This is a genomic window from Streptomyces gardneri (assembly GCF_006539185.1).
Classification (GTDB): Bacteria; Actinomycetota; Actinomycetes; order Streptomycetales; family Streptomycetaceae; genus Streptomyces; species Streptomyces gardneri.
The window spans coordinates 1-57,671 of sequence record NZ_BJMN01000047.1; the positions used below are offsets into that span (position 1 = coordinate 1).

Annotated in this window: 47 protein-coding genes (1 of these 47 running past the window's edge); 30 read left to right on the forward strand and 17 right to left on the reverse strand. The window is 72.2% G+C overall.

Going from position 1 to position 57,671, the window contains the following annotated elements; all coding sequences use genetic code 11:
- Nucleotides 1–15: 15 nt before the first annotated feature.
- The 3 genes from SGA01_RS31455 to SGA01_RS31465 are packed head-to-tail and all read right to left on the reverse strand — an operon-like array spanning nt 16 to nt 2,532.
- Nucleotides 16–795 carry an SAM-dependent methyltransferase gene (locus SGA01_RS31455; protein ID WP_141300760.1) on the reverse strand — a complete coding sequence of 260 codons (780 nt, stop codon included), beginning with the start codon at nt 793–795 and terminating at the stop codon, nt 16–18.
- Nucleotides 792–1,481 (reverse strand): glycerophosphodiester phosphodiesterase, encoded by a 690-nt coding sequence (locus SGA01_RS31460; RefSeq protein WP_141300762.1) that lies wholly within the window; start codon nt 1,479–1,481, stop codon nt 792–794. The genes SGA01_RS31455 and SGA01_RS31460 overlap by 4 nt, the downstream gene beginning before the upstream one ends.
- A gap of 19 nt (nt 1,482–1,500) precedes the next feature.
- Nucleotides 1,501–2,532, reverse strand: a complete 1,032-nt coding sequence (locus SGA01_RS31465) for an adenosine deaminase (protein WP_141300764.1) — start codon at nt 2,530–2,532, stop codon at nt 1,501–1,503.
- A 75-nt stretch (nt 2,533–2,607) separates the two neighbouring features.
- On the opposite strand from SGA01_RS31465, the gene SGA01_RS31470 reads away from it, so the two are divergent.
- Nucleotides 2,608–3,273, forward strand: coding sequence for a DUF4190 domain-containing protein (locus tag SGA01_RS31470; protein ID WP_141300766.1), 666 nt, complete (start codon nt 2,608–2,610; stop codon nt 3,271–3,273).
- A gap of 63 nt (nt 3,274–3,336) precedes the next feature.
- Here the strand turns inward: SGA01_RS31470 and ybiA are convergent, their stop codons facing one another.
- Entirely contained in the window at nt 3,337–3,885 is a 549-nt protein-coding gene (gene ybiA, locus SGA01_RS31475; protein WP_141300768.1) for a riboflavin biosynthesis intermediates N-glycosidase, read from the reverse strand.
- A 175-nt stretch (nt 3,886–4,060) separates the two neighbouring features.
- On the opposite strand from ybiA, the gene SGA01_RS31480 reads away from it, so the two are divergent.
- Genes SGA01_RS31480 through SGA01_RS31505 form a run of 6 tightly spaced genes read left to right on the forward strand, consistent with a single transcriptional unit; the run spans nt 4,061 to nt 11,268 of the window.
- Complete coding sequence (locus tag SGA01_RS31480; RefSeq protein ID WP_141300770.1) at nt 4,061–5,575, forward strand: gamma-aminobutyraldehyde dehydrogenase; 1,515 nt, start codon at nt 4,061–4,063, stop codon at nt 5,573–5,575.
- Nucleotides 5,576–5,625: 50 nt separating this feature from the next.
- A complete protein-coding gene (locus SGA01_RS31485) occupies nt 5,626–6,873 on the forward strand; it encodes an ABC transporter substrate-binding protein (RefSeq protein WP_141300772.1) in 1,248 nt (415 codons plus the stop codon).
- A 43-nt stretch (nt 6,874–6,916) separates the two neighbouring features.
- Nucleotides 6,917–8,086, forward strand: coding sequence for an ABC transporter ATP-binding protein (locus tag SGA01_RS31490; protein WP_141300774.1), 1,170 nt, complete (start codon nt 6,917–6,919; stop codon nt 8,084–8,086).
- Nucleotides 8,083–9,018: an ABC transporter permease gene (locus SGA01_RS31495; protein ID WP_141300776.1), complete on the forward strand. Its 936-nt coding sequence runs from the start codon at nt 8,083–8,085 to the stop codon at nt 9,016–9,018. The genes SGA01_RS31490 and SGA01_RS31495 overlap by 4 nt, the downstream gene beginning before the upstream one ends.
- Nucleotides 9,018–9,812 carry an ABC transporter permease gene (locus tag SGA01_RS31500; RefSeq protein WP_141300778.1) on the forward strand — a complete coding sequence of 265 codons (795 nt, stop codon included), beginning with the start codon at nt 9,018–9,020 and terminating at the stop codon, nt 9,810–9,812. The genes SGA01_RS31495 and SGA01_RS31500 overlap by 1 nt, the downstream gene beginning before the upstream one ends.
- Before the next feature lie 37 nt (nt 9,813–9,849).
- Nucleotides 9,850–11,268, forward strand: a complete 1,419-nt coding sequence (locus tag SGA01_RS31505) for an NAD(P)/FAD-dependent oxidoreductase (RefSeq protein WP_141300780.1) — start codon at nt 9,850–9,852, stop codon at nt 11,266–11,268.
- A 51-nt stretch (nt 11,269–11,319) separates the two neighbouring features.
- Here SGA01_RS31505 and SGA01_RS31510 read toward each other — a convergent pair whose 3' ends face one another.
- The gene (locus SGA01_RS31510) at nt 11,320–13,692 is read right to left on the reverse strand and encodes an MMPL family transporter (RefSeq protein ID WP_141300782.1); all 2,373 of its coding nucleotides are present in this window, start codon (nt 13,690–13,692) and stop codon (nt 11,320–11,322) included.
- 242 nt (nt 13,693–13,934) lie between these two features.
- On the opposite strand from SGA01_RS31510, the gene SGA01_RS31515 reads away from it, so the two are divergent.
- Nucleotides 13,935–14,417: a hypothetical protein gene (locus SGA01_RS31515; RefSeq protein ID WP_141300783.1), complete on the forward strand. Its 483-nt coding sequence runs from the start codon at nt 13,935–13,937 to the stop codon at nt 14,415–14,417.
- Between the two features lie 124 nt (nt 14,418–14,541).
- A complete protein-coding gene (locus tag SGA01_RS31520) occupies nt 14,542–16,347 on the forward strand; it encodes a chitinase (RefSeq protein WP_141300784.1) in 1,806 nt (601 codons plus the stop codon).
- 95 nt (nt 16,348–16,442) lie between these two features.
- On the opposite strand, the gene SGA01_RS31525 is transcribed toward SGA01_RS31520, so the two are convergent.
- Both SGA01_RS31525 and gabT read right to left on the reverse strand, forming a co-directional pair.
- On the reverse strand, nt 16,443–17,207 hold the full coding sequence (locus SGA01_RS31525) for a phosphatase PAP2 family protein (protein ID WP_141300786.1): 765 nt from the start codon (nt 17,205–17,207) through the stop codon (nt 16,443–16,445).
- A 124-nt stretch (nt 17,208–17,331) separates the two neighbouring features.
- Nucleotides 17,332–18,666, reverse strand: a complete 1,335-nt coding sequence (gabT, locus tag SGA01_RS31530) for a 4-aminobutyrate--2-oxoglutarate transaminase (RefSeq protein ID WP_141300788.1) — start codon at nt 18,664–18,666, stop codon at nt 17,332–17,334.
- A 277-nt stretch (nt 18,667–18,943) separates the two neighbouring features.
- On the opposite strand from gabT, the gene SGA01_RS31535 reads away from it, so the two are divergent.
- On the forward strand, nt 18,944–21,448 hold the full coding sequence (locus SGA01_RS31535) for a type IV secretory system conjugative DNA transfer family protein (RefSeq protein ID WP_141300790.1): 2,505 nt from the start codon (nt 18,944–18,946) through the stop codon (nt 21,446–21,448).
- An 83-nt stretch (nt 21,449–21,531) separates the two neighbouring features.
- Entirely contained in the window at nt 21,532–23,085 is a 1,554-nt protein-coding gene (locus SGA01_RS31540) for a PucR family transcriptional regulator (RefSeq protein ID WP_141300792.1), read from the forward strand.
- Nucleotides 23,086–23,204: 119 nt separating this feature from the next.
- On the opposite strand, the gene SGA01_RS31545 is transcribed toward SGA01_RS31540, so the two are convergent.
- Entirely contained in the window at nt 23,205–23,408 is a 204-nt protein-coding gene (locus tag SGA01_RS31545; RefSeq protein WP_141300794.1) for a hypothetical protein, read from the reverse strand.
- A 163-nt stretch (nt 23,409–23,571) separates the two neighbouring features.
- Between SGA01_RS31545 and SGA01_RS31550 the strand changes: the two genes are divergently transcribed.
- The 10 genes from SGA01_RS31550 (at nt 23,572) to SGA01_RS31595 (ending at nt 36,807) form a co-directional block, all read left to right on the forward strand.
- Nucleotides 23,572–24,564, forward strand: coding sequence for an EamA family transporter (locus tag SGA01_RS31550; RefSeq protein ID WP_229918411.1), 993 nt, complete (start codon nt 23,572–23,574; stop codon nt 24,562–24,564).
- Nucleotides 24,565–24,761: 197 nt separating this feature from the next.
- A complete protein-coding gene (locus tag SGA01_RS31555) occupies nt 24,762–26,207 on the forward strand; it encodes an aldehyde dehydrogenase family protein (protein WP_055641071.1) in 1,446 nt (481 codons plus the stop codon).
- Nucleotides 26,208–26,356: 149 nt separating this feature from the next.
- Nucleotides 26,357–28,288 carry an acyl-CoA dehydrogenase family protein gene (locus tag SGA01_RS31560; protein ID WP_141300796.1) on the forward strand — a complete coding sequence of 644 codons (1,932 nt, stop codon included), beginning with the start codon at nt 26,357–26,359 and terminating at the stop codon, nt 28,286–28,288.
- 73 nt (nt 28,289–28,361) lie between these two features.
- Nucleotides 28,362–29,597, forward strand: coding sequence for a 3-phosphoshikimate 1-carboxyvinyltransferase (gene aroA, locus SGA01_RS31565; RefSeq protein WP_141300798.1), 1,236 nt, complete (start codon nt 28,362–28,364; stop codon nt 29,595–29,597).
- A 34-nt stretch (nt 29,598–29,631) separates the two neighbouring features.
- Nucleotides 29,632–30,882, forward strand: a complete 1,251-nt coding sequence (gene dxr, locus SGA01_RS31570; protein ID WP_141300800.1) for a 1-deoxy-D-xylulose-5-phosphate reductoisomerase — start codon at nt 29,632–29,634, stop codon at nt 30,880–30,882.
- The gene (locus SGA01_RS31575; protein WP_141300802.1) at nt 30,879–32,186 is read left to right on the forward strand and encodes a M50 family metallopeptidase; all 1,308 of its coding nucleotides are present in this window, start codon (nt 30,879–30,881) and stop codon (nt 32,184–32,186) included. The genes dxr and SGA01_RS31575 overlap by 4 nt, the downstream gene beginning before the upstream one ends.
- A gap of 103 nt (nt 32,187–32,289) precedes the next feature.
- On the forward strand, nt 32,290–33,447 hold the full coding sequence (gene ispG, locus SGA01_RS31580) for a flavodoxin-dependent (E)-4-hydroxy-3-methylbut-2-enyl-diphosphate synthase (protein ID WP_055641066.1): 1,158 nt from the start codon (nt 32,290–32,292) through the stop codon (nt 33,445–33,447).
- A gap of 128 nt (nt 33,448–33,575) precedes the next feature.
- Nucleotides 33,576–34,421, forward strand: a complete 846-nt coding sequence (locus SGA01_RS31585) for a GNAT family N-acetyltransferase (RefSeq protein ID WP_141300804.1) — start codon at nt 33,576–33,578, stop codon at nt 34,419–34,421.
- 28 nt (nt 34,422–34,449) lie between these two features.
- Nucleotides 34,450–34,995, forward strand: coding sequence for a GNAT family N-acetyltransferase (locus SGA01_RS31590; RefSeq protein WP_141300805.1), 546 nt, complete (start codon nt 34,450–34,452; stop codon nt 34,993–34,995).
- A gap of 108 nt (nt 34,996–35,103) precedes the next feature.
- Entirely contained in the window at nt 35,104–36,807 is a 1,704-nt protein-coding gene (locus SGA01_RS31595; protein ID WP_141300807.1) for a proline--tRNA ligase, read from the forward strand.
- A 68-nt stretch (nt 36,808–36,875) separates the two neighbouring features.
- Here SGA01_RS31595 and SGA01_RS31600 read toward each other — a convergent pair whose 3' ends face one another.
- From SGA01_RS31600 to SGA01_RS31615, 4 genes are all read right to left on the reverse strand, one after another.
- Nucleotides 36,876–37,802: a slipin family protein gene (locus SGA01_RS31600; RefSeq protein ID WP_141300809.1), complete on the reverse strand. Its 927-nt coding sequence runs from the start codon at nt 37,800–37,802 to the stop codon at nt 36,876–36,878.
- Between the two features lie 66 nt (nt 37,803–37,868).
- Complete coding sequence (locus SGA01_RS31605) at nt 37,869–38,768, reverse strand: aminoglycoside phosphotransferase family protein (RefSeq protein ID WP_141300811.1); 900 nt, start codon at nt 38,766–38,768, stop codon at nt 37,869–37,871.
- A 71-nt stretch (nt 38,769–38,839) separates the two neighbouring features.
- Complete coding sequence (locus tag SGA01_RS31610; protein ID WP_141300813.1) at nt 38,840–39,256, reverse strand: ferritin-like domain-containing protein; 417 nt, start codon at nt 39,254–39,256, stop codon at nt 38,840–38,842.
- A complete protein-coding gene (locus SGA01_RS31615; protein WP_141300815.1) occupies nt 39,253–39,846 on the reverse strand; it encodes a hypothetical protein in 594 nt (197 codons plus the stop codon). The genes SGA01_RS31610 and SGA01_RS31615 overlap by 4 nt, the downstream gene beginning before the upstream one ends.
- Before the next feature lie 169 nt (nt 39,847–40,015).
- Here SGA01_RS31615 and rimP point away from each other — a divergent pair, with 169 nt between their 5' ends.
- The 9 genes from rimP to SGA01_RS31665 all read left to right on the forward strand — a co-directional run bounded on the left by rimP (nt 40,016) and on the right by SGA01_RS31665 (nt 52,424).
- A complete protein-coding gene (gene rimP / locus SGA01_RS31620; RefSeq protein WP_141300816.1) occupies nt 40,016–40,513 on the forward strand; it encodes a ribosome maturation factor RimP in 498 nt (165 codons plus the stop codon).
- Between the two features lie 2 nt (nt 40,514–40,515).
- Complete coding sequence (gene nusA, locus SGA01_RS31625) at nt 40,516–41,511, forward strand: transcription termination factor NusA (RefSeq protein ID WP_141300818.1); 996 nt, start codon at nt 40,516–40,518, stop codon at nt 41,509–41,511.
- Between the two features lie 74 nt (nt 41,512–41,585).
- Nucleotides 41,586–41,867: a YlxR family protein gene (locus tag SGA01_RS31630; RefSeq protein ID WP_079037391.1), complete on the forward strand. Its 282-nt coding sequence runs from the start codon at nt 41,586–41,588 to the stop codon at nt 41,865–41,867.
- Nucleotides 41,868–42,012: 145 nt separating this feature from the next.
- Entirely contained in the window at nt 42,013–45,117 is a 3,105-nt protein-coding gene (gene infB / locus SGA01_RS31635) for a translation initiation factor IF-2 (protein ID WP_141300820.1), read from the forward strand.
- Nucleotides 45,118–45,267: 150 nt separating this feature from the next.
- Nucleotides 45,268–45,561: a DUF503 domain-containing protein gene (locus SGA01_RS31640; protein WP_125746257.1), complete on the forward strand. Its 294-nt coding sequence runs from the start codon at nt 45,268–45,270 to the stop codon at nt 45,559–45,561.
- A gap of 30 nt (nt 45,562–45,591) precedes the next feature.
- Entirely contained in the window at nt 45,592–46,032 is a 441-nt protein-coding gene (gene rbfA, locus SGA01_RS31645) for a 30S ribosome-binding factor RbfA (protein ID WP_141300822.1), read from the forward strand.
- Nucleotides 46,029–46,928: a tRNA pseudouridine(55) synthase TruB gene (gene truB / locus SGA01_RS31650; RefSeq protein WP_141300824.1), complete on the forward strand. Its 900-nt coding sequence runs from the start codon at nt 46,029–46,031 to the stop codon at nt 46,926–46,928. The genes rbfA and truB overlap by 4 nt, the downstream gene beginning before the upstream one ends.
- Before the next feature lie 203 nt (nt 46,929–47,131).
- Nucleotides 47,132–51,418 (forward strand): serine protease, encoded by a 4,287-nt coding sequence (locus tag SGA01_RS42355; protein WP_229918410.1) that lies wholly within the window; start codon nt 47,132–47,134, stop codon nt 51,416–51,418.
- Between the two features lie 40 nt (nt 51,419–51,458).
- Complete coding sequence (locus SGA01_RS31665; protein ID WP_141300826.1) at nt 51,459–52,424, forward strand: bifunctional riboflavin kinase/FAD synthetase; 966 nt, start codon at nt 51,459–51,461, stop codon at nt 52,422–52,424.
- 126 nt (nt 52,425–52,550) lie between these two features.
- Here the strand turns inward: SGA01_RS31665 and SGA01_RS31670 are convergent, their stop codons facing one another.
- The 5 genes in view from SGA01_RS31670 to SGA01_RS31690 are tightly spaced (at most 3 nt apart) and all read right to left on the reverse strand, a layout consistent with a single transcriptional unit that may run on beyond the window.
- Nucleotides 52,551–53,561, reverse strand: a complete 1,011-nt coding sequence (locus SGA01_RS31670; protein WP_141300828.1) for an ABC transporter ATP-binding protein — start codon at nt 53,559–53,561, stop codon at nt 52,551–52,553.
- A complete protein-coding gene (locus SGA01_RS31675) occupies nt 53,558–54,532 on the reverse strand; it encodes an ABC transporter ATP-binding protein (RefSeq protein ID WP_141300830.1) in 975 nt (324 codons plus the stop codon). Before SGA01_RS31675 ends, SGA01_RS31670 begins: the two co-directional genes overlap by 4 nt.
- Nucleotides 54,529–55,440 carry an ABC transporter permease gene (locus SGA01_RS31680; RefSeq protein ID WP_141300832.1) on the reverse strand — a complete coding sequence of 304 codons (912 nt, stop codon included), beginning with the start codon at nt 55,438–55,440 and terminating at the stop codon, nt 54,529–54,531. Before SGA01_RS31680 ends, SGA01_RS31675 begins: the two co-directional genes overlap by 4 nt.
- Entirely contained in the window at nt 55,437–56,498 is a 1,062-nt protein-coding gene (locus SGA01_RS31685; protein ID WP_141300834.1) for an ABC transporter permease, read from the reverse strand. The genes SGA01_RS31680 and SGA01_RS31685 overlap by 4 nt, the downstream gene beginning before the upstream one ends.
- A 3-nt stretch (nt 56,499–56,501) precedes the next feature.
- A protein-coding gene (locus tag SGA01_RS31690; protein WP_141300835.1) for an ABC transporter substrate-binding protein crosses the window boundary here: on the reverse strand, nt 56,502–57,671 show its 3' portion. The gene runs 711 nt beyond the window's last position; 1,170 of the gene's 1,881 nt are visible here — the last part of the coding sequence; its start codon lies beyond the right edge, outside the window; it ends in the stop codon at nt 56,502–56,504.

Here is a 57,671-nt window from a genome sequence, read left to right on the forward strand (position 1 = left end):
CCCCCCGCCCCGCCATTACGGCTTGCGGCCCACCGCGCCGAACTGCGCGACCACGGCGGCCTCTTCGAAGCGCCAGCGCCCGCAGGACACGATGCCCGGCTCCAGCAGGTCGAGGCCGTCGAGGAAGGAGGTGAACTCGGCCCGGCTGCGGGCCGTGATCGGCGGGGTCGCGTTCTCGTTCCAGAACGCCATCGCGGCCTTGTTGCCCTCGCCGCCGAGCTCGGGATCCAGCGTGGGGTGGGTCAGGACCAGGTAGCTGCCCGAGGGAAGGGCGTCCATCAGGGTCTTCACGATCGCCCGGGCCTCGCCTGTGTCCAGGACGAAGTTGAGGATGCCGAGCATCAGCACCGCGACCGGACGGGACAGGTCGAGCGTCTCGCCGGCGGCCGCCAGGATCGTCTCCGGGTCCCGCGCGTCCGCGTCCACGTACTCGGTGACCCCCTCCGGCGCGCTCGTCAGGAGCGCGCGGGCGTGGGTGAGGACGATCGGGTCGTTGTCGACGTAGACGATCCGGGAGTCGGCGGCGACCCGCTGCGCCACCTCGTGGGTGTTGTCGGCGGTCGGCAGGCCCGTACCGATGTCCAGGAACTGGCGCACGCCCGCGTCGGCGGCCAGATGGGTCACCACCCGGCCGAGGAACGCCCGGTCCGCGCGCGCCACTTCGCCGATGCTCGGGTAGAAGGCGGTGACCTGGTCGCCGACCGCGCGGTCCACCGGGTAGTTGTCCTTGCCGCCCAGCCAGTAGTTCCACACCCGGGCGTTGTGGGCGATGTCGGTGCGGATCCGGTCGTTCATGCGCGAGCCTTTCGCAGAGCGGCGGCGAGTGCGTCGACCCGGTTCGTGGTGATCGAGTCGACCCCGTCGAAGATCAGCTTACGCATGCTGCGGGTGGTGTCCGGGGTCCAGGCCGAAACGAGCAGTCCGTCCCGGTGCACCCGCTCGGTCAGCGCCCGACTCACCAGCCCGAAGCGGTAGTTGAGCCACTTCGGACGCACCGCGTCGAGCAGTATCGGCCGGGGCGGAGCGAGCGTGGTCCACGTCAGGGCGATCTCGGCGGCCGGGTCGGCGGCCCGCACCTGGAGCATCGCGACGGCCCCCGCGCAGTAGTACACGCGCTCCCCGGCGCCACACTCCCGGACCGTGCCGACGATCCGGCGGACCGAGTCCTCGTTCCCGCCGGGCAGGTCCAGCATCAGCCGGTGCTCCCCCGCGGTGAGGAGCGCCTCGCGCAGGGTCGGCACCCCGTCGTACGTCAGCTCGCGCAGCTGCTCGTACGAGAGGGCGGACAGGGGCCGGTCGTGGCCCCAGAGCCGCTTGAGGGTGTCGTCGTGGAGGAGGACGGGCACGCCGTCCTTCGTGAGCCGGACGTCGACCTCGACCGCGTCCGCCCCCCGCTCGATCGCCGAGGTGATCGAGGGGAGCGTGTTCTCTCGGACGCGGTACGGGTCGCCGCGGTGACCTACGGCAGTGACAGGGCGCATGGCCCCATTCTCACCGCCGTCAGCGAGCCAGCCAGCCGTCCGTGTACGTGTCGATCTCGGCGGTGATCCGGGCCTTGCCGGCCGCGTCGAGGAAGGAGGCCTCCACCGCGTTCTTCGCGAGGGCGGCGACACCGCGCTCGTCGAGGCCGAGGAGCCGGGCGGCGACCGCGTACTCGTTGTTGAGGTCCGTGCCGAACATCGGCGGGTCGTCGCTGTTGATCGTGACGAGGACGCCGGCGTCCACCATCTGCCGGATCGGGTGCTCGTCGAGCGTGGCGACGGCCCGCGTGGCGATGTTGGAGGTCGGGCAGACCTCCAGGGCGATGCGGTGCTCGGCCAGGTACGCGAGGAGGGCCGGGTCCTGGACCGAGCTGGTGCCGTGGCCGATGCGCTCGGCGCCCAGGTCGTTGATCGCGTCCCAGATCGTCTCCGGGCCGGTCGTCTCGCCCGCGTGCGGGACGGAGTGCAGACCGGCGGCGCGCGCCAGGTCGAAGTACGGCTTGAACTGCGGGCGCGGGACCCCGATCTCGGGGCCGCCGAGACCGAAGGAGACGAGGCCCTCGGGGCGGATCCCGTCGGTCGTGGCGAGCCGCGCGGTCTCCTCGGCGGAGCCGAGGCCGGCCTCGCCGGGGATGTCGAAGCACCAGCGCAGGATCGTGCCGAACTCGGCCTCGGCCGCCTTGCGGGCGTCCTCGATCGCCGCCATGAAGGCGCGCTCGTCGATGCCGCGGCGGGTGGAGGAGTACGGGGTGATGGTCAGCTCGGCGTAGCGGATGTTCTGCCGGGCCATGTCCCGGGCGACCTCGAAGGTCAGCAGCCGGACGTCCTCGGGGGTGCGGACCAGGTCGACGACCGAGAGGTAGACATCGATGAAGTGCGCGAAGTCCGTGAACGTGAAGTAGTCGGTGAGGGCCTCGGGATCCGTGGGGACCTTGGAGTCCGGGTGCCGGGCCGCGAGCTCGGCGACGATGCGGGGCGAGGCGGAGCCGACGTGGTGGACGTGGAGCTCGGCCTTGGGCAGACCCGCGATGAAGGGATGGAGATCGCTCATCGGGTCATCGTAGGCCGGGCGGTTCCACCTCAGGGGTGAGGTCGTAACATGGCGTGACCACGATGGGGGAGGCCCATGTCTGACAACCGAGACCAGCCGCAGGGCGGGTACGACCCGGCGGACCCGTGGGCTCCGCCGAACCGCGACGGTGTGGAGCTGAGCAAGCCCGTGACGCCGGCGACCCCGCCGGTGCACGACCAGATGACCGTCACGTCCATGCCGGCCGTGAACGACGTCCCGCCGCCGCCGGTCGCCCCCGGCGGCCCGGCGGCCACGCCCGGCTACGGCTACCCGGCGGCCACTCCGCCGGCCGGTGCCTACGGGTACCCGTCCGCCGCGAGCACGCCGGCCGCCGCGCCGGTCCCGCCGGCCGGGGCGGGGTACGCGTACCCCTCCTACGGCGTCGGGTACGGCAGCCAGCCGCCCGGCTGGCAGCAGCCGTCCAACGGCATGGGCATCGCCTCGATGGTGCTCGGCATCATCGCGGCGGTCGGCTTCTGCCTGTACGGCCTCAACATCATCCTCGGCATCCTTGCCCTGATCTTCGGCATCATCGGCATGAAGAAGGCCGGCCGGGGCGAGGCCACCAACCGGGGCATGGCGCTCGCGGGCGTCATCCTCGGCTCGGTCGGCATCGTCGTCGGCTCCGTCGTCCTGGGCCTCATCATCTGGGCCGCCACGCAGGACTCCTCCTATGACGGGGACCCGTACAACAGCCTGGTGGTCGAGAGCACGCGCTAGCGGTACCGGCATGCCACAGGGCCCCGCACCTCATGATGAGGTGCGGGGCCCTGTCGCTTGCTCTCAGCCGTTCCGCAGCCGGTCCCTGGCCTCCATCAGGGCGAAGCCCAGGAGGTTCAGGCCGCGCCAGCGGGCCGGATCGTGGGCGCCGGGGTCGTCGGCGGCGAGCCCGATGCCCCAGACCCGGTCCATCGGGCTCGCCTCCACGAGGACGCGGGTGCCCGTACCGAGGAGATACGCCCGCAGGGACTCGTTCGAGGAGAACTTGTGGACGCTGCCCTCGACGACGATGCCGAGGCGCTCCCGCTGCCACACCGTCTCGTCGAAGTTCCGCACGAGCCGGCCGGCCTTCTTCGCCTCCGCGGGGGTGCCGGCGGCGAGCGCCGCGCCCTCGGCGTCCGCGTCGCCGAAGAGGCGCGCCTTGGCCGCCATCATCCAGTGCTCGGCGGTCGCGTACCGCACGCCGTCGACCACGAAGGGTGCCGGCCACCACTGACTCAGGCAGCTCGCCGAGAGCCGTCCGTCGGGGTGCGGGCGATGGCCCCAGAAAAGCAGCCATTTGACGTGCTCACCGGCGTTGACCTGCTGTGTCAGCTCGTCGATCTTGTTCATGCACGCGATTCTGGCATTCGCCACGGACACTCCGTACGGAGATTTTCCGGCCACCTCGACACATGGTCGACCGATTCCGTTGCGTAACCAAAAGGCAACAACGGAATCACTTGTTGGGGTGGCATCCTCATGTCAGGATCGGCACTCAATTCGAGCTGGGACAACGGAGAGCGTCATGGGCAACCGCTTCCAGGTGACGGACCGCTTCGCGGACGGCGCACAGTACATCGGCGGACGGCTCCGGGCCGGAACCTCCGACCGGGAACACACGATCGTCAACCCCGCGACCGGCGAGGGTGTCTACACCTACCGTCTCGCCTCCGTCGCCGACGTCGACGAGGCCGTCGCCGCCGCCAAGGCCGCCTTCCCCGGCTGGTCGGGCGCCACCCCGGGCGAGCGCTCCGACGCGCTCCACCGCTTCGCCGGCGTCCTCGCCGACTGGGCCGAGGACATCGCGCGGGTCGAGTCGCTCCAGGCGGGCAAGCCGCTCCGGCTCACCACCGAGTTCGACGTACCGGGCACCATCGACAACACCGCCTTCTTCGCGGGCGCCGCCCGCCACCTCCAGGGCCAGGCGGCCGCCGAGTACAGCGGCGACCACACCTCCTACATCCGGCGCGAGGCGATCGGCGTCATCGGCTCCATCGCCCCCTGGAACTACCCGCTCCAGATGGCGGCCTGGAAGATCCTCCCGGCGATCGCCGCCGGCAACACGATCGTCCTGAAGCCCGCCGAGGTCACCCCGCTGACCTCGCTGATGTTCGCGCAGGCCGCGACCGAGGCCGGTATCCCCGACGGCGTCATCAACATCGTCAGCGGCTCCGGGCGGGTCGTCGGCGAGCACCTCGTCGGCCACCCCGACGTCGTCATGACCTCCTTCACCGGCTCCACCCCGGTCGGCAAGCGGGTCGCCGAGGTCGCCACCGCCACCGTGAAGCGGCTGCACCTCGAACTCGGCGGCAAGGCCCCCTTCGTCGTCTTCGACGACGCCGACCTGGAGGCCGCCGCCAACGGCGCCGTCGCCGCCTCCCTCATCAACACCGGCCAGGACTGCACCGCCGCCACCCGCGCCTACGTCCAGCGCCCGCTCTTCGACGCCTTCGTCGCCCGGGTCGCCGAGCTGATGGAGTCGGTCCGCGTCGGCGACCCCTTCGACGCCGCCACCGACCTCGGCCCGCTGGTCAGCCACGCCCAGCGCGACAGCGTCGCCGGCTTCGTCGAGCGCGCCCGCGGCTACGCCACCGTCGTCTGCGGCGGCGAAGCCCCGCAGGGTGACCTGAAGGACGGCGCGTACTATCGTCCGACCCTGATCACCGGCGCCGCGCAGGACAGCGAGGTCGTGCAGTCGGAGATCTTCGGACCGGTCCTGGTGGCCCTGCCCTTCGACAGCGACGACGAGGGCATCCGGCTCGCCAACGACACCCCGTACGGCCTCGCCGCCTCCGCCTGGAGCCGTGACGTCTTCCGGGCGAACCGCGCCACGCGGGAGCTCCGGGCGGGCTGCGTCTGGGTCAACGACCACATCCCGATCATCAGCGAGATGCCGCACGGCGGCACCAAGGCATCGGGATACGGAAAGGACATGTCGGTGTACTCCTTCGAGGAGTACACGCAGGTCAAGCACGTGATGTTCGACAACACCGCGGTGGCCGCGAAGGACTGGCACCGCACGATCTTCGGGGACCGATAGCACTTCGCCGCCCGACCAGCGGCTCCCACCATCCCGAAAGGGCACAGCGCATGGAGCAGTACGAGCCCGAAAGCCTGTCCGCGGCGCAGCTTGCGGCGATGCGGCGCAGCATGACGAGTGGCCGGGGCGCCCTCAGCCGCCGTTCGATGCTGCGCGCGGGTGGCGTCGGCGCGCTCACGGTCGGCGGTCTCGCCGGCCTGAGCGCCTGTGGGATCCCGCCGGCCAAGCGGGAGGGACAGGGTCCCGCCTCCGCCGACGACTCGGCCAAGGAGAAGAGCATCGCCTTCTCCAACTGGACCGAGTACATGGACATCAGCGAGGACGAGAAGTCGCGTCCGACGCTGGAGGCGTTCACGAAACGCACCGGGATCAAGGTCAAGTACACCGAGGACATCAACGACAACGTCGAGTTCTTCGGCAAGATCAAGCCGCAGCTCGCGGCCGGTCAGGACACCGGCCGCGACCTGATCTGCGTCACCGACTGGCTCGCCGCCCGGATGATCCGGCTCGGCTGGGCGCAGAAGCTCGACCCCTCGAACCTGCCCAACGCCTACGCGAACCTCTCCGCCCAGTTCCGGCGCCCCGACTGGGACCCGGGCCGCGCCTACTCGTACCCGTGGACGGGCATCTCCACCGTCATCGCGTACAACTCCAAGGCGACCGGCGGCAAGAAGGTCGACTCGGTCACCCAGCTCCTCGACGACCCCTCCCTCAAGGGCCGGGTCGGCTTCCTCACCGAGATGCGCGACACCGTCGGCATGACCCTGCTCGACATGGGCAAGGACCCGGGGAAGTTCACCGACGCCGAGTACGACGAGGCGATAGGCCGGCTCCAGAAGGGCGTCGACAAGAAGCAGATACGTCGCTTCACCGGCAACGACTACACCTCCGACCTGGACAAGGGCGACCTGGCGGCCTGTCTCGCCTGGGCCGGTGACGTCATCCAGCTCCAGGCGGACAACCCCGACATCAAGTTCGCCATCCCGTCCGCCGGATACATCACCTCCAGCGACAACCTGCTCGTCCCCGCGCAGGCCAGGCACAAGACCAACGCCGAGAAGCTCATCGACCACTACTACGAGCTTCCCGTCGCCGCGCAGCTCGCCGCGTACATCAACTACGTCTGCCCCGTCGACGGGGTGAAGGACGAGCTCGCCAAGATCGACCCCGAGCTCGCGAACAACACGCTGATCCTCCCGGACAAGGCCATGGCCAAGAAGTCGCGCGCCTTCCGCTCGCTCACCAGCGCGGAGGAGACGGCGTACGAGGAGAAGTTCGCCAAGCTCATCGGCGCCTGAGCCCGACGTCGTCCACCTCTCTCACTCCCTGGGACAGCAACCCATGACTGACAAGACTGCTCACACCGGAAAGAACACTGGCGGCGGCGACGTCCGTCTCACCGGGATCAGCAAGGCGTACGGCTCCTTCACCGCCGTCCACCCGCTCGACCTGACCGTCCCGCAGGGCTCCTTCTTCGCCCTGCTCGGCGCCTCCGGCTGCGGAAAGACCACCACGCTGCGCATGATCGCCGGCCTGGAGGACCCGAGCACCGGCACCATCTTCCTCGGCGACAAGGACGTCACGGACCTTCCGCCGTACAAGCGGCCGGTCAACACCGTCTTCCAGTCCTACGCGCTCTTCCCGCACATGGACATTTCCGAGAACATCGCCTTCGGTCTGCGCCGCCGCGGCATCAAGTCCGTGAAGAAGCAGGTCGACGACATGCTGGAGCTCGTCCAGCTCGGCGACAAGGCCCGCCACAAGCCGCACCAGCTCTCCGGCGGCCAGCAGCAGCGCGTCGCCGTGGCCCGCGCGCTCATCAACCACCCGCAGGTCCTGCTCCTCGACGAGCCGCTCGGCGCCCTCGACCTCAAGCTGCGCCGCCAGATGCAGCTGGAGCTCAAGCGCATCCAGACCGAGGTCGGCATCACCTTCGTCCACGTCACCCACGACCAGGAGGAGGCCATGACCATGGCCGACCAGGTCGCGGTGATGAACGGTGGCCGCGTCGAGCAGCTCGGCGCCCCCGCCGACCTGTACGAGAACCCGCAGACGACCTTCGTCGCCAACTTCCTCGGCACCTCGAACCTCATCGAGGCCGAGGTCCTGGAGACCGGTTCCGACGTGGTGGTCACGGCCGGCGGCGGCAAGCTCCGGGTGCCCGGCGACCGCTGTACCTCCGCCGTCCGCCAGGGCGGCAAGGTGCTCGTCGGCGTCCGCCCCGAGAAGATCTCGCTCGCGCACGCCGACGACGCGGGCTCGATAGCCGACGGCCGCAACCGGGTCACCGGCCGGATCGTCGACTCCTCCTTCATCGGTGTCTCCACGCAGTACGTGGTGAACTCGCCGGCGGGCGCGGAGCTCCAGGTCTACGAGCAGAACATTGAAAGGGACGCGCGACTCCGCCCGGGGGCCGAGGTCGTCCTGCACTGGAACCCGGCGCACACCTTCGGGCTCGACGCCGCGCAGGACATCGATGCGGGAGTCGAGACGGTGGAGGACGCCGGATGAGCACCACCACCCTGACGAAGAAGGAGGGTGCGGCGCCGGTCGAGGAACCGGTGCTGCGCAAGCCCTCCACCCGCAAGCGGCTCGTCCCGTACTGGCTGCTGCTGCCCGGCATCATCTGGCTGCTCGTCTTCTTCGCGCTGCCCCTGGTCTACCAGGCGTCGACCTCGGTCCAGACCGGCTCGCTGGAGCAGGGCTTCCAGGTCACCTGGCACTTCCAGACGTACTGGGACGCCTTCACCGAGTACTGGCCGCAGTTCGTCCGCTCCCTGCTGTACGCCGGGACCGCGACCCTGCTCTGTCTGCTGCTCGGCTACCCGCTGGCGTACCTGATCGCCTTCAAGGCCGGCCGCTGGCGCAACCTGCTCCTGGTCCTCGTCATCGCCCCGTTCTTCACCAGCTTCCTCATCCGGACGCTCGCGTGGAAGACGATCCTGGCGGACGACAGCCTCGTCGTCGACGTGCTGAACGCCCTGCACGTCCTCGACGTGACCAGCTGGCTCGGCTGGACCGAGGGCGAGCGCGTCCTCGCCACGCCGATGGCGGTGGTCTGCGGTCTCACGTACAACTTCCTGCCGTTCATGATCCTGCCCCTCTACACCTCCCTGGAGCGGATCGACGGCCGGCTGCACGAGGCCGCGCAGGACCTCTACGCCTCCCCGGCGACGACCTTCCGCAAGGTGACCTTCCCGCTGTCGATGCCCGGCGTCGTCTCCGGCACCCTGCTCACCTTCATCCCGGCGAGCGGTGACTACGTCAACGCCGAACTGCTCGGCTCGACCGACACCAAGATGGTCGGCAACGTCATCCAGTCGCAGTTCCTGCGGGTCCTCGACTACCCGACGGCCGCCGCGCTCTCCTTCATCCTCATGGCGATCGTGCTGGTCATGGTCACCGTCTACATCCGCCGAGCGGGCACGGAGGACCTGGTCTGATGCGTTGGCTCCGGAAGAACCTCGTCGTCATCGCGGGCCTGCTCACGCTCGCGTACATGATCCTGCCGAACATCGTCGTGATGGTGTTCTCGTTCAACAAGCCGAACGGTCGCTTCAACTACTCCTGGCAGCGTTTCTCGCTCGACGCCTGGAAGGACCCCTGCGGCGTCGCCGACATGTGCGAGTCGCTCTCGCTCTCGCTCCAGCTCGCCGCCTGGGCCACCGTCGGCGCCCTCGTCCTCGGCACGATGATCGCCTTCGCGCTGGTCCGCTACCGCTTCCGGGCGCGCGGCGCGATCAACTCGCTCATCTTCCTGCCGATGGCGATGCCCGAGGTCGTCATGGCCGCCTCGCTGCTCACGCTCTTCCTCAACATGGGGATCGAGCTGGGCTTCTGGACGGTCCTGATCGCCCACATCATGTTCTGTCTGTCGTTCGTCGTGACGGCGGTCAAGGCCCGGGTCATGTCCATGGACCCGCGCCTGGAGGAAGCCGCGCGCGATCTCTACGCCGGCCCCGTGCAGACCTTCCTGCGCGTGACCCTGCCGATCGCCGCGCCCGGTATCGCCGCCGGCGCACTGCTCGCCTTCGCGCTCTCGTTCGACGACTTCATCATCACCAACTTCAACGCGGGCTCCACCGTCACCTTCCCCATGTTCGTCTGGGGCTCGGCGCAGCGTGGAACCCCCGTTCAGATCAACGTCATCGGCACCGCGATGTTCGTCCTCGCGGTACTGATGGTCGTAGCCGGGCAAATCATTACGAACCGGCGCAAGAAAACAGCAACAGCCTGAGCAAAAGGCAGCTCAGGCACCGAAGGAGTTGGAAACCATGGCCCCAGTTGCCATGCGTCTCGCTGCACAATCTCTCTCCGACGCCCAGCCCGTCCCCTTCTGGCTGGAAGACCCCGGCAAGCCCGGAGCCCTGCCCGCCCTCACCGGCACCGAGAAGTGCGATCTCCTCGTCGTCGGCGGCGGCTACAGCGGACTGTGGACCGCGCTCCTCGCCAAGGAGCGCGAACCCTCCAGGGATGTCGTACTGATCGAAGGCCGCGAGGTGGGCTGGGCCGCCTCGGGCCGCAACGGAGGCTTCTGCGCCGCCTCCCTCACCCACGGCTTCGGCAACGGCCTCGCCCGCTGGCCGGGCGAGCTGCCCAAGCTGGAGGAGCTCGGCGAGCGGAACCTCGACGGGATCGAGGAGGCGGTCGCCCGCTACTCCCTGGACTGCGACTTCGAGCGCACCGGCGAGATCGACGTCGCCACCGAGCCGTACCAGGTCGACGAACTCCACGAGGTGTACGAGGAGATCGACCGGCTCGGCCTCGCGGACGGCCTCGAACTCCTCGACCGGGACGCCGTCCGGGCCGAGGTCGACTCGCCGACCTTCCTCGGCGGCCTCTGGGACCGCCGTGGCGTCGCCATGCTCAACCCGGCCAAGCTGGCCTGGGGCCTCAAGCGGGCCTGTCTCGACCTGGGCGTCCGGATCTTCGAGAACACCCCCGGCCTGGAGCTGGTCTCCGTCGGCGCGGGCATGGGCGTGCGCACGCCGTACGGCCGGGTCCTCGCCCGCCGGGTCGCGCTCGGCACCAACGTCTTCCCGTCGCTGGTCAAGCGGGTCCGGCACTACACCGTCCCGGTGTACGACTACGCCCTCATGACCGAGCCGCTCAGCCCCGAGCAGCTCGCCTCCGTCGGCTGGAAGAACCGGCAGGGCCTCGGCGACTCCGCCAACCAGTTCCACTACTTCCGGATCACGGCCGACAACCGCATCCTGTGGGGCGGCTACGACGCGATCTACCCCTTCGGCGGGAAGCTCGACGCCGAGATGGACCAGCGCCCGGAGACCTACCTCAAGCTGGCCGAGCACTTCTTCCGCTGCTTCCCGCAGCTGGAGGGCCTGCGCTTCAGCCACGCCTGGGGCGGCGCGATCGACACCTGCTCGCGCTTCTCGGCCTTCTTCGGTACGGCGTACAAGGGCAAGGTCGCGTACGCGGCCGGGTTCACCGGCCTCGGCGTCGGCGCGACCCGCTTCGGCGGGGACGTCATGCTCGACCTGCTCGCGGGCGAGCGCACCGAGCGCACCGAGCTGGACATGGTCCGCTCGAAGCCGCTGCCCTTCCCGCCGGAGCCGATCGCCTGGGCCGGCATCGGCATCACCAAGTGGGCGATGGCCCGCGCCGACGAGAACGGCGGCCGGCGCAACCTGTGGCTGAAGACCATGGACCGGATGGGCCTGGGCTTCGACAGCTAGGACCCGCTGGAACCTGCTGGAACCCGCGCGTCCTGCCGGTACGGGGCGGGGTCACGGCGTCCGCCGTGGCCCCGCCGCGCCGTTCGTACCCGCCTGCGCCAGCTCGCCCTCGCCCTCGGTGTCGACGTGCGGCAGGATCCTGTCCAGCCAGCGAGGCGTCCACCAGGCCCACTTCCCGAGCAGGGTCATCACGGCGGGCACGAGCAGCAGCCGCGCGACCGTCGCGTCGATGAGCACGCTCGCGGCCAGGCCGAGCCCCATCATCTTGATCACGATGCTGTCGTTGAGGACGAAGGCCGCGAAGACGCTGACCATGATGAGCGCCGCGCAGGTGATGACCCGCGCGGTGATCTCCAGGGCGTGCGCCACGCTCCCCTTCGCGTCGCCGGTGCGCAGCCACGCCTCGTGGACCCGGGACAGCAGGAAGATCTCGTAGTCCATGCTCAGGCCGAAGACGATGGCGAACATCATCATCGGCACGTAGCTCTCGATGGGCACGTCTCCGTTGACCCCGAGCGCCGGGCCGCCCCAGCCCCACTGGAAGACGGCGACGACGACGCCGTACGAGGCGGCGATGGACAGCAGGTTGAGCACCGCCGCCTTGAGCGCCACGAGCGGGCCCCGGAAGACGATCAGGATGACGAGGAACGCGAGCGCGACGACCACGGCGATGATGAGCAGGAGCCGCCCGGAGACGATCTCCAGGAAGTCGACCTGCGCGGCGGTGGTGCCGGTGACGTAGGTGGCCGCGGTGGTGCCCTCGACCGCCTGCGGGAGGACGTCGTCGGACAGGTGCTCGGTCAGGGAGGTCGTGGACTCGTCCTGCGGGGCGGCGACCGAATAGGCCGTGGCGATCAGGACGTCGCCGTCCGAGGTCGGGGTGAGCGGGGTGATCAGGGCGGCGTCGGGGACGCCGGTGAGCGCCTTCTGGGCCTGGCTCGCCAGGGCGGAGCGGTCGGCCGCGGGGACCGAGGTCTGGTCGATGACCAGCGTCAGGGGCCCGTTGGAGCCGGGGCCGAAGGCCGAGGACATCAGGTCGAAGGCGCGCCGGTCGGTGAAGGACTCCGGGTCCGCGCCGTCGCCGATGTGGCCGAGCTGGATGGAGAACAGCGGGATGGAGAGGATGGCGAGGACGGCGACGCCGGCGCTCAGGAACCACCAGGGACGGCGCTCCACGCGGAGCGCGTAGCGGTGCCAGGTGCCGTGCACCTCACCGGGCTGCACCTCACCGGGCTGCGCCGCGCCGGGTCGCGTCTCTCCGGGCGCGTCGCCGGGCGTCGGGTCCGTCTCGGCTACGGGGGTGCCGATGTGCAGCCGGTCGATGCGGCGGCCGATGAGCCCGAGCATCGCCGGGACGAGCGTGAGGGCTCCGGCGACCGCCGTGACCACGGTGGACGTCGCCGCGAGGCCGAGCAGTCCGATGAAACTCAGCCCGGAGACCCACAGTCCGGAGAGGGCGATGATGACGGTGCAGCCCGAGACGAGGACGGCCCGGCCGCTGGTCGCGGTGGCCAGGCCGGCCGCCATGACCGGGTCCTGGCCGTTCATCAGCAGCTGCCGGTGCCGGGTGATCAGGAAGAGCGCGTAGTCGATGCCGACGCCGATGCCGATCATCGTGGCCAGGGTCGGCGAGACGGTCGCGAAGGTCCAGACGGAGGCGAGGAGACCGAGCACCGCGAGGCCGCAGATGGCCGCCACCAGGGCGGTGACCAGGGGCAGCACGGCGGCGATGAGGCTGCCGAAGCCGATGATCAGGACGACGATCGCGACCCCGAAGCCGATCGCCTCGCTGACCCGGTCGTCCGCCTCGGGCCGGGCCAGCTCGCCCAGCGAACCGCCGTACTCGACCTGCACCCCGGCGGCGCGCAGGGGCTCCACCGCGCTGTCCACCCCCGTCAGGTAGTCGTCGCCGAGGGTGCCGGGCTGGACGTCGAATCGGACGGTGATGTACGCGGTCTTGCCGTCCGTGGACAGCGGGCCGACGTTCGGGGTGCCCGGGGGAGGGGAGGGCGGCGTGCTGCCGGGGGCCGGGAGGGGGTCCGTGGCGTTCAGGACGTGCGGAAGCTTCTTCAGCGAGGCGACCGCGGACGAGATCTGGTCGCTGACGCCCGTGAGCGGCTTGGCGCCGTCGTACAGCACCACCTGCGCGCTGTAGCCGCCGGCGGCGGGCTCGTGCGCGCGCAGCACGTCGAGCCCGTCCTGGGACTGGGTGCCGGGCAGCGCGTAGTTGTCCGAGTACTCGCCGCCGTACGCGTGGTTCAGCCCCATCAGGGCGCCCAGGGCCACCACCCAGGCGGCCAGCACGACGACGAAGTGGCGGGCCGACCACTCGCCCGTCCGCCGCAGCAACCCCTTGCGGGAGGCCCTGCCGGCCGGTGCGGCACCACCCGGTGCTGTACCACCCGATGACTGCGGAAACGGCATGGGTACTCCCCGTAACGAGGCCGGTGCGACTGGGCAGGACGGAGGCCCATACGAACACGGCGGGCCGGGCGACCGAGGGAGCCCGCCCACCCGGCCCGTCGCCGTCCACCCGATCGGACGCCCGCGGCACGTCACGTGAGCCGGATCACTTTCAACTGATGGTCCGAAGTCGCGTAAGAGAAGACGCCGACCCCGCTCTCTCCGGGTGGACACCGTGTCCACACGGAAGGGAGACCGTTGCGATGACTGGTACGGGGGCCACGGGCGGCGCCAGGAGTGCGGTGGAGTGGCTGGCATCGGTGGCACCGGATCCCGATGCCTGCCGGTGGGAGTGGGAGCGCAACCCCCACGGGGTCGCGCTGCTGCCCGCCGGCCGGCGCTGGGACGTCCTGATCCTGCCGGGGGAGCTCGGCTATCCCACCCTCGACGTGCTGAGCCGCCTGGTGGACCGGCCGGGACCGGTCCTCGCCGACTTCGGCGACGCCCGGATCGGCTTCTTCGTCCCGCCGGGCACCGCCGCCCGCTGGCTCGGCACCGGGGTGCGCAGCGCGGGCTCCGGCACCTGGATCGTCGTCCCGTACCCGGGACGGGCGACCGGTGGAGTCCGCTGGCTGGTGGCGCCGGACGGGATGGGCACCCTCAACGACACCTCGCTCCTGGAGCTGGCGATGCACGAGGCGGCAGGCCGACTGGCCGGGGGAGAAGGGGGATCGCCCGGGGCCTGACATGCATCGGGAGCGGCGGCGGCGCGAGTCCGGCACGAGACAGAGGTCTTGACCACTTGATTGGTCTGGACCATGCTGTGGCGCGCTTGCTCCACCTCGAATTCCCCCACCCCCGGAGGCAGTTGTGGACCGCACCAGACCCCTCACCCTGCTGTTGGCGGGCGCCCTCGCCGCCGGCGGGCTCCTGGCCCTCACCCCCGCGGCGGCCGTGGCCGCCGACGCCGAGGTCGCCCGCAACGGCGGCTTCGAGGCCGGCCTCGACGGCTGGACCTGCACGGCGGGCAGCGGCGCCGTCGTCTCGTCGCCCGTACACGGCGGGACGAAGGCGCTCCAGGCCACCCCGGCGGGCAGCGACAACGCCAAGTGCTCCCAGACCGTCACCGTCAAGCCCAACTCCTCGTACGAGCTGAGCGGCTGGGTCCGCGGCAGCTACGTCTACCTCGGCGCCTCCGGCACCGGCACCACCGACGTCTCCACCTGGACCGCCTCCGCCCCCGCCTGGCAGCGGCTCTCGACCAGGTTCGCGACGGGCGCCTCGACCACCTCGGTGACGATCTACACCCACGGCTGGTACGGCACCCCCGCCTACCAGGCCGACGACCTCTCCCTCTTCGGCCCCGGCGGCGACCCGGTCCAGCTCCCGGCCGCCCCCACCGGCCTCGCCGCGGGCTCCCCGACCTCCACCACCGTGCCGCTGACCTGGACCGCGGTCTCGGGCGCCACCTCGTACCACGTCTACCGGGGTACGACGAAGGTCCAGACGGTCACCGGCACCTCGGCCACCGTCACCGGGCTCACGGCCTCCACCCCGTACACCTTCCAGGTCACCGCCGCGAACAGCGGCGGCGAATCCCCGAAGTCGGCCGCCGTGACCGCCACCACCACCAGCGGCGGCGGGGGCGACAACCCCGGCCTGCCCGCGCACGCCCTCGTCGGCTACCTCCACGCCAGCTTCGCCAACGGCTCCGGCTACACCCGCATGGCCGACGTCCCCGACTCCTGGGACGTCATCAACCTCGCCTTCGGCGAACCGACCTCCGTGACCTCAGGCGACATCCGCTTCAGCCTCTGCCCCGCCACCGAATGCCCGAACGTCGAGTCCGTCGCGGACTTCAAGGCGGCGATCAAGGCCAAGCAGGCCGCGGGCAAGAAGGTCCTCATCTCCATCGGCGGCCAGAACGGCCAGGTCCAGCTCTCCACCACCGCCGCCCGCGACACCTTCGTCTCCTCCGTCTCGAAGATCATCGACGAGTACGGACTCGACGGCCTCGACATCGACTTCGAGGGCCACTCCCTCTCGCTCCAGACCGGCGACACCGACTTCCGGAACCCGACGAGCCCGGTCATCGTCAACCTGATCCAGGCGGTCAAGACCCTCAAGGCCAAGTACGGCGCCGGCTTCGTCCTGACGATGGCCCCGGAGACCTTCTTCGTCCAGCTCGGCTACCAGTACTACGGCTCCGGCCCCTGGGGCGGCCAGGACCCGCGCGCGGGCGCCTACCTCCCGGTCATCCACGCCCTGCGCGACGACCTCACCCTGCTGCACGTCCAGGACTACAACTCGGGCTCCATCATGGGCCTCGACAACCAGTACCACTCGATGGGCGGCGCCGACTTCCACATCGCCATGACCGACATGCTGCTCACCGGCTTCCCGGTCGCGGGCAACAGCGAGCGCTTCTTCCCGGCGCTCCGCCCCGAGCAGGTCGCCATCGGCCTCCCGGCCTCCACCCAGGCGGGCAACGGCCACACCAGCCCGGCGGAGGTCGACAAGGCCCTGGACTGCCTGACGAAGAAGACCAACTGCGGCTCGTACCAGACCCACGGCACCTGGCCCGCCCTGCGCGGCCTGATGACCTGGTCGATCAACTGGGACCGCTACAACCAGTGGCAGTTCTCGCAGAACTTCGACGCCTACAACTGGAGCTGACGGTCAGTCCAGAAGCTCACCGAACAGCCGGGCCGCGACCCGCGAGGGCCCGGCCCGGCACGTTCACCGAGCACCGCCCGTCAGGAGAGGGAGGGTCATGCCCCCTCCTCCTGCCGGGCGTCCGGCGCCGGACGCCCGTACCGCGCGGCGTACACCGGCCAGCGCAGAAGCGGGAGGCAGAGGGCGACGCTCGCCAGCACGTCCAGGGGCCAGTGGTAGCCGCGCAGGATCAGGCCGGTCCCCGTCAGAGCCGTCAGGGCGGCGGCGACGGGGACGAGGTGGTTCGAGACGAGGAAGGCCGCGCCGAAGTAGGCGACCATCGCGGTGGCCGTGTGGCCCGAGGGGTAGTAGCCGGCGGCCCAGGGCTCCAGCGGGCCGGGGCGGGCCGTCCACTCCTTCAGGGGGATCACCAGGAGCGGTACGAGGGCCATCGCGAGCCCCGCGTACAGCGCGGCGAGCCGTCGGCCGCGCCACACCGCGTACGCCATCGCGCAGGCGAGGACCGGCAGGGCCACCGTCATGTTGCCGAGGTCGGCGGCGAGTTCGCTCAGGGAGCGGGGGACCGAGTCCACCAGCGAGCGGGACACCCGCTCGTCGAGCCTGGCCAAGGGGCCGTGGACGAGCACCTGCCAGGTCACGACGGCGAGGGCGACGAGCGCCGAGAAGAGAGCCGGCCGCCCTGGAACAGGGGGGGTGGTTCCAGGGCGGCCGAGGGGATCGGGCTGCCGCGCGCCCCGGGGGGTGTGGGGCGGGCGGCCATCCGATCGGTGAGGAGTCCCGGAGCACGAAGCTCCAGCGGTGTGCGCCAAGGCACGGTGTGGACGGGGCTGGGGAGGCTCCGCCCGGGGTGTTTCTCTCATCTGCAGAAACCGTACGCCAGAGAAGAGGGGGCCGACAGCGGGATGGGCATCCCGCCATCGGCCCCCCACAGAGTCTTCACACCGTGTGTGAGAACCGGGCCCTGATCCGGTCTCAGATCCGGTCTCAGATCTGGGCGAACGCGTTCTCGATGACGTCGAGGCCCTCGTTGAGGAGGTCCTCGCCGATGACCAGCGGCGGCAGGAAACGCAGCACGTTGCCGTAGGTGCCACAGGTCAGGACCAGCACACCCTCGGCGTGGCAGGCCTTCGCCAGTGCGCCCGCGGCCTCCGCGAACGGCTCCTTGGTCGCCGGGTCCTTCACGAGCTCGATGGCGATCATGGCGCCGCGGCCGCGGATGTCGCCGATGATCGGGAACTTCTCCTGCATGGCGGTGAGGCGGGTCTTCATGACCTCCTCGATGCGCTTCGCCTTGCCGTTGAGGTCGAGCTCCTTCATCGTCTCGATGGAGCCGAGCGCACCGGCGCAGGCGACCGGGTTGCCACCGTAGGTGCCGCCCAGACCGCCGCCGTGGACGGAGTCCATGATCTCGGCGCGGCCGGTGACGGCGGCGAGCGGCAGACCGCCCGCGATGCCCTTGGCGGTCGTGATGAGGTCCGGGACGATGCCCTCGTCCTCACACGCGAACCACTGGCCGGTGCGGCAGAAGCCGGACTGGATCTCGTCGGCGACGAAGACGATGCCGTTGTCGTTGGCGAACTTCACGATCGCCGGCAGGAAGCCCTTGGCCGGCTCGATGAAGCCGCCCTCGCCGAGGACCGGCTCGATGATGATCGCGGCGACGTTGTCGGCGCCGATCTGCTTGCTGATCTGGTCGATCGCCTGGGCGGCGGCCTCGGGGCCGCAGTTCTCGGCACCGGTGAGCCAGCGGTAGCCGTAGGCCACCGGCACGCGGTAGACCTCGGGGGCGAACGGACCGAAGCCCTGCTTGTACGGCATGTTCTTCGACGTCAGCGCCATCGTGAGGTTCGTACGGCCGTGGTAGCCGTGGTCGAAGACGACGACGGCCTGGCGCTTGGTGTACGAACGGGCGATCTTCACCGCGTTCTCGACGGCCTCGGCGCCGGAGTTGAACAGCGCGGACTTCTTGGCGTGGTCGCCCGGGGTCAGCTCGGCGAGCGCCTCGCAGACCTCCACGTAGCCCTCGTACGGCGTCACCATGAAGCAGGTGTGCGTGAAGTCCTGGAGCTGCGCGGAGGCGCGGCGGACGACGGCCTCGGCGGAGGCGCCGACGGAGGTCACGGCGATGCCGGAACCGAAGTCGATCAGACGGTTGCCGTCGACGTCCTCGATGATGCCGCCGCCGGCCCGCTTGGTGAAGACGGGCAGAGTCGAGCCCACGCCACCGGCGACCGTGTCGAGACGGCGGGCCTGAAGCTCCTGCGACTTCGGACCGGGGATGGCGGTGACGACGCGCCGCTCCTGCGGGACAGCGTTCATGCGGGGCTCCTGGGGGTGTTCTGGACGCACTTGCGGGTTTCCTCCGCAGGCTAGGCGCGGGGGAGGGGGTGAGGCATGCGCCGATCGGGAGTGGTGGCGGGTGTGTCGTTGTCCGGGATGGACATGACGACTCCGCTTCCACCCCCAAGGGTGAGGGCAGACGCCACTCGACGGCGATCGGCCGTACGGGTGGGCGAAACCCCTCCGGGGCGCTCCCGGCCCACTAGATTGACGAGGCACAGAGGCGGCGACCTGGCTGGTCAGGGGGCAGGGGTACATGGAGACCGACGGCACGTTCGAGTCACGCGACACGAGGAAGGGCGCGGTACCACGCCCGGCGGGTCCGCCCCCTGACTCCGCACCTGCCGCTTCGCGGGCGCACCCACGGGTCCCTCCGACACCCCCGGCCTACGAGGTCCGCCCCGCCGCCCCCGGCAGCGTCCCGGCCCCGCCGAGCGCCCCGCCTCCGCCGAACGTCCCGCCACCGCCGTCCCGGGCTCCCGGGGTGACCGGAGCGCCCGGCTCCTCGCCCGTCGTCGCATGGCTGGACGCCCCGCGCCCCAAGGCCGGCCTCGGCATCTGGCGGTTCCGGCACGTTCCGCCGCCCGAGGCGCCCACGCGGCTCGCGCCGGTCACCTTCGTCGGGATGCTGATCCCCGCGGCCGTCGGACTGATCATCTGGTCGGCCTGGCGCAGCAACACCCTTCCGTACGCGGACCTCCTGCTGCGGACCCTCACACCGAACGACTGGTGGTACGCCCTCACCACCTCGCCGAAGGACTGGGAAGGCGTCGCGGCGCACAGCGTCTTCGACGGCGCGCTCTTCCTCGCCCTCGTATGGGGTGTCGGCGCCCTCGGCTCCTGGGGCCGGGTCACCCGCCACTACCTGGACCGGTGCCGTCCGGCCGTGCGCGCCGCGCTCGCCGGGGCGGGGGCCCTGATCGTCCTGGCGTTCGTGTTCTCCGAGACCCTCGGCCTCGGATGGCCCCCGCTGCCCGTCGTCGACCCGGTGGCCTGCCTCGCCGCCCTCGTGACGGGCGGCTGGGACGTCCCCAAGTCGCCGTTCTTCGTCTACCCCATGCGCGCGCTCATCACCGCGGCGGTCGTCTGGCCGTTCGCCCGCGTCGGCGAGTGGCCGAGCCTCTTCCGGCAATGGCGTGCCCGGTCCGCCCCCGGTGGCGCTCCGGTCCCCACCGCCCCGGCCGGACCCGTCACCCCCCGCTCCCAATGGCCCGAGCTCAGGGGCGCGGGCGAGCACGCCGCCGCCGACCTGCTCGCCGGCGAACTGGTCGCCGGCCGCATGAACGACGTCGACTGCGCACGGGTGCGCCGCGGCTGGCGGAAGAGCGACCAGGACGCCAAGCGCCGCACCGCCCTCGTCGACACGCTCCTCCGTCAGGGCGCCGCGGCGGGCGCGCATCCTTCGGGCGACCGCGACCTGCCGAGCCGTGCGGCCACCCACGACCTGCTCCTGGGTCAGGTCCGCGTGGGGCGCTGGGCTGCCGCCGAACGCACGCCGAAGGCCTACCACGGCGCCGGCCTCGCGCTCGACCCCGGACTCCTGGGCACCTCCCTCCTCGCCGTCGGTCCCTCCGGCGCGGGCAAGACCCGCTCGCTCGTCGCGCCCGTCGTCGAGTCGCTCACCCTCCAGGCGCTCACGGGAGCCGTCGCCGTCGTCGCCGTCGGCGCGGCCGGGGCCCCGCTCGGCCCCGACGAGGCGTACGACGTCGTGATCCGCCTCGGAGACCCCTCTTCCCGGTACGACCTCGATCTGTACGCGGGGGCCACCGACCCGGACGAGGCCGCCGGCTTCCTCGCCGAAGGGCTCGTCGGCGACGTGGAAGGCGTGGAGACCCGGCGCGCCGCCACGGTGCTCGCCCAGCTCATCGGCCCGTACCGGGCCGCGTACGGGCGCTTCCCGACCGTCCCCGTCCTGCGGGAACTGCTCGAAGCCCGCCCCGAGATCCTGGAGGCGCTGCTCGACCTGCTGCCGAACGACGGAGCGCACGCGATGCGCCGGGAGCTGGAGTCCCGGATGCGTCAGGTCGGCACCGCGACCGACGTGGGCCCTGTGCTCGCCGACCGGCTCACCGCCCTCGACCGACCCGTCTTCGCGGAGTTCTTCGGCGGCGGCCGCGACGTCCGGCCCTTCTCCCTGCGGGCCGTCGCCCAGCACCCGATGCGGGTGCGGGTCAGCCTTCCGGACGGCGGCCACGAGGAAGCCGGACGCCTGCTCAACCGGCTGCTGCTCGCCCAGTTCCAGCAGGTCACCCGGGACCGCGCCGGCAGCGGGCACTTCGCCTGCCTGGTGCTCGACGACGCCGCGGGCGCCCTCACGCCGGGGACCGTACGAGCCTTCCAGCGGCTGCGCCCGCAGAACGCGGGTGTCGTGCTGGCCCTCCGCACCCTCGCGGAGGTCCCCGAGGCGCTGCACGGCCCGCTCCTCGCCGGCGTCGGGTGCCGGATGGCCTTCGCCGGGCTCCCCACCTGGGACGGCCGGGCCTTCGCCGAGGCGTGGGGCACCGAACGGGTCGAGACGACCGAGGTGGCCCACCACACCGTCTTCGCCGACCAGCCGATGACCCGGGCCTTCCACGCCCTGCGCAAGCTGGTCACCGGCAAGGCCGTGACCACGGAGGCCGTCACCGTCCGGGAAGTGGAGCGGCAGCGGTGGTCCGCGTCCGATCTCGCTCATGCCGTGCCGCCCGGCCACGCCGTCCTCTCCCTCACCCATGTGCGTGGCGAACACACCCCACCGCTGCTCGTCGAGCTCCGCGGCTGAGCGGGGGACTTTCGGCCCTGGCACAATCGGGGGCGCCGCTCGGCTGAGCGGCGCCCCCTCGCCCAAAGGTCCGACGGTCCCCAATGCCGCCCACCCTCGCCTCGCTCGTGCAGCACTCCGCCCTCAAGCTGATCGTCCGCGCGGGTGAGGACCGCCTCGACACCCCCGTCCGCTGGGCCCACGTCAGCGAGCTGGCGGACCCCGTCCCGTACATGGAGGGCGGCGAGCTCCTGCTCACCACCGCGCTCACGCTGGACGCCGAGGACCTGGAGGCGATGCGGCGCTATGTGCGGAGGCTGCTCGGGGCGGGGGTCGTCGGGCTCGGCTTCGCCGTCGGCGTGAACTACGAGGAGATCCCGTCGGCCCTGCTCGACGCGGCCCGCGAGGAGCATCTGCCGCTCCTGGAGGTGCCCCGCAGGACCCCGTTCCTCGCCATCAGCAAGGCGGTCTCGGCGGCCATCTCCGCCGACCAGTACCGCGCCGTCACCGCCGGTTTCGAGGCCCAGCGCGAGCTGACCCGCGCCGCGCTCGCCGAGGGCCCCGAGGCCGTCGTCGCCCGGCTCGCCGCGCACGTCGACGGCTGGGCCGCGCTCTACGACACCTCCGGCACGGTCGTCGCCGTCTCGCCCGAGTGGGCCGCCCGCCGGGCCGCCCGGCTCACCCCCGACGTGGAGCGGCTCCGCGACCGTCCGGCGCCCGCGAGCGCCGTCGTGGGCGGTACGGACGACCGCGTCGAGCTCCAGTCGCTCGGGAGCGGCCGGCGCGTCCGGGGCGCGCTCGCGGTCGGCACGGGCGCGCCTCTCGGGACGGCCGAGCGGTACGCGGTGCACTCGGCGATCGCCCTGCTGACCCTCACCACGGAGCGCTCGCGCTCGCTCCAGGCGGCCGAGCAGCGGCTGGGGGCCGCGGTGCTGAAGCTGATGCTCGCCGGCCACCCGGACCATGCGCGCGCGGTGGCCGGCGAGGTGTACGGCGGGCTCCTCGACGCCCCCTTCCGGCTGCTCGTCGCCGAGCCGGCCGGGGGCGAGCCGACGGGGGAGGCCCCGCTGCCGGCCCTCGCCGAGACCTTGGAGACGGCCGCCGCCCGGGCGGGCGAGGCGGTGCTCACGGTCCCGGAGAGCGAGGGGCGGCTCGTCGTCCTCGCCGGGGACGGGGGCGCCGTCGTGACGGCCTGCCACGGGTACGCGGATCGGGAGGCGGAGGAGACCGGGCTCGTCGTCGGTCTGTCGGCCCCGGCCGGTCCGGTCGCCGCGGCGACCGCGTACAAGCAGGCCGAGCAGGCCCTCGCGGTGGCCCGACGGCGGGGCCGCGCGCTCGTCGAGCACGAGGAGCTGGCCGCCGGTTCGGTCCTGCCGCTCCTCGCCGACGACGCCGTCCGCGCCTTCGCCGACGGCATGCTCCGCGCGCTGCGGGAGCACGACGCGACCGGCCGCGGCGACCTCGTGGCCTCGCTGCGCGCCTGGCTCTCCCGGCACGGCCAGTGGGACGCGGCGGCGGCGGACCTGGGCGTGCACCGGCACACCCTGCGCTATCGGATGCGGCGTGTGGAGGAGATCCTGGGCCGCTCGCTGGACGACGCGGACGTACGGATGGAGCTGTGGCTGGCGCTGAAGGCGACGGGCGAGGACACGGCCTGAGGGGGTGTCCTCGCCGGTCATCTCGTCTGAGGGGAGTCCCCCCGGTCACCTCGCCTGAGGGGAGTGCCCCCCCGGTCACCTCTCGCCGCCCCCGGTGACGCCGCTCCCGCCGACGGTTCCTACTCGCCGCCCCCGGTGACGGTGCCGCCGTCACCCTGCTGCGTACGGCTCCGCTTCCGGTTGTCGCGCACCAGCTCGCCTCCGAGCAGGGTCACCTTCGCCACCGCGCGGACCCAGGCCGGGCCGCCGCGCGACGCCCACACGACGCAGACGCACCCTCCGACGGCGAGCACCAGGACGCCGATCAGAACCGCCAGAACCATGTTCTTCCCCCATTTCCCCATGAGTTGTCGTGGTCGGGACCATCCTTTCACCCCCCGTGCCGAGTGACCCTTTGCCAGGCCGACCGCCCGGATTCCGGGATCTCTGCCCGAATCCGGGCAATTTTCTTGGTCATCGACCCTCGGGATCCCTACTCTCCTGCTCATGACAAGCCCCGCCGTCGATCCGGCTCCCGAGACGCAGCAGGCCACCATCACCACCAGCACCGGGGAGGCCCGTACCCCCGTCGACCCGGCCGGGCCCGCCGCCCGCCGGATCACCGGCGCCGTATGGGCCGCGCTCGGCATCGTGTACGTCGTGTGGGGCTCCACCTACCTCGGCATCCGGATCGTCGTCGAGACGATGCCGCCGTTCCTCTCCGCCGGCGTCCGCTTCGTCACCGCCGGACTGCTGCTCACCGGGATCATCGCCTGGCGCCAGGGGCCCGCCGCCCTCAAGGTCACCCGCCGGCAGCTCGGCTCGGCCGTCCTCATCGGTCTGCTCCTGATACTCGGCGGCAACGGTCTCGTCGTCCTCGCCGAGACCTCCATCCCGTCCGGCCTGGCCGCCCTGCTCATCTCCGTCGTCCCGGCCTGGGTCGTGCTCCTGAAGGCCGCCTCCGGTCAGCGGCCGACGGCCGGCGGTCTCGCCGGCGTGGCCCTCGGCCTCGTGGGACTCGCCGTGCTCACGCTGCCCGGGCTCAGCGGCGAGGTGAAGGTCGGCGGCGTGGTCCTCGTCGTCGTCGCGACGCTCCTGTGGTCCGTCGGCTCGTTCTCGTCCGCCCGCCTCCCCATGCCCGCCAACCCCTTCACGGCCAGTGCGTACGAGATGATCGCGGGCGGTCTCGGCGGCCTCGCCGTCGCCTTCGTCCGGGGCGAGCAGCACGGCCTCGACGTGACCGCGATCTCGGGCCGCTCCTGGGCGGCCCTCGCGTACCTGATCGTCTTCGGCTCCCTGATCGCCTTCACCGCGTACGCGTGGCTCCTCCAGGCCGCACCGCTCTCGCTGGTCGCCACGTACGCGTACGTGAACCCCGTCGTCGCCGTCGCCCTCGGCGCCCTCGTCCTCGGTGAGGCCCTGTCGTGGCCCATCGTCCTCGGCGGCGCGATCGTCGTCGGCGGTGTCTGTCTCATCGTCTCGACCGAGCGGCGCGGCTGACGGGGGACGGCGCGGGGGCGGGGGCAGGGACGGGGGGCAGGCCGGGCCTGCCACGGGCGAACCGGCCCGTTCGGCCAAAGCGGACAGAGGTTCACCCCCACCACTCCACACCGGACAAACGCCCCTCCGGCCTCCCGGCCCTAACGTGTCACGAGAGCGATCGCTCGCACCCCCGATACGGAAAGGGCCGGGACGCAATGACGACCACCCACGCCTTCTGGCTCGCCGGCCGCGAGGCCACCGGCGAGGCCACCTTCGACGTCACGAACTCCTTCGACGGACGTCTGGTCGGCAAGGTCAGCGTGCCCACCGAGGCCCAGGTCGAGGAGGCCGTCGCCGCCGCGCACGCCGTCGTCGACGAGTTCGCCGCGACCCCGGCGCACGTCCGCGCCGCCGCCCTCGACCACGTGTCGAAGCGGCTCGCCGAGCGCACCGAGGAGATCGCCCTGCTGATCTCCGCCGAGAACGGCAAGCCCATCAAGTGGGCCCGCGGCGAGGTCGGCCGTGCCGTCTCCGTCTTCCGTTTCGCCGCCGAGGAGGCCCGCCGCTGGAACGCCGGCGAGGCCCAGCGTCTGGACACCGAGGCCGGCGGCGCGGGCCGCCTCGCCCTCACCCGCCGTATCCCCAAGGGCGTCGTCCTCGGCATCGCGCCGTTCAACTTCCCGCTGAACCTCAGCGCCCACAAGGTCGCCCCGGCCATCGCCGTCGGCGCCCCCATCATCCTCAAGCCGGCTCCGTCGACCCCGATCTCCTCCCTGATCCTGGGCGAGATCCTGGCCGAGACCGAGCTGCCGGCCGGCTCCTGGTCGATCCTGACCGTGCCGAACGACCGCATGCCCGCCCTGGTCAAGGACGAGCGCCTCCCGGTCATCTCCTTCACCGGCTCGGACAAGGTCGGCTACGCCATCCAGGAGTCGGTGCCGCACAAGCACTGCACCCTGGAGCTCGGCGGCAACGCCGCGGCCGTCGTGCTGCCCGACTGGTCCTCCGAGGCCGACCTGGACTGGGCGGCGAGCCGTATCGCCACCTTCTCCAACTACCAGGGCGGCCAGTCCTGCATCTCCGTGCAGCGCGTGATCGCCGACGCCTCGGTCTACGACCGCCTGGTGCCGAAGATCGTCGCCGCCGTCGAGGCCCAGGTCACCGGTGACCCGTCCGACGCCGCCACCGACGTCGGCCCGCTGGTCGACGAGGCCGCCGCCCAGCGCGTCGAGTCCTGGGTCGACGAGGCCGTCGCCGCCGGCGCCAAGCTGCTCACCGGCGGCAAGCGCGAGGGTGCCACCTACGCCCCGACCGTCCTCGCCGAGCTCCCCGCCGGCGTCACCCTGGCCCGCGCCGAGGTCTTCGGCCCGGTCCTCACGATCGCCAAGGTCGACGGCGAGGCCGAGGCCTTCGCCGCGGTCAACGACTCCGACTTCGGCCTCCAGGCGGGCGTCTTCACGCGCGACCTGCAGACCGCCTTCCGCGCGCACCGCGCGCTGGAGGTCGGCGGCGTGATCGTCGGCGACGTCCCCTCCTACCGCGCCGACCAGATGCCGTACGGCGGCGCCAAGCGCTCCGGCGTCGGCCGCGAGGGCGTCAAGTTCGCGATGGACGACTACACGTACGAGCGCGTCCTGGTCCTGACGGGCCTCGCGCTCTAACTCTCAGGCGTACGACTTCGTACGTCTTCGTACGACCGCGAGACCAGGCGGTCCGAACCCACTGTGCGGGGGTTCGGGCCGCCTCTCGCCTTTCCGGACCCCGGAAAATCGGGTACGACGGACAGGGAAGCCCCGAGCAGGAGGTGTCCATGTCCGCACCCGCCCAGCAGCCGCCCAAGGTCACCGAGCGCGAGGCCCGGCAGACCGCCGAGGCCGCGCGCGAGCAGGACTGGCACAAGCCGAGCTTCGCCAAGGAGCTCTTCCTCGGCCGGTTCCGCCTCGACCTCGTCCACCCCCACCCGCTCCCCGCCGCCGAGGACGTACGCCGCGGGGAGGCCTTCCTCGCGACGCTCAGGACCTTCTGCGAGACGCGGATCGACAGCGCCCGCATCGAGCGCGAGGCCCGCATCCCCGACGAGACGATCACCGGCCTCAAGGAGATCGGCGCGCTCGGGATGAAGATCGACCCGAAGTACGGCGGGCTCGGCCTCACCCAGCTGTACTACAACCGCGCCCTCGCTCTCGTCGGCTCCGCGAGCCCCGCCGTCGGCGCCCTGCTCTCCGCGCACCAGTCGATCGGCGTACCGCAGCCGCTGAAACTCTTCGGCACCCAGGAGCAGAAGGACGCCTTCCTGCCCCGCCTCGCCCGTACGGACCTCTCCGCCTTCCTCCTCACCGAGCCCGACGTCGGCTCCGACCCGGCGCGTCTCGCCACCACTGCGGTACCGGTACCCGAGGGCGACGACTACGTCCTCGACGGCGTGAAGCTCTGGACCACGAACGGCGTCGTCGCCGACCTCCTCGTCGTCATGGCCCGGGTGCCCGCCTCCGAGGGCCACCGGGGCGGCATCACCGCCTTCGTCGTCGAGGCCGACTCGCCCGGCATCACCGTCGAGCACCGCAACGCCTTCATGGGGCTGCGCGGCCTGGAGAACGGCGTCACCCGCTTCCACGGCGTCCGCGTCCCCGCCGCGCACCGCATCGGCCCCGAGGGCAGCGGCCTCAAGATCGCCCTCACCACCCTCAACACCGGCCGGCTCTCCCTCCCCGCGTCCTGCGCGGGCGCCGGCAAGTGGTGCCTGAAGATCGCCCGCGAATGGTCGGGCGTCCGCGAGCAGTGGGGCAGGCCCGTCGGCCGTCACGAGGCCGTCGGCACCAAGATCTCCTTCATCGCGGCCACCACCTTCGCGCTGGAGGCCGTCGTCGACCTCGCCTCGCAGATGGCCGACGAGGACCGCAACGACATCCGGATCGAGGCCGCCCTCGCCAAGCTGTACGGCTCCGAGATGGCCTGGCTGATCGCCGACGAACTGGTCCAGATCCGCGGCGGCCGCGGCTACGAGACCGCCGACTCCCTGGCCGCCCGCGGCGAGCGCGCGATCCCCGCCGAGCAGGTCCTGCGCGACCTGCGGATCAACCGGATCTTCGAGGGCTCGACCGAGATCATGCACCTGCTGATCGCCCGCGAGGCCGTCGACGCGCACCTCTCCGTCGCCGGCGACCTCATCGACCCCGACACCTCCCTCGCCGACAAGGCGAAGGCCGGGGTGCGGGCCGGCGGCTTCTACGCCCGCTGGCTGCCCGGACTCGTCGCCGGGGCGGGCCAGCTGCCCGGGGCGTACGGGGAGTTCGGCGACCTCGCCTGCCACCTCCGGTACGTCGAGCGGACCTCCCGCAAGCTCGCCCGCTCGACCTTCTACGCGATGTCCCGCTGGCAGGGCCGCATGGAGCTCAAGCAGGCCTTCCTCGGGCGGATCGTCGACATCGGCGCGGAGCTCTTCGCGATGAGCGCCGCCTGCGTACGGGCCGAACTGCTCCGCACCACCACGGACCACGGCCGCGAGGCCCACCAGCTGGCGGACGCCTTCTGCCACCAGGCCCGCCTCAGGACCGAGGAGCTCTTCGGCCGCCTCTGGTCCAACACCGACGACCTCGACCGCAAGGTCGTCGAAGGCGTCCTCTCCGGCGCCTACACCTGGCTGGAGGCCGGCATCGTCGATCCGAGCGGCGAGGGCCCCTGGATCGCCGACGCGACACCCGGCCCCACCACGGAGCCCGACCTCCACCGACGGCTCCCGTAGACCCGCGCCCCCCGCGCGTCCACGTGGCGGACCGTGGCACGACGGCGCCGCGGGTCACGGCAGGATGGGTGCCGTGACCGTCATCGACATCCCCGGCTCCAAGTCCGTCACGGCCCGCGCGCTCTTCCTCGCCGCCGCCGCCGAGGGCACCACGACCCTCCTCAGGCCGCTCGTCTCCGACGACACCGAGGGCTTCGCCGAAGGGCTCACCGCCCTCGGCTACGCCGTCCGCCGCGAGCCCGGCGCCTGGCACATCGAGGGCCGCCCCGACGGCCCCGGCGTGGACACCGCCGACGTCTACTGCCGTGACGGCGCCACCACGGCCCGCTTCCTGCCCACCCTCGTCGCCGCGGGCCGCGGCACGTACCGCTTCGACGCCTCGGCCCAGATGCGAGGCCGTCCTCTCGGACCCTTGTCGACGGCTCTGCGTACTCTCGGTGTCGATCTGCGGCACCTGGAGAAGGAGGGCCACCACCCCCTCGACGTCCACGCCTCCGGCGTGAAGGGCGGCGCGCTCACCCTCGACGCCGGGCAGTCCTCCCAGTACCTGACGGCCCTGCTCATGCTGGGGCCGCTCACCGCCGAGGGCCTCGACATCACGGTCACCGACCTGGTCTCGGAGCCCTACGTCGAGATCACCCTCGCGATGATGCGGGCCTTCGGCGCCGACGTACGCCAGGAGGGCCGTACGTACCGGGTCGCGCCCACCGGCTACCGCGCGAGGACGTACGGCATCGAGCCCGACGCCTCCACCGCGAGCTACTTCTTCGCCGCGGCCGCCCTCGAACCGGGCCGCTCCGTCACCGTCCCCGGCCTCGGCACCGGCGCCCTCCAGGGCGACCTCGCCTTCGTCGACGTCCTGCGCCGCATGGGCGCCGAGGCCGAGATCACCGACACCGGCACCACCGTCCGCTCCACCGGCACCCTGCGCGGACTCACCGTCAACATGCGGGACATCTCCGACACCATGCCGACCCTCGCCGCCCTCGCGCCCTTCGCCGACGGCCCCGTCCGCATCGAGGACGTCGCGAACACCCGGGTCAAGGAGTGCGACCGCCTCGACGCCTGCGCCGAGAACCTGCGCCGCCTCGGCATCACCGTCCGCACCGGCCCCGACTGGATCGAGATCCACCCCGGCACCCCGACCGGACCCGTGGAGATCGCCACCCACGGCGACCACCGGATCGTCATGTCCTTCGCCGTCACCGCCCTGCGCACCCCCGGGATCACCTTCGACGACCCGGGCTGTGTGAAGAAGACCTTCCCCGACTTCCACCGGGTCTTCGACGCGTTTGTCCACACCCCGTGAAGTCCGCACAGCGTTTGGCGCAAGAATGGGGGGCATGAGCGACCGCCCCTCTCCTCTCGCCGATCCCCATATCGCCTTCGACGTGTCCGAAGGACGCCGGGACATCGTCGTCCTCGGCTCGACCGGGTCCATCGGCACCCAGGCCATCGACCTGGTGCTGCGCAACCCCGACCGGTTCCGGGTCACCGCCCTGGCCGCCTCCGGCGGCCGGGTCGGACTGCTCGCGGAGCAGGCGCACCGGCTGAAGGTCGCCGCGGTCGCGGTCGCCCGCGAGGAGGTGCTGCCCGAGCTGCGCGAGGCGCTGACGGCGCTGTACGGCTCCGAGCCGCTCCCCGAGCTCCTGGCGGGCCCGGACGCGGCCACCCAGCTGGCCGCCTCCCCGTGCCACACCGTGCTCAACGGCATCACCGGCTCCATCGGCCTCGCGCCCACGCTCGCCGCCCTCGAAGCGGGCCGCACCCTCGCCCTCGCCAACAAGGAGTCGCTGATCGTCGGCGGTCCGCTGGTCAAGGCGCTCGCCAAGCCGGGGCAGATCATCCCGGTCGACTCCGAGCACGCGGCGCTCTTCCAGGCGCTCGCCGCCGGCACCCGGGCCGACGTCCGCAAGCTGGTCGTCACCGCCTCCGGCGGCCCCTTCCGCGGCCGTACGCGCGAGCAGCTCGCCCATGTGACCCGCGAGGACGCGCTGGCCCACCCGACCTGGGCCATGGGCCCGGTGATCACGGTCAACAGCGCCACCCTGGTGAACAAGGGCCTGGAGGTCATCGAGGCCCACCTGCTGTACGACATCCCCTTCGACCGCATCGAGGTCGTCGTGCACCCCCAGTCGTACGTGCACTCGATGGTCGAGTTCACCGACGGCTCCACGCTCGCCCAGGCCACCCCGCCGGACATGGGCGGCCCGATCGCCATCGGTATCGGCTGGCCCGAGCGGGTCCCGGACGCGGCCCCCGCCTTCGACTGGAGCAAGGCCTCCACCTGGGAGTTCTTCCCGCTCGACACGGAGGCCTTCCCGTCGGTCGGCCTCGCCCGGCACGTCGGCGAACTGGGCGGCACGGCCCCCGCCGTCTTCAACGCGGCGAACGAGGAGTGCGTCGAGGCGTTTCTCGCCGGACGGCTGCCGTTCAACGGAATCATGGATACGGTCACAGCGGTCGTCGCGGAGCACGGCGTTCCCGGTACGGGAACCTCCCTCACCGTCCCGGACGTCCTCGAAGCGGAGACCTGGGCACGGGCCCGGGCCCGTGAGCTGGCGGCTAAGGCAACGGCGGAGGCGCGCGCATGACCGAAGTGCTCCTGTACATCCTCGGCATCGTGCTGTTCGCGCTGGGACTGCTCGTCTCCATCGCGTGGCACGAGCTGGGCCACCTCTCCACCGCCAAGCTCTTCGGCATCCGCGTGCCGCAGTACATGGTCGGCTTCGGCCCCACGATCTGGTCCAAGAAGCGCGGCGAGACCGAGTACGGCATCAAGGCCATCCCGGCCGGCGGCTACATCCGCATGATCGGCATGTTCCCGCCCGGCGAGGACGGCAAGATCGAGGCCCGCTCCACCTCGCCCTGGCGCTCCATGATCGAGGACGCCCGCGAGGCCTCGTACGAGGAGCTCAAGCCCGGCGACGAGACCCGGCTCTTCTACACGCGCAAGCCGTGGAAGCGCGTGATCGTGATGTTCGCCGGACCGTTCATGAACCTGGTCCTGGCGGCGGCACTGTTCTTCGGCTCGATGATGACGCTGGGCATCGAGGGCCAGACGACCAAGGTCGCCGGCGTCCAGAAGTGCGTCATCAAGCAGAGCGAGAAGCGCGAGACGTGCCAGACGGGCGACCCCGTCTCGCCGGCGTTCAAGGCCGGTCTCCGGGAGGGCGACAAGATCGTCGCCTTCAACGGCGCGCCGGTGGGGGACTGGGACACGCTCTCGGACCGCATCCGCGACACCATCGGCACGGCGACGATCACCGTCGAGCGGGGCGGCCAGCGCGTCGACCTGCACCCCACGCTCGTCTCCAACAAGGTGCCGATGAAGGACGAGGACGGCCAGGTCGTCCAGCCGCTCCGGTACATCGACGCCGGCTACCTCGGCTTCGCCTCGAAGACCGAGGTCGGCGCCCTCAGCTTCGGCGAGACCACCGCACGGATGTCCGACCTGCTGGAGAACGGCGTCCACTCGGTCGTCGCCCTCCCCGGCAAGATCCCCGGACTCTGGGACGCCACCTTCGGCGACGGGGAGCGCGCCTCGGACTCCCCGGTCGGCGTCGTCGGCGCCGCCCGGCTCACCGGCGAGCTCATGACCGTCGACGCTCCGCCGGAGCGGATCATCGTCATGTTCATGAACCTCCTGGTGTTCTTCAACGTCTCGTTGTTCCTGTTCAACATGCTCCCGCTGCTGCCGCTCGACGGCGGTCACATTGCGGGCGCCCTGTGGGAGTCCGTACGCCGCCACACGGCCCGGATCTTCAAGCGCCCCGACCCCGGCCCGTTCGACGTGGCCAAGCTGATGCCCGCCGCGTACGTGGTGGCCGGCGTCTTCGTCTGTTTCACGCTGCTCGTCCTCGCCGCCGACATCGTCAACCCGGTGAGGATCACGTAGCCACCAGGGAGGCCGGACACCACGGTGTCCGGCCTCCCGCCCCCGGGGCGGTAACCTCGGAGACCTGAGCCCGCCGACGCACAACCTTGAGGTTGCACAAAAGATGACCGCGATTTCTCTCGGTATCCCGACCGTCCCGACCCGGCTCGCCGAGCGGCGCAAGAGCCGCCAGATCCAGGTCGGCAGCGTGGCCGTCGGCGGTGACGCCCCCGTCTCCGTGCAGTCGATGACCACGACCCGCACCTCCGACATCGGCGCCACGCTCCAGCAGATCGCCGAGCTGACGGCCTCCGGCTGCCAGATCGTGCGCGTGGCCTGTCCCACCCAGGACGACGCCGACGCACTCGCCACGATCGCCCGGAAGTCGTCGATCCCGGTCATCGCCGACATCCACTTCCAGCCGAAGTACGTCTTCGCCGCCATCGACGCCGGCTGCGCGGCCGTCCGCGTCAACCCCGGCAACATCAAGCAGTTCGACGACAAGGTCAAGGAGATCGCCAAGGCGGCCGGCGACGCCGGCACCCCGATCCGCATCGGCGTCAACGCCGGTTCGCTCGACGCGCGGCTCCTGAAGAAGTACGGCAAGGCCACCCCCGAGGCGCTCGTCGAGTCCGCCCTCTGGGAGGCGTCCCTCTTCGAGGAGCACGGCTTCCGCGACATCAAGATCTCGGTCAAGCACAACGACCCGGTCGTGATGGTCGAGGCCTACCGCCAGCTCGCGGCCCAGTCCGACTACCCGTTGCACCTCGGCGTCACCGAGGCCGGTCCGGCCTTCCAGGGCACCATCAAGTCGGCCGTCGCCTTCGGCGCGCTGCTCTCCCAGGGCATCGGCGACACCATCCGTGTCTCGCTCTCCGCCCCGCCGGTCGAGGAGATCAAGGTCGGCATCCAGATCCTGGAGTCGCTGAACCTGCGCCAGCGCCGCCTGGAGATCGTCTCCTGCCCGTCCTGCGGCCGCGCCCAGGTCGACGTCTACAAGCTCGCCGAGGAGGTCACCGCCGGCCTCGACGGCATGACCGTCCCACTGCGCGTCGCCGTCATGGGCTGCGTCGTCAACGGCCCCGGCGAGGCCCGCGAGGCCGACCTCGGCGTCGCCTCCGGCAACGGCAAGGGCCAGATCTTCGTGAAGGGCGAGGTCATCAAGACCGTCCCCGAGTCGAAGATCGTCGAGACCCTCATCGAAGAGGCGCTCAAGATCGCCGAGCAGATGGAGAAGGACGGCATCGCCAGCGGCGAGCCGTCGGTCGCCATCGGCGTCTGAGACCCGTCCGTCACACGAAGCCCCTCCGCCCCACCGGGCGGAGGGGTTTCGTGTGCTGTGACGGGCCCCGTCACAGCACACGGGGGTAAAGTGCGGAGACCAGCAGATCCGTACCGTGAGGCCCCCTCGTGCTGACAGAGACCACCACCCGGGTCCTCGAACCCGCCGACCTCGGCGCCGCTCTGGCCGTCCTGGAGAGCTCCCCCGTCGAGAACGCCTTCGTGACCGCCCGCGTCCAGGTCGCGGGGCTCGATCCCTGGCGGCTCGGCGGCGAGATGTGGGGCTGGTACACCGAGGGCCGACTGCGCTCGCTCTGCTACTCCGGTGCCAACCTCGTCCCCATCTGTGCCACGCCCGAGGCCGTCCGCGCCTTCGCCGACCGGGCCCGCAGGATCGGCCGCCGCTGTTCCTCGATCGTCGGCCCCGCCGAGCCCACCGGCGAGCTGTGGCGGCTCCTGGAGCCCAGCTGGGGCCCGGCGAGGGACGTCCGCGCCCGCCAGCCGCTGATGATCGCCGAGCAGCCCTCCACCACCGTCGCCCCCGATCCGCTGGTCCGCCGCGTCCACAAGAACGAGATGGACGCGATCATGCCCGCCTGCGTGGCCATGTTCACCGAGGAGGTCGGCGTCTCCCCGCTCGCCAACGACGGCGGACTGCTCTACCAGGCCCGGGTCGCCGAGCTCGTCGGCGCGGGCCGCTCCTTCGCCCGGATCGAGGACGGCAAGGTCGTCTTCAAGGCGGAGATCGGCGCCGCGACCCGCCAGGCCTGCCAGATCCAGGGCGTCTGGGTCGCCCCCGAGCACCGCGGCAAGGGCCTGTCGGAGACCGGCATGGCCGCCGTGCTCCAGTACGCCCTCACCGACGTCGCCCCCGTGGTCAGCCTGTACGTCAACGACTACAACACCCCCGCCAGGGCCTCGTACCGCCGCGTCGGCTTCCGCGAGACCGGCGCCTTCATGAGCGTGCTGTTCTGAGGCCCCGGCCGCTTGTAGGGTGCGCCGCATGGATGACGCAGAGGTCATGATCGGACCGGTCAATCTCGCCGCCAAGGTGGACGAGGCCCTCGCCGTGCAGGCGGTCGCCTTCGGCCTGGACCAGGACGAGGTCGCCGTGCGCCGCCACATCGTGCTGCGCCACCTCATGAGCCCCGGCGCCCGGGCCTACGGCGCCACCACAGCCTCCGGGCGGCTCGTCGGCTTCGTGTACGGCATGCCCAACGACCGTACGCACTGGTGGTCCACCGTCGTGGAGCCGTACCTGCGCGCCACGGGCACCGCCGACTGGCTCGACGGCTCGTTCGTCATCACCGAACTCCACGTCCACCCCGCCTACCAGGGGCGAGGCCTGGGCCGGGGACTGATCACCACGATCACCGACGGCGCCGACGAGCAGCGCTCGATCCTCTCCGCCATCGACACCGACTCCCCGGCCCGCGGCCTCTACCGCGCCCTCGGGTACGACGACCTCGCCCGCCAGGTCCACTTCCCGAGCGCCGCCCGCCCGTACGCCGTCATGGGAGCCCCGCTGCCACTCCCGCGACGGAACTGATTTCCCCGGTCCGGTGCCACCCGGCTAACCTCGGGGCCATCACCCTCCCCCGAGCTCTCGGCTGCGCTCGAGCAGGGGGGACCCACATCCGGCAGGAGTACGAGAACCATGGCCAACGCACCGGTCCAGCGCATGTCGAAGTTGATGGCGAAGACGCTGCGCGACGACCCGGCGGACGCCGAGGTCCTCAGCCACAAGCTCCTCGTGCGGGCCGGCTACGTCCGCCGCACCGCCGCCGGCGTCTGGAGCTGGCTGCCCCTCGGCCTGAAGGTCCTCGCCAACGTCGAGCGCGTCGTCCGCGAGGAGATGGACGCGATCGGCGCGCAGGAGGTCCTGCTGCCCGCACTGCTGCCGCGCGAGCCCTACGAGGCGACCGGCCGCTGGGAGGAGTACGGCGCCGAGCTCTTCCGCCTCCAGGACCGCAAGGGTGCCGACTACCTCCTGGGCCCGACCCACGAGGAGATCTTCACCCTCCTGGTGAAGGACCAGTGCTCGTCCTACAAGGACCTGCCGGTCATCCTGTACCAGATCCAGAACAAGTACCGCGACGAGGCCCGCCCCCGGGCCGGCATCCTGCGCGGCCGCGAGTTCCTCATGAAGGACTCGTACTCCTTCGACACCGAGGACGCGGGCCTCGCCGAGTCCTACGGCCTGCACCGCCAGGCGTACCAGCGCATCTTCGAGCGCCTCGGCCTCGACTACCGCATCTGCGCCGCCACGGCGGGCGCGATGGGCGGCTCGAAGTCCGAGGAGTTCCTCGCCCCGGCCGAGGCCGGCGAGGACACCTTCGCCGACTGCCCGAACTGCGACTTCGCGGCGAACACCGAAGCCGTGTACCAGACGGTGAAGCCGGTCGACGCCGCCGCGGTCCCCGCCGCCGAGGAGATCCCGACCCCCGACACCCCCACCATCGAGACGCTCGCCGCCTCGCTGGGTGTCCCGGCCTCCGCCACGCTCAAGAACCTCCTGGTGAAGGTCGACGGCGAGATCGTCGCCGTCGGCGTCCCCGGCGACCGCGAGGTCGACATGGACAAGGTCGAGGCGCACTTCGGTCCGACCGCCACGGTCGAGCTGGTGACGGAGGAGGACTTCGCGCAGCGCGCCGACCTCGTCCGCGGCTACGTCGGTCCGCAGGGCCTGGAGAAGGTCACGTACATCGCCGACCCGCGCGTGGCGCCGGGCACGGCGTGGATCACGGGCGCCAACAAGGACGGGATGCACGCGAAGAACGTCGTCGCGGGCCGTGACTTCGAGGTCGAGGCGTACGTCGACGTCGTCGTCGTCCAGGAGGGCGACGCGTGCCCCAAGTGCGGCACCGGCCTGAAGCTGGACCGCGCCATCGAGATCGGCCACATCTTCCAGCTGGGCCGCAAGTACGCCGACGCCCTCAAGCTCGACGTCCTCGGCCAGAACGGCAAGCCGGTCCGCGTGACCATGGGCTCGTACGGCATCGGCGTCACCCGCGCCGTGGCCGCGCTCGCCGAGCAGACCGCCGACGAGAAGGGCCTGTGCTGGGCCGCCGAGGTCGCCCCGGCCGACGTCCACGTCGTCGCCGCCGGCAAGGCCCTCCAGACCGAGCTCGCCCTGGAGGTCTCCGACAAGCTGGCCGCCGCCGGCCTGCGCGTCCTGGTCGACGACCGCGCGGGCGTCTCCCCGGGCGTCAAGTTCACCGACGCGGAGCTCATCGGCGTCCCGAAGATCCTGGTCGCGGGCCGCCGCTCCGGCGAGGGCGTCGTGGAGCTGAAGGACCGCCGCACCGGCGAGCGCGAGGAGCTCACGGTCGACGAGGCGATCGCCCGCCTCACCGCCTGACCGCGGGGCACGTGACGTGACGGAGGGGCGGGGCCCGAGGCCCCGCCCCTCCGGCACACCCCGAGGGCTCAGTTCGCTTCCTTGCGCTGTGCCGGATCCACCGACACGCCCGTCAGGTCCTCGATCGCGTCCTCGGCCGCCGCCCGGCCCTGGAGATACGCCTCGCTCAGCGGCGGCGCGGGCGACAGCGACTGCACTTCCCCGGCCGTCTCCCCGCCGACCGCCTCGGGCGCCGCAGGCGTCGCGCGCTCCAGGAACCTCAGCAGCTCCACCGGGATCGGCAGGACCAGCGTCGAGTTCTTCTCCGCCGACACCGCCATCACGGTCTGCAACAGCCTGAGCTGCAGCGCCGCCGGCTGCTCCGACATCACCTCGGCCGCCTGAGCCAGCTTCCTCGACGCCTGGAGCTCCGCGTCCGCGTTGATCACCCGCGCCCGCCGCTCCCGGTCCGCCTCCGCCTGCCGGGCCATCGAGCGCTTCATCGTCTCCGGCAGCGACACGTCCTTGATCTCGACCCGGTCGATGGCGACGCCCCAGCCCATCGCCGGGCTGTCGAGCATCAGCTCGAGGCCCTGGTTGAGCTTCTCCCGGTTGGACAGCAGATCGTCCAGGTCGCTCTTGCCGATGATCGACCGCAGCGAGGTCTGCGCCATCTGCGAGACCGCGAACTTGTAGTCCTCCACCCGCACCAGCGCGTCCGCCGCGTCGACCACCTTGAAGTACACGACCGCGTCCACCCGCACCGTGACGTTGTCCCGGGTGATGCCCTCCTGCGCGGGCACCGGCATCGTGACGATCTGCATGTTGACCTTGTGGAGGCGGTCGACGACCGGCACGATCATCGTGAAGCCGGGCGAGCGGATCTCCTCGCGCAGCCGCCCGAAGCGGAAGACGACCCCGCGCTCGTACTGCTTCACCACCCGGGCCGCCGCGCCCGCGTACACCGCGACCGCCGCGGCCGCGCCGGCCGCCGCCACCAGCAGCTCTTCGATCATCACGGCCCCCTGGAGCCGGTCGACCGTACGCCGAGAACCGGCGAACGTTACAAAAAGGGTATTCCCCTAGAGCCAGCTCGCGAACTCCATGAGCAGCTCGGCGTCCTGCCGCCGCCCCGCCGTGAGCGCCCGCGTCCCCGACTCGACCGCGCGGAAGAGCGTCCAGCCGCGCAGCCGCTCCCGGTCCATGTCCAGCGAGTCCGCCAGCTTGTTCACCCGCCGCCGGGCCGTGGAGGCCCCCGCCGAGGCGCCCACCAGGTCCTCGACCCGGTCGCGGACGAGCCGGGCCAGGTCGTAGGCGCGCTCGCCGACGAGCGGCTCGGGTCCGACGGCGAGCCAGGGGGCCCGGTCGCCGCCCAGCACCTTGCCCTGGCGGAAGCAGCCGTGCAGCAGCAGCGACTCGTCCCCGGCGGCCACCAGCTCCTCGCGGGCGGCGAGCGCCGCCGCCGTCAGCTCGCCGGCCGCCGGGTCCGCGCGGTACGGCTCCATCGCCGCGGCCTGCCGCTCCGTCCGCTCGGCCACCGACTCGAAGCCGTGCCCGGCCGGCGGCTCCACCCACAGCTTCCGCACGGTCCCGGCCGCCTCCAGGAGCGCCTTGGCCTCCGGCAGGGAGCGCAGCGACACCTCGGGGTGCAGCCGTTCGAGGACGAGTCCGCCGTCGGGGGTCTCGTCGAGCAGCCGGACGGCGCCCCAGCCGTTCCAGTGCGCGAGCGCGTCCCGCTCCAGCTCGGGCCGGGCGAACGGCGGCGCGATCTTCAGGGCCGCGGGGGAGTCGTCGGAGCGCCGGACGAGGAGGACCAGACTGCTCCGCCCGCCGGGGGCCATCACCCGCTCGGCGTCGAGGGACGCGTGGTCGAGCACGGTCCGCGCGTGCTCCGGCAGCGGCCCGAGCCACTCGGTCGCCGCGGTGTCCCCGTACGTCTCACCGAGCGCCCGTACGAGTCGCTGCGGCGGTTCGAAAGCCATGCGTGCGTTGTCCTTCTGACGTTCGGTCTGACGGTCCGTCCGACGATCGGTCGGCCCGGTCGGGGCCGGACTCACACCCGCTCGGCGAGCCCAGGAAAGGTTACGTCGCTGCCGCGCCAGCGGACGGCGCGGACCGCCGCCTCCCGCAGCGCGGCGGCCGCCTCGCTCCGCAGCGGGCCCCGGCCGGCCCGGACGAGATCGGAGTACACCCCGGCCACCCGGTCCTCCAGGACGGCCGCGAGCCGCACGGCGCCGGGCGCGTCGGCGACCGGGAACGGCAGCTCGTACGCGGCCGCCGCGGCCACCGGCGTGCCGCCGAGGTCGCGCACCGTGCGGCGCAGCGCGTCCCGGCGGGCCCGGTGGGCCTCGTAGGCGGCTGTGGCCTCGGCCCTGCGCTGCGTACCGATCCGGCCGCCGACGACCCCGTACCCGTACACAGCCGCGTGTTCGGCGGCCAGGGCCGCCTGGGCGGCTTCGAGGGCGCTCATGCCGGTGCTCCTTCGGTCAGCAGGTAGGCGTGCGCGGCGCCCGCCGCAGCCACGGAGGCGAGCAGCCTCGCGTACTCGGGCGGGGCTGTGACCAGGGCGTTCGTGTGCCGGTCGGAGGCCTCGCGCGCGGCCGCCGCGAGTTCCTTGAGGGCGGCGCGGGGATCGGCCGCCACCGGGACCGGCGGCGACTTCGGCCCGGCGGAGACCGACGAGGACGCCGTGGCGGAGGCCGACGGGGGAGCCGTCACGGAGGCCGAGGGGGACGCGGCCGCGGGGGTCACCGTCGTCCCGCCCTCGCCCAGGGCCTTCGCGTGCGCCGCCACCGAGCGCCGCAGCGGCGTCAGCCGGGGCGCGAGGGCGGGATGCGCGGCGAGCACCGCGTCGTAACGTTCCAGCAGGCCCCGCGCGACGGTCACCGAGCGGAGCCGCAGCGCCGCCTCGGCGCGCGCCACCCGTTCGGCCTCCAGCTCGGCGGCGCTCGGCTTCCGCGTACCGCCGTCGCCGTCGGTGGCGGCGGTGCAGCCCGCGAGGGCCGTCGCGCCCGCCGCCGCGCCCGCCCTGAGGAGTGCGCGCCTGCCCGTCGTCGTCACGCTCTCTCCCTCGTCCGTCGTGCGTCGTCGAAGATCGTCGAGATCACCGCAGGCGAGCGTACCCGCGGGCCCCGGGGCGGTGGACGGCAACACCCTCCGGGACCGGATACCCTTTGGTCTGACACGCGACGAAACCCACAACAGCACACGCGGCCGAGGAGTCACCCGGATGAGCACCACCCAGAGCGACAGGCTGCGCGGACTCATTGAGCCGCTCGTCGACGCGAAGGACCTGGATCTGGAAGAGATCGAGGTGTCCCGGGCCGGCCGTCGCGGACTGCTGCGCGTGGTCGTCGATTCGGAAGAGGGCGTCGAGCTGGACGTCTGCGCCGAGCTGAGCCGTGAGATCTCCGAGAAGCTCGACGAGACCGATGCGATGGGCGAGGGCGAGTACGTCCTCGAAGTCAGCTCCCCCGGCGCCGACCGCCCCCTGACCGAGCACCGCCACTACGTCCGGGCCACCGGCCGGCTGGCCAAGCTCCAGCTGGTCGCGGGCGACGAGTTCGTCGCCCGGATCCTCGCCGTGGACGAGGACGGCCTCGACCTCGAAGTGCCGGGCGTGAAGGGGCGCAAGCCCACCGCCCGCCGGGTCGAGTTCGCCGACATCGCCAAGGCGCGTGTCGAGATCGAGTTCAACCGCAAGGACAAGAAGGAAGAGGAGGCGTAGCCGTGGACATCGACGTGAAGCTGCTCAAGGGCTTGGCGAATGAGAAGGAGATCTCCTTCGACCTGCTGGTCGAGGCGATCGAGTCGGCCCTCCTCATCGCCTACCACCGCACCCCCGACGCCCGCCGCCACGCGCGCGTGGAGCTGAACCGGCAGACCGGTCACGTGACGGTGTGGGCGAAGGAAGACCCCTCCGAGCTGGAGGAGGGCCAGGAGCCCAAGGACTTCGACGACACCCCGTCGGACTTCGGCCGGATCGCGGCGAGCACCGCCCGCCAGGTGATCCAGCAGCGGCTGCGGGACGCCGAGAACGACGTGACGTTCGGCGAGTACGCGCGCCGCGAGGGCGACGTCGTCGCCGGTGTGGTGCAGCAGGGCAAGGACCCGAAGAACGTCCTGGTCCGGCTGGACGACAAGCTGGAGGCCATCCTGCCGGTGCAGGAGCAGGTGCCGGGCGAGGACTACTCGCACGGTCTGCGGCTGCGCACGTACGTCGTCCGGGTGGCCCGCGGTGTCCGCGGTCCGTCCGTCACCCTTTCGCGTACGCACCCCAATCTGGTGAAGAAGCTCTTCGCCCTGGAGGTGCCGGAGATCGCCGACGGCTCCGTCGAGATCTCCGCCATCGCCCGTGAGGCGGGTCACCGCACCAAGATCGCCGTGCGTGCCACTCGTTCGGGTCTGAACGCCAAGGGTGCCTGCATCGGCCCGATGGGCAGCCGCGTCCGCAACGTGATGGCGGAGCTGCTCGGCGAGAAGATCGACATCGTCGACTGGTCGGACGACCCGGCCGAGATGGTGGCGAACGCGCTCTCCCCGGCGCGGGTCTCCAAGGTCGAGGTCGTCGACATGGCCGCCCGGTCCGCCCGTGTGACGGTGCCCGACTACCAGCTGTCGCTGGCGATCGGCAAGGAGGGGCAGAACGCCCGCCTGGCCGCGCGCCTCACCGGCTGGCGGATCGACATCCGTCCGGACACCGAGCCGACCGGTCCGCAGGACTGAGACCGTTTTTGGCCAACAGCTGTTCGATTCTTGCCCCGAACGGGTGAGGTCGGTACGGGGAGGTAGACTTAATCGTGTCTGGCCGGACGCAAGCCCGCGTATGCCCTGAACGAACCTGTGTGGGATGTCGGGAGCGAGCGGCCAAGAGCGATCTGCTGCGGATCGTGGTGAATAAGGACGAGTGTGTTCCGGATCATCGCGGTACGCTGCCCGGCCGGGGTGCGTACCTGCACCCCGCCGTGGTCTGTCTCGACCTGGCGGTCCGCCGCCGAGCGTTCCCGAGGGCCTTCAAGGTCCAGGGCCCGCTCGACACCGCGGAACTCCGTCACCACGTCGAGCGGTCGGCACAGCAGTGAAGAAGTACGGCACGGATCACCGTGCGGTCAGGTACCTCGCGAGTTGGAAGTAGGTCGAGATTGCGATGAGCACTCGATGAGTACGCGATGAGTACGCCCATGAAGTAGCGACGGTCCGGCGGTAACCGGACCTAAAAGGAGCGAAGTGGCTAAGGTCCGGGTATACGAACTCGCCAAGGAGTTCGGCGTAGAGAGCAAGGTCGTCATGGCCAAGCTCCAAGAACTCGGTGAATTCGTCCGTTCGGCGTCCTCGACTATCGAGGCGCCGGTCGTGCGCAAGTTGACTGACGCTTTGCAGGGTCCCGGTGGCAACGCCGGCAAGACCGCTGCCAAGCCCGGCGCGCCCCGCAAGGCAGCGCCTTCCCCCGCCGCGCCGAAGCCGGCGCCGGCATCCCCCGCCGCGCCGTCCCCGGCGCAGGCTGTACGTCCCTCCGCCCCGAAGCCTGGAGCGCCCGCCCCGGCGGCGCCCAAGCCCGTGGTCGCGGAGAAGCCCGCCGCGGCGCCCACCTCGGGCTCGCGTCCCACCCCGGGTCCGAAGCCCCCGGCCGCGCCGAAGCCGGCGCCGGCCTCCCCGGCTCCGACGACTCCGGAGTTCACCGCGCCTCCGTCGGCTCCGGCCGCCGGTGGTCAGCGTCCCGCCGGCGCGACCCCGGGCCCGCGCCCGGCCGCCCGCCCCGCCCAGCAGGCCCCGCGCCCGCAGGGTCAGGGTCAGGGTGCCCCGCGTCCGCAGGGCCAGGGTGCCCCGCGTCCGGGCGGTGCCCGTCCGGCCGGTCCGCGTCCGGGCAACAACCCCTTCACCTCGGGTGGCTCCACCGGCATGGCGCGACCGCAGTCGCCCCGCCCCGGTGGCGGCGCCCCGCGTCCGCAGGGCGGCCCCGGCGCCGTTCCGGGCGCTCCGCGTCCGCAGGGTGGCCCCGGTGGCGCCCCGCGTCCGCAGGGTCAGGGCGGCGCGCGTCCCACCCCCGGTGGCATGCCGCGTCCGCAGGCCCCCCGTCCGGGCGGCGCGCCCGGCGGTAACCGTCCGAACCCGGGCATGATGCCGCAGCGTCCCGCTGCCGGCCCGCGCCCCGGTCCTGGCGGTCGTGGTCCCGGTGGCCCCGGCGGCCGTCCGGGTGGTCCCGGCGGTGCCGGCGGCGGTCGTCCCGGCTTTGCCGGTCGTCCGGCCGGTCCCGGCGGTGGCGGCGGCGGCTTCGCCGGCCGTCCCGGTGGTCCCGGTGGTGGCGGCGGCGGTCGTCCGGGTGGTCCCGGCGGCGGTGGCGGCGGCTTCGGCGGTCGTCCCGGTGGCTTCGGTGGCCGTCCCGGCGGTCCGGGTGGACGTGGTGGCACGCAGGGCGCCTTCGGTCGCCCCGGCGGTCCCGCGCGTCGTGGTCGCAAGTCGAAGCGTCAGAGGCGCCAGGAGTACGAGGCCATGCAGGCCCCGTCCGTGGGCGGCGTGATGCTGCCTCGCGGCAACGGCGACACCATTCGCCTGTCGCGCGGTGCGTCCCTCACCGACTTCGCCGAGAAGATCGGCGCCAACCCGGCGTCGCTCGTCGCGGTGATGATGAACCTCGGTGAGATGGTCACGGCCACGCAGTCCGTCTCCGACGACACGCTGACGATGCTCGGCGAGGAGATGAACTACGTCGTCCAGATCGTCAGCCCGGAGGAGGAGGACCGCGAGCTTCTCGAGTCCTTCGACATCGAGTTCGGCGAGGACGAGGGCGGCGAAGAGGCTCTGGTCTCCCGTCCGCCGGTCGTCACCGTCATGGGTCACGTCGACCACGGTAAGACCCGACTTCTCGACGCGATCCGCAAGACGAACGTCGTCGCGGGCGAGGCCGGTGGCATCACCCAGCACATCGGTGCCTACCAGGTGGGTACCGAGGTCAACGGCGAAGAGCGTCGCATCACCTTCATCGACACCCCGGGTCACGAGGCGTTCACCGCCATGCGTGCCCGTGGTGCGAAGTCGACCGACATCGCGATCCTCGTGGTCGCGGCCAACGACGGCGTCATGCCGCAGACGATCGAGGCGCTCAACCACGCCAAGGCCGCCGGCGTCCCGATCGTCGTCGCGGTCAACAAGATCGACGTCGAGGGTGCGGACCCGACCAAGGTCCGCGGTCAGCTGACCGAGTTCGGTCTGGTGGCCGAGGAGTACGGCGGCGACACGATGTTCGTCGACATCTCCGCCAAGCAGGGTCTGCACATCGACTCCCTGCTGGAGGCCGTGGTCCTCACCGCGGACGCCTCGCTCGACCTCCGGGCCAACCCGGACCAGGACGCGCAGGGTATTGCGATCGAGTCCCACCTCGACCGTGGTCGTGGTGCCGTCTCGACCGTCCTCGTCCAGCGCGGAACGCTGCGTATCGGCGACACCGTGGTGGTCGGCGACGCGTACGGCCGCGTCCGGGCGATGCTCGACGACAAGGGCAACAACGTCGAGGAGGCGACCCCGTCGACTCCCGTCCTGGTGCTCGGTCTCACCAACGTGCCGGGTGCCGGCGACAACCTCCTGGTGGTCGACGAGGACCGTACGGCGCGTCAGATCGCCGAGAAGCGCGCTGCGCGTGAGCGCAACGCCGCCTTCGCCAAGCGCGTCCGCCGGGTGTCCCTCGAGGACCTCGACAAGGTGCTCAAGGCCGGTCTCGTCCAGGAACTCAACCTCATCATCAAGGGCGACGCGTCCGGTGCGGTCGAGGCTCTCGAGGCCTCGCTGCTCCAGCTCGACGTCGGCGAAGAGGTCGACATCCGCGTCCTGCACCGTGGTGTGGGTGCGGTCACCGAGTCGGACATCGACCTGGCCATGGGCTCCGACGCCATCGTCATCGGCTACAACGTCCGTGCGGCCGGCCGTGCCGCGCAGATGGCGGAGCGCGAGGGCGTCGACGTCCGGTACTACTCGGTGATCTACCAGGCCATCGAGGAGATCGAGGCGGCCCTGAAGGGTCTCCTCAAGCCCGAGTACGAAGAGGTCGAGCTCGGTACGGCGGAGATCCGCGAGGTCTTCCGCTCGTCCAAGCTGGGCAACATCGCCGGTGTCCTCATCCGCTCCGGCGAGGTCAAGCGCAACACCAAGGCGCGCCTCGTCCGCGACGGCAAGGTCATCGCCGAGGACCTCACGATCCACGGTCTGCGCCGCTTCAAGGACGACGTCACCGAGATCCGCGAAGGCTTCGAGGGTGGTATCAACCTCGGAAACTTCAACGACATCAAGATCGACGACGTCATCGCGACGTACGAGATGCGCGAGAAGCCCCGCGCCTGATCGCGTTCGATCGCAGCAGTGAGCCGGGGCCGGTCGGTGGAAGTTATTCCGTCGATCGGCCCCGGCCGTTGCGTGTACGGTTCTGGTGTCCCTGCCGAGCGACGGCCCGGCAGGCCACCGAACCCGAACCGGCGGGACATCCGGCACCGCATGTACGTGGGGACTCTGTCCTTCGATCTGCTCCTCGGCGACGTTCACTCGCTGAAGGAGAAACGCTCCGTGGTCCGCCCCATCGTCGCCGAGCTCCAGCGCAAGTTCTCTGTGAGCGCGGCCGAGGTGGGCGACCAGGACCTCCACCGCAGGGCCCTGCTGGGCGTCGCGCTGGTGTCCGGGGACCCGGGGTTCGTATCGGACGTGCTCGACCGCTGTGAGCGGCTCGTCGCCGCGCGTCCCGAGGTGGAGCTGCTGTCGGTGCGCCGCAGGCTCCACACTGATGAAGACTGAATTGAGCAAGGCAAAGAAGGAGAAGGACCAGTGGCCGACAACGCGCGGGCGAAGAAGCTGGCAGACCTCATCCGGGAGGTGGTGGCCGAGAAGCTGCAGCGTGGCGTCAAGGACCCCCGCCTGGGCACGCACGTGACCATCACGGACACCCGCGTCACCGGTGACCTGCGGGAGGCCACGGTCTTCTACACGGTCTACGGCGACGACGAGGAGCGGGCGAGCGCCGCGGCCGGCCTGGAGAGCGCCAAGGGCGTCCTCCGTTCGGCCGTGGGCCGTGCGGCGGGGACCAAGTTCACCCCCACGCTGACGTTCATCGCCGACGCCCTCCCGGAGAACGCCAAGACGATCGAGGACCTCCTCGACAAGGCGCGGGCCTCGGACGCGCAGGTGCGGGAGGCGTCCTCGGGCGCCGCCTTCGCGGGCGACGCCGACCCCTACAAGAAGCCGGGCGAGGACGAAGCCGCCGAATGAGCAACGCAGCAAAGACGCCCGACGGCCTTGTCATCGTCGACAAGCCGTCGGGCTTCACTTCGCATGACGTCGTGGCCAAGATGCGCGGGATCGCCAAGACCCGCCGGGTCGGCCACGCGGGCACGCTCGACCCCATGGCCACGGGCGTTCTCGTCCTCGGCGTGGAGCGGGCGACCAAGCTCCTCGGTCACCTCGCGCTGACCGAGAAGGAGTACCTGGGCACCATCCGCCTGGGCCAGACCACGATCACCGACGACGCCGAGGGCGAGATCACGGCGTCGGTCGACGCTTCGAAGGTCACCCGGGAGCAGATCGACGCGGGCGTGGCAGAGCTGACCGGCGCCATCATGCAGGTGCCGTCGAAGGTCTCCGCGATCAAGATCGACGGCAAGCGGTCGTACGCGCGCGTGCGCGGCGGCGAGGAGTTCGAGATTCCGGCCCGCCCGGTCACCGTCTCCTCCTTCCAGGTGTACGACGTCCGCGAGGCAGAGGCGGAGGACGGCACGCCCGTCGTCGACCTCGTCGTCTCGGTCGTCGTCTCCTCCGGCACGTACGTCCGCGCGCTCGCCCGGGACCTCGGTGCCGGGCTCGGTGTGGGCGGTCATCTGACCGCGCTGCGCCGCACCCGCGTCGGCCCGTACAAGCTGGACGCGGCCAAGACGCTCGACCAGCTCCAGGAGGAGCTCACGGTCATGCCGGTCGCCGAGGCGGCCGAGGCGGCGTTCCCGCGCTGGGACGTCGACGAGAAGCGGGCCAAGCTGCTCCTGAACGGTGTCCGGCTGGAGATGCCGGAGTACCCGGCGGGTCCCGTCGCGGTCTTCGGGCCCGAGGGGACGCTGCTCGCGCTGGTCGAAGCCCAGCGGGGGAAGGCCAAGAGCCTCGCCGTCTTCGGCTGAGGCCGAGGTCCCGCGGGGCCTGAGGTCCCCCGGGACCGGATCGTCGCTTGTGGGGCGGACACGCACGCGTGTCCGCCCCACACGTGTCTTCCGCGAGATTTCACCCCATTGGGGAGGCGCTCGGAGTGAAACGGGGGAGCGCCGGGGGGCGCGTTTCCCCACTCGGTTCTCCCGGTGATCACCGTCGACCTACCGTCGACACCATGGGACGCGGGGACCTGGCGACGCTGGTGGAAATCTGTGATCCGGCGGGCCGGCCGCGCGGTACCGGATTCCTCGCCGATCATCACGGCACGGTCGTGACCAGCCACGAAGCGGTCGAAGGGCTCGCGCGTGTCGTCCTGCACGCCCCCGGCGACCTGACCTGGCTCGCCGAGGCCGAGGCCGTCACCCCCCTGCCGGAGAGCGGACTCGCGCTCGTACGGACCGAGGGGCTCGGCGTCCGCCCTGTCGCGCTCGCGACCCGCCCCGAGATCGAACCCGGCACCTACGTCCGGATCGCCGCCCACGGCTGGCGCGAGGCCCGGGTCCTCGGCCCCGCCGCCGTCACCTACGCCGCGGCCGACCGCTTCCATGTCCTCGCCGACGCCCTCGAACTCGCCATCGGCACCGAGGGCGCCGAGGCGCTCCGCCGAGGCGGCCGTGCCGCGGGCGGACCCGTCCTCGACACCGCCACCGGCACCGTCGTCGCCGTCCTCGGCACCGCTCTGCACGGCGAGCGCCCCGCCGCCGGATACGCGGTGCCGCTCCGGCCCGACGGCCCGCTCGCCGCCCTCCTGCGGCGCAACGCGGCCACCGTCCCCGCCTACGGACCGGACCTCAACCTCGCCGGAATCCTGGAGCTCACCGCCACCTCCACCGGCCCGGCGAGGGAGCCCGACCCCTGGCCCGAGCCCGTCGAACGCCCCGAGTGCGCCCGGGAGTTCGCCCGCTTCACGGCCGAGGAGGCGCTCGTCCTCGCGGTCGTCGGCGCCCCCGGCACCGGCCGCACCACCGCCCTCGCCGCGCTCTGCGCCCGCCGCGCCCAGGGCGCCGCACCCGCACCCACGGTCCGGCTGCGCGGCGCCGACCTGCGCGCCGAGGACCACTCGCTCGCCGACGCGGTCGGCCGCGCCCTGCGCCAGGCGGGCCGGATCGTCGCCGCCTCCGGGGCGCTCGGCGACACCGCGACCGCCACCCCGGAGCGGGCCGCCGCCCTCGCCAGGGACGCGGGCCGCCCGCTGCTCGTCGTCCTCGACGGCCCCGAGGAGATGCCACCGCTCCTCGCCCACCGCCTCGCCGACTGGACCGCGGCCACCGAGCAGTGGCTGCGCGCCCACGGGGCCCGCCTGGTCACCGCCTGCCGCCCCGAGCACTGGGACCTGGCCGGCGCGCTCTACGGCCCCGGGGCCCTGCACCGGCCGGCGAAGGGGAACGGCGACGACCTGCCCGCCGCCCTCGTGCTCGGCCCGTACACCGAGACGGAGGCCCGGGCCGTCAGACAGGGGTACGGGCTCGGGGAGACCGACCTCGCCGAGGCGGACGCCCGCCATCCGCTCGCCCTGCGGCTGCTCGCCGAGGTCCGGGCGGCGCTCCCGGGCGATGTCCCGGGGCGGCCGGGCCGGGAGGAGATCTTCACGGCCCATGTGGACCTGATGTGCCTGCGCGTCGCCGTCCGGGTCGCCGCGGGCTCCCGGCCCCTCCTCCGGGGGACCGCCGTGCGGCTGCTCGCCGCCCGGGTCGCCGGGCAGGTCCACGAGGCCGCCCGCCGCTGCCTCGGCCCGGGCCACGGCGTCCTCGACCGGGCCTCCTTCGAGGAGCTGTTCCCCTGGCGGGAGGGCTGGGCCTCGGCCGTCCTCACCGAAGGCCTCCTGGTCCCCGCGGGCTCCGGCTACCGCTTCGCCCACGAGGAACTCGCCGACTGGCTCCAGGCCGCCCACCTCGACCTGGACACGGCCCTCCACGCCCTGGTCCACAGCCGCGGCGAACAGACGCCCGCGCGGAGCCGGGGGGAGACCGCGGAGACGGGCGGGACTGCGGGCGCGGGACGTCTTCCGGGACCGGACGCGACCGCGGGGGCGGGTGTCGGGCCGGGGGCGGTCGCGGGGGGATCGAGTGCGGCTCAGGGGCGCGGTGCGGCCACGGGGTCCGGCGCGGCTCAGGGGCGCGGATTCGTGCCGGGACCCGGTGCCGCCGCAGGGCGCGGCCCTGATGCCGGGCGCGGTTCGGTCCCGGGCTCCGGTTTCGTGCCGGGGCCCGGTTCCAGCACGGGGCGTGGGCGCGGGTCGGCCCTGGAATCCGGTTCTTTCTTGGGGACTGGTCCGGGTGCTGGGCGCGGTTCCGTCCCCGACTCCGGTTTCGTGCCGGGATCCGGTTCCAGCGCGGGGCGCGGGCTTGGTCCCGGGCTCGGTGCGGCCCCGGGAACCGGTCCTGTTCCGGGGGCCGGTTCCGCCTCTGAGCGCGACTCCGACCCCTGGTACGGGTCCGGTGCCGCTCCTTGGACCGGTGTCGAGCCGGCGCCCGGTCTCGTCTCCCCGTCCGGTTCCGCTTCGGGGCCCTGGGCCGCCTCCCCGGTGGGTGTCCGGGACGGGGTGCGCGTACCCCTGGCGGGTCAGCCGCGGCCCGTACCTTCCCCTCCTTCGCCCGACGGAGCCCCCGTCCCGCCGGCGGACCCGGCCGGCCCGGCGCCGACCGGGCGGCATCGGGGCCGCCGGGAGCACGCCGCTCCGGCGTCGAGCCCCGGCTCGCCAGCCGAACCGTCCCCCGCCGACGTCCCCCGGCAGCGGACCCCCGCGCCGGCCGAGGTCGTGGCCGATCACCTCCCCGTGCCCCGGCACCGCATCGGGCCCGTCCTCCAGGCGCTGCTGCGTCTCCACCGCGAGCAGGGGCCCGGCGCGCTCGCCCCGCGCCTCGCCGCGCTCGTGGAGTCCCTCGACCGGTTCGCCGACGCGCGAGCGCGGCCGGCCGGGACCGGAAAGGGAACGCCGTCCGGCGCCCCCCACCCGTACGCCGACGCCGTCTGGTGGGCGGTCCGGCTCCTCGGGGAGACCGTGCGCCGGGTGGGTGACCCCCGGCCGTACCTGCCCGTCCTCCGGCTGCTCGCCGACCGCATCGGCGGCCGCCCCGCGCCCCATCCCGTCTTCGCCGCCTTCGGCGCGGTCTTCTGGCAGGGGCTCCCGCTCTGCGAGGACGAGCGGATCGACTTGCTGCGGCGGCTCGTGCCCGCCGACCCGCCACCGACCGGGACGCCGGGGGGCGACCGGTGCCTCGACACCGTCGCCGGGCTGCTCGCCGCCGACCCCCGGGGCGTCCAGCCGCTGCTGTGCCGCTGGTTCGGCGACGAGCGCCCGCTGCCCGCCGCCCCGCACGCGACGGTCGCCACGGCCGCCCAGGCCCTTCTGCACACCCATCGGGGACTAGCCGTCGACGACCTCTGCGAGGCGCTCGTCTCCACCGCCCACCCGCTCGCCGACGGGCTGCTCGCCGCCCTCGCCGAGGACGAGCCCTCCGCGCTCTGCCGGGCCGTCGACCGCTGGGCCCACGACGACGGCCGCCCCGAGCGCCGGGTCGCGGCCGCCGCGTACGGACATCTGGTCGCCGACCGCCTCACGGCCCCCGCCGACCGCGAACTCCTCCGCTACGCCGCCCTCGCCCTGCTCGCCCGCCCCGCCGACCAGGCCCTCCACGGCCCCGCCCTCGGCCTGCTCGTCCGCGACCCGCACACCAGGGCCCGCCATCTGCCCCGCGCCATCGCCGAGCCCCGGGTGCCCGCGTCCGCCCTCGCCGAGGCCCTCGCGACCCACCCGGGGCCGGTCCTCACCGCCTTCAGGTCGCGCCTGCACGGCACGGGAGAGGAGGCCGCCGCCGCGCTGCGCGCCCTCGCCGAGATCGACACGCCCGCGCTCACCCGGCGCGTCGCCGCCCTCGTCCGCGACTACGTCGCCCGCCTCCCCGAGGGCGCCGCGCACGTCGCCGGCTACGTGGACCGGCGGTTCGAGGACGGCCCGGCCGCCCGCGCCGTCCTCTTCCCCCTGGTCTCGGGGCTGATCAGGGGCCGCCCCGCCCTCGTCCGCCGCGCCCTCGCCCCGGTGCTCGCCGCCCCCGGCACGGGCGCCTCCCGTCACCTGCGGGCCGAGCTGCTCGACGTACTCCTGGAACACGAGCGGTACGAGGCCGAGGCCGGCGAGCTCTCCGTCCTGGACGCCCTCCTCACGGCCGCCGCCGAGGGCGCCGCGCTGCGCAGCGAGCCCCGCACGCGCGAGCTCGTCCAGCGGGTCGCCGCCCTGTACGCCCGCACCCCCGATGGCGCGGGACGGCTCGACCGGACCCTGGCAGGGCTCGTCGGCGAACGCCCCGGCTTCGCCGCGCTCCTCGTCGCCTGGACCGTCGGCGTACCGGGGGAGTGGGCTCCGCTGCTCGGTCCCGAGACCCTCCGGGTGCTGCGCGGCCCCGGCACTTCCATGCCGATGCGTACCGACGGGCGTGGGCATGGCAGTCTTAGACCTGCGTAATCGGCGAACAGGGCGAACAGGCGGACGAGGAGCGGTCACAGTGCAGCGCTGGCGTGGCTTGGAGGACATCCCCCAGGACTGGGGGCGCAGCGTCGTCACCATCGGCTCCTACGACGGGGTGCACCGCGGGCACCAGCTGATCATCGGACGCGCCGTCGAGCGCGCCCGGGAACTCGGCGTCCCCTCGGTCGTGGTCACCTTCGACCCGCACCCCTCCGAGGTCGTGCGGCCCGGCAGCCACCCGCCGCTGCTCGCCCCGCACCACCGGCGCGCCGAGCTGATCGCGGGCCTCGGTGTGGACGCGGTGCTCGTGCTGCCGTTCACCGCCGAGTTCTCCCAGCTCTCCCCGGCGGACTTCATCGTCAAGGTGCTCGTCGACAAGCTGCACGCCAGGGCGGTCATCGAGGGCCCCAACTTCCGCTTCGGGCACCGGGCCGCCGGGAACGTCGCGTTCCTCGCCGAGCTCGGCGAGACGTACGACTACGAGGTCGAGGTCATCGACCTGTACGTCAGCGGCTCCGCCGGCGGCGGCCAGCCCTTCTCCTCCACCCTCACCCGCCGGCTCGTCGCCGAGGGCGACATGGCCGGAGCGGGCGAGATCCTCGGCCGCCCGCACCGCGTCGAGGGCATCGTCGTCCGCGGCGCGCAGCGCGGCCGCGAGCTGGGCTTCCCGACGGCCAACGTCGAGACCCTGCCGCACACGGCGATCCCGGCGGACGGCGTCTACGCCGGCTGGCTGACCGCCGACGGCGAGCGCATGCCGGCGGCGATCTCCGTCGGCACGAACCCGCAGTTCGACGGCACCGAGCGGACGGTCGAGGCGTACGCCATCGACCGCGAGGGGCTCGATCTGTACGGGCTCCACGTGGCCGTGGACTTCCTGGCGTACGTGCGCGGCATGCTCAAGTTCGACACCCTCGACGACCTGCTCCAGGCGATGGCGGCGGACGTGAAGCGGAGCCGCGAGCTCACGGAGACGTACGACCGGGAGAACCCCGCCTCGTAGCGCCCCCGCCCGTCACGCCGTGAGGTGAGCCCACGGTCCCGGCCCGAGCCCCGGCCCGAGGCCACCGCCCCCGGCCTGAGCCCACCCGCCCCGGCCCGAGCCCGTCGCCCCCCGAGGCGGCCGGGCTCAGCCCGTCGGTTCCCGTGTCACCCAGTGGCACGCCACCGCACGCGCCCCGCCGCCGTCGAGGACGGGCAGGCTCTCGCCCCGGCAGAGGTCCGCGACCGCGGCCGCCGCACCCGAGGCGAGGACCTGGCAGCGGGCGTGGAAGCGGCAGCCGGACGGGATGCGGGAAGGGTCCGGCGGCTCGCCGGTCAGCACGACCGGAGCGCTCCCCGATTCGGGAAGCACCGACAACAGCGCCTGTGTGTACGGATGCTGTGGTGCCGTCAGGACCGACTCCACGGGGCCCGTCTCCACGACCCGGCCCAGATACATCACGGCCACCCGGTCCGCGATGTTCCACGCGAGGCCCAGGTCGTGCGTCACCACCAGCGCCGAGAGCCCCAGTTCGTCCCGCAGGCGCAGCAGCAGCGCCAGGATCTCGCCCCGGACGGACGCGTCGAGCGAGGCCACCGGCTCGTCGGCGACGATCAGTTCGGGTTCCAGGACGAGCGCGCCCGCGATGACCACGCGCTGCCGCTGACCACCGGACAGCTCGTGCGGATAGCGCAGGAAGAAGCGCTCCGGCGGCCGGAGCCCGGCCCGCGCGAGGGCTCCGGCGACCGCCTCCCGCTCGTCCCCCGCGTACCCGTGGATCCGCAGCCCCTCCGCCACCGCGTCGTACACCGTGTGCCGGGGGTTCAGCGAGCCGCTGGGGTCCTGCAGGACCAGCTGCGCCCGCTTCCGGTAGGCCTTGAGGGCCCCGGAGGAGTACGCGAGCGGCTTCCCGTCGAAGGAGATCGTGCCCGAGGTGGGCCGCACCAGGCCCAGGAGCGAGCGGGCCAGGGTCGTCTTGCCGCAGCCCGACTCGCCGACGAGCGCGACGATCTCGCCGGCGCCGATGTCGAGGTCCACGCCGTCCACCGCGCGCGCGGGCGGCGCGCCCCGCCGCCCGGGGAAGGTGACGTGCAGCCCGCGCGCCGAAAGCAGCGACCTCGTGGACGTCCTCGTACTCACGGCCGTGTCCGTGCTCATGGCGTGCTCCCCACATGGACGCACGCGGCCCGATGGCCCGCGCCCGCCTCGCGTAGTTCCTGGTCGAGCTCCGTACAGGCGTCCACGGCCACCGCGCAGCGCGGATGGAACGCGCAGCCGACCGGCAGGTCCGCCGGGTCCGGCGGGTCGCCGGGCAGGCCACGCGGTGCCCGCCGGGACGCGGGGTCACCGATCCGGGGGAACGCCGAGGACAGCGCCCGCCCGTACGGGTGCCGGGCGGCCTCGTACACGGCCCGCGCCGGGCCCTCCTCGACGACCCGCCCCGCGTACATCACGGCCAGCCGGTCACAGGTGTCGGCGAGGACGGCCAGGTCGTGGCTGATCATCAGGAGGCTGATGGACTCCTCGGCGACGAGCCGCTCGATGAGCCGCAGGATCTGCGCCTGGATCATCACGTCGAGCGCGGTCGTCGGTTCGTCGGCGACGATCAGCCGCGGGTCGCAGGCGAGCGCCATCGCGATCATCACGCGCTGCCGCTGACCGCCGGACAGCTCGTGCGGGTAGGCGGCCGCGCGGGAGGCGGGCAGTCCGACGTGTTCGAGCAGCTCGCCCACGCGGCGGCGGGCCGCCGCCGGGGTCGACCTGCCGTGCACGAGCAGCGGCTCGGCGATCTGGTCCCCGATCCGGTGCACCGCGTTGAGCGAGTGCATCGCGCCCTGGAAGACGATCGACGCGCCCGCCCAGCGCACCGCCCGCAGCCGCCCCCACGACATGGTGAGGACGTCCTCGCCGTCGAGCAGGACCTCGCCCTCGATCCGCGCCGAGGCGGGGAGGAGCCGGAGCAGCGCGAGCGCGAGCGTCGACTTGCCGCAGCCCGACTCGCCCGCCACCCCCAGCTTGCTCCCCGCCTCCAGGGTCAGGTCGACCCCGCGTACGGCGGGCACGGCCGCGGCCCCGGAGCCGTACGTCACCCGCAGGTCCTTGATTTCGAGCAGACTTCGAGCGCTCAACGCCCCACCCCCAGCTTCGGGTTGAGAACGGCCTCGACGGCCCGGCCGCAGAGGGTGAACGCGAGCGCGACCAGCGCGATCGCGATGCCGGGCGGGGCCAGGTACCACCAGTGGCCGGAGGAGACCGCGCCCGCCTCCCGGGCGTCCTGGAGCATCCCGCCCCAGGAGACCACCGTCGGGTCGCCGAGCCCGAGGAAGGCGAGGGTCGCCTCGGTGAGGATGGCCGTCGAGATGCCGAGCGTGGTCTGTGCGAGCACCAGCGGCATCACGTTCGGCAGGACGTGCCGGCTCATGACGTGCCCGTGACCGCCGCCGAGCGCGGTCGCCCGCTCGATGTACGGGCGGGACTCGACCGCGATCGTCTGCGCCCGCACGAGGCGGGCCGTCGTCGGCCAGGAGGTCACGCCGATCGCCAGGACCACCGTCCACATCGACCGGGACATGACGGTGGCGAGCACGATCGCGAGGACGAGCGTCGGCATCACGAGGAACCAGTCCGTGATCCGCATGACGACCGTCGAGAACCAGCCGCCGTAGTGCCCGGCGATGATCCCCACCACGGTGCCGATGGCGACCGAGAGGGCCGCCGCGAGCAGTCCCACGAGCAGCGAGATCCGGGCACCCCAGATCAGCAGCCCGAGCAGAGAGCGCCCGAACTGGTCGGTTCCGAGCGGGAATTCGGCGCTCGGTGACTCCAGTGCCGTGCCGGGCGCCTCCGTCACCGACTGGACGTCCGCGCCGACGGTCAGCGGGGCGGTGAGGGCGAGCAGCGCGATGAGGGCGAGCGCGGTGAGGCCGTAGAGCCCGGCGCGGTGGGTGCGGTACTGCTTCCAGAAGCGGGCCACCGAGGCCCGGCGGCGCTGCCACACCAGCGAGGTCGTGGTGGCAGGCGTCTTCGCGGTCGTCATCGGCCCACCCGGGGATCGAGCAGCGGATAGAGCAGGTCGGCGATCAGGTTCATCAGGATCATCGCCCCGGCGAAGACCACGAACAGGCCCTGGACGAGCGGCAGGTCGGGCACGCTGAGCGCCTGGTAGAAGAGCCCGCCGAGCCCCGGCCAGGAGAACACCGTCTCCACCAGGATCGAACCGGCCGCCACATGGCCCAGGTTGATGAAGATCATGGTGACGGTCGGGAGCAGCGCGTTCGGCACGGCGTGCCGGCGCCGCACGACGTCGTCACGCAGCCCCTTCGCCCGCGCCGTCGTCAGATAGTCGCCGCCCATCTCGTCGAGGAGCGAGGAGCGCATCACGAGCAGGGTCTGCGCGTAGCCGACGGCCACCAGTGTCACGACGGGCAGGACCAGGTGGTGGGCGACGTCGAGGACGTACGCGAAGCCGGTCTCTCCCGTGCCCGACTCCATGCCGCCGGTCGGGAAGAGCCCCGGGATCGGCCCCATGCCGACCGAGAACACGATGATGAGCAGCAGTCCGAGCCAGAACGACGGCACCGACCACAGGGTCAGCGCGATTCCGGTGTTCAGCTTGTCGCCGAGACCGCCGTGGCGCCAGGCCGAGCGGGTGCCGAGCCAGAGCCCGAGCGCCGAGTAGATCACCACGGCGACCCCGGTGAGCAGCAGCGTCGCGGGAAGCTTCTCCGCGATCAGCTCCCCGACGGGGGCGCGGAACTGGAACGAGGTGCCGAGGTCACCGCTCAGCGCCTTGGCGCAGTAGTCGGTGAACTGCTGCCAGAGCGGCAGGTCGAGCCCGAACTGGCGGCGGAGTGTGGCGAGTTGTTCGGCGGTGGTGGGGACGCCATGGGTCATCGCCTTCACCGGGTCACCGGGGATGATCCGGAAGAGGAAGAAGCTGGTGACCAGGACGGCGAGGAGCGAGACGAGTGCGCCGCCCAGCTTCCCCGCCGCGTGGCGGAGATAGCCGAGGGAGGAACCGGTGCGGGACGCGCCGTCCGTGGCGCGGGCCTGTTCGGCCCGCGCCACGTCGGCGGGGGTGCTTGCCGTCGTCACGGACTACTCGCGGTCGTCAGCGCTGGTGCGGCGACGCCGGGCGGCCCAGACGCCCACTCCGACCAGGATGATCGCCGCGGCGCCGACGCCGAGGATCAGCCCGGTGGGCGAACTGTCGTCCGAATCGCCGGACGAGGCGGCGGAGGCGGTGGGCACGGCCGACCACCAGCTCCAGTAGCCGTCCTGCCCCCACAGGTTGCCTGCGGCCTCCGGCATCGTCGTGATGGACTTGATCTGGTCCGTGCGGTACGCCTCAAGGGCGTTCGGGTAGGCCATGATGTTCATGTACCCCGTGTCGTACAGCCGGGACTGCATCCGCTTGACCAGATCCGCCCGCTTGGCGGCGTCGTACTCCACCGCCTGCTGCGCGTAGAGCGTGTCGAACTCCTTGTCGCAGATGAAGTTGTCGGTGGCGCCGCTGTCCTTCGGCGTCGCCGGGAGCGTGCCGCAGGTGTGGATCGACAGGACGTAGTCCGGGTCCGGGTTGACCGACCAGCCGTCGAAGGCCAGGTCGTAGTCGCCCTTGACCCACGGGTCGGAGACGCTGTCCAGGCACTCGACCTTCAGCCCGATGCCGAGCTTGCCCCACCACTCCTGGAGGTACTTGCCGATCGCCTTGTCGTTCGGGTCGGTGGCGTGACACAGGATGCGGAAGTCCAGCGCCTTGCCGTCCTTGCCGACCCGCTTGCCCTCGCCGTTCTTCCTGTACCCGGCGGCGTCGAGGACCTTTTCCGCCCCGGCCGGGTCGTAAGCCCGCTTCTGCGCGTTCTCCGGCTTCCAGAAGTACGAGCCGAAGCGCGGCGGGATGTACCCCTCGCCCTCGACGGCGTGGCCCTGGAAGACCTTGTCGACGATGGTCGTCCGGTCGACCGCGAGGAAGAGCGCCTTGCGCACCGCCGGGTCGAGCAGCGCCTTGTGGCCGTTGCCGAAGGTCTTGCCGTCCTGGGAGCGGGCGCCCGGGTTGGTGGCGATGGCGAAGAAGCGCCGCCCGGGAGCGTCGTTCACCTTGATGTTCTTCTGCGACTTCAGCGCCGCCGCCTGGGCGGGCGTCAGATTCGGTACGAAGGACACCTCGCCCTTCTGGAGCGCGGCGACGGCGGCGTCACCGTCCTTGTAGTACTTGAACACCAGCTCGTCGAACTGGGGTGCGCCCCGCCAGAACGTCTTGTTCGG

What these genes read in the sequence shown, in the direction of transcription:
- SGA01_RS31455 (WP_141300760.1), bottom strand. Translation starts at nt 795, where the DNA reads ATGAACGACCGGATCCGCACCGACATCGCCCACAACGCCCGGGTGTGG.
- SGA01_RS31460 (WP_141300762.1), bottom strand. Translation starts at nt 1,481, where the DNA reads ATGCGCCCTGTCACTGCCGTAGGTCACCGCGGCGACCCGTACCGCGTC.
- SGA01_RS31465 (WP_141300764.1), bottom strand. Translation starts at nt 2,532, where the DNA reads ATGAGCGATCTCCATCCCTTCATCGCGGGTCTGCCCAAGGCCGAGCTC.
- SGA01_RS31470 (WP_141300766.1), top strand. Translation starts at nt 2,608, where the DNA reads ATGTCTGACAACCGAGACCAGCCGCAGGGCGGGTACGACCCGGCGGAC.
- ybiA (WP_141300768.1), bottom strand. Translation starts at nt 3,885, where the DNA reads ATGAACAAGATCGACGAGCTGACACAGCAGGTCAACGCCGGTGAGCAC.
- SGA01_RS31480 (WP_141300770.1), top strand. Translation starts at nt 4,061, where the DNA reads ATGGGCAACCGCTTCCAGGTGACGGACCGCTTCGCGGACGGCGCACAG.
- SGA01_RS31485 (WP_141300772.1), top strand. Translation starts at nt 5,626, where the DNA reads ATGGAGCAGTACGAGCCCGAAAGCCTGTCCGCGGCGCAGCTTGCGGCG.
- SGA01_RS31490 (WP_141300774.1), top strand. Translation starts at nt 6,917, where the DNA reads ATGACTGACAAGACTGCTCACACCGGAAAGAACACTGGCGGCGGCGAC.
- SGA01_RS31495 (WP_141300776.1), top strand. Translation starts at nt 8,083, where the DNA reads ATGAGCACCACCACCCTGACGAAGAAGGAGGGTGCGGCGCCGGTCGAG.
- SGA01_RS31500 (WP_141300778.1), top strand. Translation starts at nt 9,018, where the DNA reads ATGCGTTGGCTCCGGAAGAACCTCGTCGTCATCGCGGGCCTGCTCACG.
- SGA01_RS31505 (WP_141300780.1), top strand. Translation starts at nt 9,850, where the DNA reads ATGGCCCCAGTTGCCATGCGTCTCGCTGCACAATCTCTCTCCGACGCC.
- SGA01_RS31510 (WP_141300782.1), bottom strand. Translation starts at nt 13,692, where the DNA reads ATGCCGTTTCCGCAGTCATCGGGTGGTACAGCACCGGGTGGTGCCGCA.
- SGA01_RS31515 (WP_141300783.1), top strand. Translation starts at nt 13,935, where the DNA reads ATGACTGGTACGGGGGCCACGGGCGGCGCCAGGAGTGCGGTGGAGTGG.
- SGA01_RS31525 (WP_141300786.1), bottom strand. Translation starts at nt 17,207, where the DNA reads ATGAGAGAAACACCCCGGGCGGAGCCTCCCCAGCCCCGTCCACACCGT.
- gabT (WP_141300788.1), bottom strand. Translation starts at nt 18,666, where the DNA reads ATGAACGCTGTCCCGCAGGAGCGGCGCGTCGTCACCGCCATCCCCGGT.
- SGA01_RS31535 (WP_141300790.1), top strand. Translation starts at nt 18,944, where the DNA reads ATGGAGACCGACGGCACGTTCGAGTCACGCGACACGAGGAAGGGCGCG.
- SGA01_RS31540 (WP_141300792.1), top strand. Translation starts at nt 21,532, where the DNA reads ATGCCGCCCACCCTCGCCTCGCTCGTGCAGCACTCCGCCCTCAAGCTG.
- SGA01_RS31545 (WP_141300794.1), bottom strand. Translation starts at nt 23,408, where the DNA reads ATGGTTCTGGCGGTTCTGATCGGCGTCCTGGTGCTCGCCGTCGGAGGG.
- SGA01_RS31550 (WP_229918411.1), top strand. Translation starts at nt 23,572, where the DNA reads ATGACAAGCCCCGCCGTCGATCCGGCTCCCGAGACGCAGCAGGCCACC.
- SGA01_RS31555 (WP_055641071.1), top strand. Translation starts at nt 24,762, where the DNA reads ATGACGACCACCCACGCCTTCTGGCTCGCCGGCCGCGAGGCCACCGGC.
- SGA01_RS31560 (WP_141300796.1), top strand. Translation starts at nt 26,357, where the DNA reads ATGTCCGCACCCGCCCAGCAGCCGCCCAAGGTCACCGAGCGCGAGGCC.
- dxr (WP_141300800.1), top strand. Translation starts at nt 29,632, where the DNA reads ATGAGCGACCGCCCCTCTCCTCTCGCCGATCCCCATATCGCCTTCGAC.
- SGA01_RS31575 (WP_141300802.1), top strand. Translation starts at nt 30,879, where the DNA reads ATGACCGAAGTGCTCCTGTACATCCTCGGCATCGTGCTGTTCGCGCTG.
- ispG (WP_055641066.1), top strand. Translation starts at nt 32,290, where the DNA reads ATGACCGCGATTTCTCTCGGTATCCCGACCGTCCCGACCCGGCTCGCC.
- SGA01_RS31590 (WP_141300805.1), top strand. Translation starts at nt 34,450, where the DNA reads ATGGATGACGCAGAGGTCATGATCGGACCGGTCAATCTCGCCGCCAAG.
- SGA01_RS31595 (WP_141300807.1), top strand. Translation starts at nt 35,104, where the DNA reads ATGGCCAACGCACCGGTCCAGCGCATGTCGAAGTTGATGGCGAAGACG.
- SGA01_RS31600 (WP_141300809.1), bottom strand. Translation starts at nt 37,802, where the DNA reads ATGATCGAAGAGCTGCTGGTGGCGGCGGCCGGCGCGGCCGCGGCGGTC.
- SGA01_RS31605 (WP_141300811.1), bottom strand. Translation starts at nt 38,768, where the DNA reads ATGGCTTTCGAACCGCCGCAGCGACTCGTACGGGCGCTCGGTGAGACG.
- SGA01_RS31610 (WP_141300813.1), bottom strand. Translation starts at nt 39,256, where the DNA reads ATGAGCGCCCTCGAAGCCGCCCAGGCGGCCCTGGCCGCCGAACACGCG.
- rimP (WP_141300816.1), top strand. Translation starts at nt 40,016, where the DNA reads ATGAGCACCACCCAGAGCGACAGGCTGCGCGGACTCATTGAGCCGCTC.
- SGA01_RS31640 (WP_125746257.1), top strand. Translation starts at nt 45,268, where the DNA reads ATGTACGTGGGGACTCTGTCCTTCGATCTGCTCCTCGGCGACGTTCAC.
- truB (WP_141300824.1), top strand. Translation starts at nt 46,029, where the DNA reads ATGAGCAACGCAGCAAAGACGCCCGACGGCCTTGTCATCGTCGACAAG.
- SGA01_RS42355 (WP_229918410.1), top strand. Translation starts at nt 47,132, where the DNA reads ATGGGACGCGGGGACCTGGCGACGCTGGTGGAAATCTGTGATCCGGCG.
- SGA01_RS31670 (WP_141300828.1), bottom strand. Translation starts at nt 53,561, where the DNA reads ATGAGCACGGACACGGCCGTGAGTACGAGGACGTCCACGAGGTCGCTG.
- SGA01_RS31680 (WP_141300832.1), bottom strand. Translation starts at nt 55,440, where the DNA reads ATGACGACCGCGAAGACGCCTGCCACCACGACCTCGCTGGTGTGGCAG.